At 45.4% G+C, this 57671-nt stretch carries 49 protein-coding genes and 8 pseudogenes (1 of these 57 running past the window's edge); 31 read left to right on the top strand and 26 right to left on the bottom strand.

All coding sequences use genetic code 11. From position 1 onward, the window contains the following. From UA76_RS22075 to UA76_RS22045, 8 genes and pseudogenes are all read left to right on the top strand, one after another. Positions 1 to 312, top strand: partial view of a chemotaxis protein CheA gene (locus tag UA76_RS22075; RefSeq protein ID WP_238322383.1) — the final stretch only. Its footprint begins 1224 nt before the window's first position; 312 of the gene's 1536 nt are visible here — the last part of the coding sequence; the start codon falls outside the window, past its left edge; it ends in the stop codon at positions 310 to 312. Further along, complete coding sequence (locus UA76_RS25050; protein WP_337588556.1) at positions 309 to 971, top strand: chemotaxis protein CheA; 663 nt, start codon at positions 309 to 311, stop codon at positions 969 to 971. The genes UA76_RS22075 and UA76_RS25050 overlap by 4 nt, the downstream gene beginning before the upstream one ends. Before the next feature lie 36 nt (positions 972 to 1007). Continuing rightward, positions 1008 to 2987, top strand: coding sequence for a methyl-accepting chemotaxis protein (locus UA76_RS22070; RefSeq protein ID WP_238322382.1), 1980 nt, complete (start codon positions 1008 to 1010; stop codon positions 2985 to 2987). Between the two features lie 14 nt (positions 2988 to 3001). Next, the gene (locus UA76_RS22065) at positions 3002 to 3550 is read left to right on the top strand and encodes a chemotaxis protein CheW (protein WP_047050031.1); all 549 of its coding nucleotides are present in this window, start codon (positions 3002 to 3004) and stop codon (positions 3548 to 3550) included. Next, positions 3543 to 4076, top strand: a complete 534-nt coding sequence (locus tag UA76_RS22060; protein ID WP_047050028.1) for a chemotaxis protein CheW — start codon at positions 3543 to 3545, stop codon at positions 4074 to 4076. Before UA76_RS22065 ends, UA76_RS22060 begins: the two co-directional genes overlap by 8 nt. 38 nt (positions 4077 to 4114) lie before the next feature. Beyond that, positions 4115 to 4918 (top strand): CheR family methyltransferase, encoded by an 804-nt coding sequence (locus UA76_RS22055; RefSeq protein WP_047050026.1) that lies wholly within the window; start codon positions 4115 to 4117, stop codon positions 4916 to 4918. After that, positions 4915 to 6005 (top strand): annotated as a pseudogene (locus UA76_RS22050) (protein-glutamate methylesterase/protein-glutamine glutaminase). The gene UA76_RS22055 and the pseudogene UA76_RS22050 overlap by 4 nt, the downstream one beginning before the upstream one ends. After that, on the top strand, positions 5998 to 7617 hold the full coding sequence (locus UA76_RS22045; protein ID WP_047050025.1) for a bifunctional diguanylate cyclase/phosphodiesterase: 1620 nt from the start codon (positions 5998 to 6000) through the stop codon (positions 7615 to 7617). The pseudogene UA76_RS22050 and the gene UA76_RS22045 overlap by 8 nt, the downstream one beginning before the upstream one ends. A gap of 76 nt (positions 7618 to 7693) precedes the next feature. On the opposite strand, the pseudogene UA76_RS22040 reads toward UA76_RS22045, so the two are convergent. After that, positions 7694 to 10038: pseudogene (locus UA76_RS22040) on the bottom strand (YgiQ family radical SAM protein). A gap of 255 nt (positions 10039 to 10293) precedes the next feature. Here UA76_RS22040 and UA76_RS22035 point away from each other — a divergent pair. The 4 genes and pseudogenes from UA76_RS22035 to UA76_RS22025 all read left to right on the top strand — a co-directional run bounded on the left by UA76_RS22035 (position 10294) and on the right by UA76_RS22025 (position 13823). Continuing rightward, positions 10294 to 12567 carry a bifunctional diguanylate cyclase/phosphodiesterase gene (locus tag UA76_RS22035; protein WP_052772134.1) on the top strand — a complete coding sequence of 758 codons (2274 nt, stop codon included), beginning with the start codon at positions 10294 to 10296 and terminating at the stop codon, positions 12565 to 12567. Between the two features lie 5 nt (positions 12568 to 12572). Continuing rightward, positions 12573 to 12749 carry a CBS domain-containing protein gene (locus UA76_RS22750; protein ID WP_238322384.1) on the top strand — a complete coding sequence of 59 codons (177 nt, stop codon included), beginning with the start codon at positions 12573 to 12575 and terminating at the stop codon, positions 12747 to 12749. Positions 12750 to 12869: 120 nt separating this feature from the next. Further along, a pseudogene (locus UA76_RS22030) lies at positions 12870 to 13549 on the top strand (hypothetical protein). A 73-nt stretch (positions 13550 to 13622) separates the two neighbouring features. After that, positions 13623 to 13823 (top strand): DUF4250 domain-containing protein, encoded by a 201-nt coding sequence (locus UA76_RS22025; protein WP_047050024.1) that lies wholly within the window; start codon positions 13623 to 13625, stop codon positions 13821 to 13823. A gap of 74 nt (positions 13824 to 13897) precedes the next feature. On the opposite strand, the pseudogene UA76_RS22020 reads toward UA76_RS22025, so the two are convergent. Next, positions 13898 to 14810 (bottom strand): annotated as a pseudogene (locus UA76_RS22020) (LysR substrate-binding domain-containing protein). Between the two features lie 339 nt (positions 14811 to 15149). Here UA76_RS22020 and metE point away from each other — a divergent pair. The 6 genes from metE (at position 15150) to UA76_RS21990 (ending at position 22860) form a co-directional block, all read left to right on the top strand. Further along, positions 15150 to 17444, top strand: a complete 2295-nt coding sequence (gene metE, locus UA76_RS22015; protein ID WP_047050022.1) for a 5-methyltetrahydropteroyltriglutamate--homocysteine S-methyltransferase — start codon at positions 15150 to 15152, stop codon at positions 17442 to 17444. Positions 17445 to 17701: 257 nt separating this feature from the next. Next, positions 17702 to 18067, top strand: a complete 366-nt coding sequence (locus tag UA76_RS22010) for a PilZ domain-containing protein (RefSeq protein ID WP_047050021.1) — start codon at positions 17702 to 17704, stop codon at positions 18065 to 18067. A 241-nt stretch (positions 18068 to 18308) separates the two neighbouring features. Further along, positions 18309 to 19247: an arginase family protein gene (locus UA76_RS22005; RefSeq protein WP_047050019.1), complete on the top strand. Its 939-nt coding sequence runs from the start codon at positions 18309 to 18311 to the stop codon at positions 19245 to 19247. Positions 19248 to 19403: 156 nt separating this feature from the next. Continuing rightward, entirely contained in the window at positions 19404 to 20516 is a 1113-nt protein-coding gene (locus UA76_RS22000; protein WP_047050017.1) for a YcjF family protein, read from the top strand. Continuing rightward, positions 20513 to 22099 (top strand): GTPase family protein, encoded by a 1587-nt coding sequence (locus tag UA76_RS21995; protein WP_047050016.1) that lies wholly within the window; start codon positions 20513 to 20515, stop codon positions 22097 to 22099. The genes UA76_RS22000 and UA76_RS21995 overlap by 4 nt, the downstream gene beginning before the upstream one ends. A gap of 53 nt (positions 22100 to 22152) precedes the next feature. Then, positions 22153 to 22860 (top strand): site-2 protease family protein, encoded by a 708-nt coding sequence (locus UA76_RS21990; protein WP_047050015.1) that lies wholly within the window; start codon positions 22153 to 22155, stop codon positions 22858 to 22860. Positions 22861 to 22919: 59 nt separating this feature from the next. Here UA76_RS21990 and UA76_RS21985 read toward each other — a convergent pair. Together UA76_RS21985 and UA76_RS21980 are read right to left on the bottom strand one after the other, a co-directional pair. Further along, positions 22920 to 24091: pseudogene (locus tag UA76_RS21985) on the bottom strand (multidrug effflux MFS transporter). Positions 24092 to 24206: 115 nt separating this feature from the next. Continuing rightward, a complete protein-coding gene (locus tag UA76_RS21980; RefSeq protein WP_047050014.1) occupies positions 24207 to 25061 on the bottom strand; it encodes an AraC family transcriptional regulator in 855 nt (284 codons plus the stop codon). 179 nt (positions 25062 to 25240) lie between these two features. Here UA76_RS21980 and UA76_RS21975 point away from each other — a divergent pair, with 179 nt between their 5' ends. Further along, entirely contained in the window at positions 25241 to 25876 is a 636-nt protein-coding gene (locus tag UA76_RS21975) for an HAD-IA family hydrolase (protein ID WP_047050012.1), read from the top strand. 75 nt (positions 25877 to 25951) lie between these two features. Here UA76_RS21975 and UA76_RS25040 read toward each other — a convergent pair. The 3 genes and pseudogenes from UA76_RS25040 to UA76_RS21960 form a co-directional block, all read right to left on the bottom strand. Then, a pseudogene (locus UA76_RS25040) lies at positions 25952 to 26897 on the bottom strand (DUF2860 family protein). Between the two features lie 218 nt (positions 26898 to 27115). Continuing rightward, positions 27116 to 28330 carry a sensor histidine kinase gene (locus tag UA76_RS21965; RefSeq protein WP_238322379.1) on the bottom strand — a complete coding sequence of 405 codons (1215 nt, stop codon included), beginning with the start codon at positions 28328 to 28330 and terminating at the stop codon, positions 27116 to 27118. A gap of 31 nt (positions 28331 to 28361) precedes the next feature. Continuing rightward, positions 28362 to 29024: a response regulator transcription factor gene (locus UA76_RS21960; protein WP_047050011.1), complete on the bottom strand. Its 663-nt coding sequence runs from the start codon at positions 29022 to 29024 to the stop codon at positions 28362 to 28364. A 114-nt stretch (positions 29025 to 29138) separates the two neighbouring features. Here UA76_RS21960 and UA76_RS21955 point away from each other — a divergent pair, with 114 nt between their 5' ends. Together UA76_RS21955 and UA76_RS25035 are read left to right on the top strand one after the other, a co-directional pair. After that, on the top strand, positions 29139 to 30023 hold the full coding sequence (locus tag UA76_RS21955; RefSeq protein ID WP_238322378.1) for a fumarylacetoacetate hydrolase family protein: 885 nt from the start codon (positions 29139 to 29141) through the stop codon (positions 30021 to 30023). A gap of 5 nt (positions 30024 to 30028) precedes the next feature. Continuing rightward, positions 30029 to 30262, top strand: coding sequence for a hypothetical protein (locus UA76_RS25035; RefSeq protein WP_238322377.1), 234 nt, complete (start codon positions 30029 to 30031; stop codon positions 30260 to 30262). 118 nt (positions 30263 to 30380) lie between these two features. Here the strand turns inward: UA76_RS25035 and UA76_RS21950 are convergent, their stop codons facing one another. From UA76_RS21950 to UA76_RS21920, 7 genes and pseudogenes are all read right to left on the bottom strand, one after another. Continuing rightward, positions 30381 to 31649, bottom strand: coding sequence for an O-acetylhomoserine aminocarboxypropyltransferase/cysteine synthase family protein (locus UA76_RS21950; protein WP_047050010.1), 1269 nt, complete (start codon positions 31647 to 31649; stop codon positions 30381 to 30383). Between the two features lie 223 nt (positions 31650 to 31872). Then, entirely contained in the window at positions 31873 to 32382 is a 510-nt protein-coding gene (locus UA76_RS25030; RefSeq protein ID WP_047050009.1) for a hypothetical protein, read from the bottom strand. Between the two features lie 212 nt (positions 32383 to 32594). Then, on the bottom strand, positions 32595 to 34514 hold the full coding sequence (locus UA76_RS21940; RefSeq protein WP_047050007.1) for a monovalent cation:proton antiporter-2 (CPA2) family protein: 1920 nt from the start codon (positions 34512 to 34514) through the stop codon (positions 32595 to 32597). Beyond that, positions 34511 to 35130, bottom strand: a pseudogene (locus UA76_RS21935) (NAD(P)H-dependent oxidoreductase). Before UA76_RS21935 ends, UA76_RS21940 begins: the two are co-directional and overlap by 4 nt. Before the next feature lie 161 nt (positions 35131 to 35291). Continuing rightward, positions 35292 to 35909, bottom strand: a complete 618-nt coding sequence (locus UA76_RS21930; protein ID WP_047050006.1) for a sigma-70 family RNA polymerase sigma factor — start codon at positions 35907 to 35909, stop codon at positions 35292 to 35294. 211 nt (positions 35910 to 36120) lie between these two features. Further along, positions 36121 to 36309, bottom strand: a complete 189-nt coding sequence (locus tag UA76_RS21925) for a hypothetical protein (protein WP_047050005.1) — start codon at positions 36307 to 36309, stop codon at positions 36121 to 36123. Between the two features lie 458 nt (positions 36310 to 36767). Then, positions 36768 to 37004: an HP1242/YdcH family protein gene (locus tag UA76_RS21920; protein ID WP_047050004.1), complete on the bottom strand. Its 237-nt coding sequence runs from the start codon at positions 37002 to 37004 to the stop codon at positions 36768 to 36770. Positions 37005 to 37199: 195 nt separating this feature from the next. Between UA76_RS21920 and UA76_RS21915 the strand changes: the two genes are divergently transcribed. Further along, positions 37200 to 37457 carry a hypothetical protein gene (locus UA76_RS21915; RefSeq protein ID WP_047050003.1) on the top strand — a complete coding sequence of 86 codons (258 nt, stop codon included), beginning with the start codon at positions 37200 to 37202 and terminating at the stop codon, positions 37455 to 37457. A 242-nt stretch (positions 37458 to 37699) separates the two neighbouring features. Next, positions 37700 to 38080, top strand: coding sequence for a DUF2301 domain-containing membrane protein (locus UA76_RS21910; RefSeq protein WP_052772130.1), 381 nt, complete (start codon positions 37700 to 37702; stop codon positions 38078 to 38080). A 113-nt stretch (positions 38081 to 38193) separates the two neighbouring features. On the opposite strand, the gene fusA is transcribed toward UA76_RS21910, so the two are convergent. Then, entirely contained in the window at positions 38194 to 40209 is a 2016-nt protein-coding gene (fusA, locus tag UA76_RS21905; protein ID WP_047050002.1) for an elongation factor G, read from the bottom strand. 392 nt (positions 40210 to 40601) lie between these two features. Between fusA and UA76_RS21900 the strand changes: the two genes are divergently transcribed. Further along, the gene (locus UA76_RS21900; protein WP_047050001.1) at positions 40602 to 41783 is read left to right on the top strand and encodes an MFS transporter; all 1182 of its coding nucleotides are present in this window, start codon (positions 40602 to 40604) and stop codon (positions 41781 to 41783) included. Then, the gene (locus tag UA76_RS21895) at positions 41780 to 42397 is read left to right on the top strand and encodes a DsbA family protein (protein ID WP_047050000.1); all 618 of its coding nucleotides are present in this window, start codon (positions 41780 to 41782) and stop codon (positions 42395 to 42397) included. Before UA76_RS21900 ends, UA76_RS21895 begins: the two co-directional genes overlap by 4 nt. A gap of 59 nt (positions 42398 to 42456) precedes the next feature. Here the strand turns inward: UA76_RS21895 and UA76_RS21890 are convergent, their stop codons facing one another. Both UA76_RS21890 and UA76_RS25345 read right to left on the bottom strand, forming a co-directional pair. Beyond that, positions 42457 to 43059, bottom strand: a complete 603-nt coding sequence (locus tag UA76_RS21890) for a ChbG/HpnK family deacetylase (RefSeq protein WP_075202616.1) — start codon at positions 43057 to 43059, stop codon at positions 42457 to 42459. 17 nt (positions 43060 to 43076) lie between these two features. Further along, complete coding sequence (locus UA76_RS25345) at positions 43077 to 43268, bottom strand: ChbG/HpnK family deacetylase (protein ID WP_047049997.1); 192 nt, start codon at positions 43266 to 43268, stop codon at positions 43077 to 43079. Between the two features lie 229 nt (positions 43269 to 43497). Between UA76_RS25345 and UA76_RS21880 the strand changes: the two genes are divergently transcribed. After that, entirely contained in the window at positions 43498 to 43788 is a 291-nt protein-coding gene (locus UA76_RS21880) for a hypothetical protein (protein ID WP_047049996.1), read from the top strand. Between the two features lie 79 nt (positions 43789 to 43867). Here UA76_RS21880 and UA76_RS21875 read toward each other — a convergent pair whose 3' ends face one another. From UA76_RS21875 to UA76_RS21860, 5 genes are all read right to left on the bottom strand, one after another. Further along, positions 43868 to 45631: a DUF1501 domain-containing protein gene (locus tag UA76_RS21875; RefSeq protein WP_052772129.1), complete on the bottom strand. Its 1764-nt coding sequence runs from the start codon at positions 45629 to 45631 to the stop codon at positions 43868 to 43870. Between the two features lie 3 nt (positions 45632 to 45634). After that, positions 45635 to 45802 carry a hypothetical protein gene (locus tag UA76_RS23800; RefSeq protein WP_157617705.1) on the bottom strand — a complete coding sequence of 56 codons (168 nt, stop codon included), beginning with the start codon at positions 45800 to 45802 and terminating at the stop codon, positions 45635 to 45637. A 101-nt stretch (positions 45803 to 45903) separates the two neighbouring features. Further along, a complete protein-coding gene (locus tag UA76_RS25340; RefSeq protein ID WP_047049994.1) occupies positions 45904 to 46509 on the bottom strand; it encodes a DUF1800 family protein in 606 nt (201 codons plus the stop codon). A 17-nt stretch (positions 46510 to 46526) separates the two neighbouring features. Continuing rightward, positions 46527 to 47147: a DUF1800 family protein gene (locus UA76_RS25335; RefSeq protein WP_047049992.1), complete on the bottom strand. Its 621-nt coding sequence runs from the start codon at positions 47145 to 47147 to the stop codon at positions 46527 to 46529. Between the two features lie 233 nt (positions 47148 to 47380). Next, complete coding sequence (locus UA76_RS21860; RefSeq protein WP_047049990.1) at positions 47381 to 48250, bottom strand: LysR family transcriptional regulator; 870 nt, start codon at positions 48248 to 48250, stop codon at positions 47381 to 47383. A 99-nt stretch (positions 48251 to 48349) separates the two neighbouring features. On the opposite strand from UA76_RS21860, the gene UA76_RS21855 reads away from it, so the two are divergent. From UA76_RS21855 to UA76_RS21845, 3 genes are read left to right on the top strand one after another with little or no spacing between them, the layout of a single operon-like run. Beyond that, positions 48350 to 49414 carry an HlyD family secretion protein gene (locus UA76_RS21855; RefSeq protein WP_047049988.1) on the top strand — a complete coding sequence of 355 codons (1065 nt, stop codon included), beginning with the start codon at positions 48350 to 48352 and terminating at the stop codon, positions 49412 to 49414. Positions 49415 to 49423: 9 nt separating this feature from the next. Next, positions 49424 to 50476: a DUF2955 domain-containing protein gene (locus tag UA76_RS21850; protein WP_047049986.1), complete on the top strand. Its 1053-nt coding sequence runs from the start codon at positions 49424 to 49426 to the stop codon at positions 50474 to 50476. Next, on the top strand, positions 50473 to 51666 hold the full coding sequence (locus tag UA76_RS21845) for a patatin-like phospholipase family protein (protein WP_047049984.1): 1194 nt from the start codon (positions 50473 to 50475) through the stop codon (positions 51664 to 51666). Before UA76_RS21850 ends, UA76_RS21845 begins: the two co-directional genes overlap by 4 nt. A 59-nt stretch (positions 51667 to 51725) precedes the next feature. On the opposite strand, the gene UA76_RS21840 is transcribed toward UA76_RS21845, so the two are convergent. Further along, the gene (locus UA76_RS21840; RefSeq protein WP_047050049.1) at positions 51726 to 52565 is read right to left on the bottom strand and encodes an isopenicillin N synthase family dioxygenase; all 840 of its coding nucleotides are present in this window, start codon (positions 52563 to 52565) and stop codon (positions 51726 to 51728) included. Positions 52566 to 53020: 455 nt separating this feature from the next. On the opposite strand from UA76_RS21840, the gene UA76_RS21835 reads away from it, so the two are divergent. After that, positions 53021 to 54184 (top strand): GGDEF domain-containing protein, encoded by a 1164-nt coding sequence (locus UA76_RS21835; protein WP_047049982.1) that lies wholly within the window; start codon positions 53021 to 53023, stop codon positions 54182 to 54184. A 23-nt stretch (positions 54185 to 54207) separates the two neighbouring features. Here the strand turns inward: UA76_RS21835 and UA76_RS21830 are convergent. The 3 genes and pseudogenes from UA76_RS21830 to UA76_RS22735 form a co-directional block, all read right to left on the bottom strand. Beyond that, positions 54208 to 54950 (bottom strand): annotated as a pseudogene (locus UA76_RS21830) (dienelactone hydrolase family protein). A gap of 73 nt (positions 54951 to 55023) precedes the next feature. Next, on the bottom strand, positions 55024 to 55323 hold the full coding sequence (locus tag UA76_RS21825) for an EF-hand domain-containing protein (RefSeq protein WP_047049980.1): 300 nt from the start codon (positions 55321 to 55323) through the stop codon (positions 55024 to 55026). 113 nt (positions 55324 to 55436) lie between these two features. Beyond that, on the bottom strand, positions 55437 to 56327 hold the full coding sequence (locus tag UA76_RS22735; RefSeq protein ID WP_052772128.1) for a GGDEF domain-containing protein: 891 nt from the start codon (positions 56325 to 56327) through the stop codon (positions 55437 to 55439). 244 nt (positions 56328 to 56571) lie between these two features. Here UA76_RS22735 and arsB point away from each other — a divergent pair, with 244 nt between their 5' ends. Further along, complete coding sequence (arsB, locus tag UA76_RS21815) at positions 56572 to 57630, top strand: ACR3 family arsenite efflux transporter (RefSeq protein WP_047049978.1); 1059 nt, start codon at positions 56572 to 56574, stop codon at positions 57628 to 57630. The last annotated feature ends 41 nt before the right edge of the window (positions 57631 to 57671 follow it).

Genomic DNA, 57671 nt, shown 5'->3' with positions numbered 1-57671 from the left:
TTCAAACGGGTTGTGCGTGATATCGCGACAGAAGTGAATAAGAGCGTCGATCTTGTTGTGACGGGTGGAGACACTGAACTGGACAAAACGTTTGTCGAGAAGTTAAGCGATCCTTTAACTCACTTGGTCCGAAATGCGATTGACCATGGTCTAGAAAGTACCGCAGATCGGCTCGATGCGGGGAAAAGTGAAACGGGTACGATTCGTCTCAATGCCTACCACGACTCGGGCGCAATAGTCATAGAGGTGGGGGATGATGGGCGTGGTATCGATGTAAATCGCGTCTCGGAAGTTGCAGCAGACAAAGGCTGATTGAAAGAGGCACTATCGTCAATCGACAAGAGTTACACAACGTTATTTTTGAACCAGGGTTTTCTACCAAATCAGAAGTCAGTGACCTGTCCGGCCGTGGCGTAGGCATGGATGTCGTAAAGAAAAACATCGATCAGCTCCGTGGCTCAATTGAAGTGGAAAGCGAAGTCGGGAAAGGGACGACTTTTGTTGTTCGACTGCCGCTGACGCTTTCGATCATCGAAGGATTTATGTTTCGTGTCTCGGGGGATAACTACGTTGTCCCTCTGGATAATGTCGTTGAATGTTTGGAACTTAGAGAAGTGGTCGACCAAGACCAACTTGGTGAGAAGCACTTTATTACTTTGCGCGATGAAGTCTTACCCGTGATGAGGCTCAGCGAGTGGTTTAAAACCCAATCGCAGAGCGAGTTTGATAATGAAGCACTCGTTGTGGTTCAGTTGGGATCGCTCAGGGCGGGGCTGATTGTCGATGAACTGGTGGGTGAGTACCAGACGGTTGTGAAACCACTTGGGCCTTTGTTTGAAGGCCTCAAAGGAGTGAGCGGCGCCACCATTTTGGGTAGTGGTAATGTTGCCATCATCCTAGACATTTTTGCGCTGATTCACACCGTGATAAGCCAAAACGAACAAGAGAATACCGAGCTATTGAAGGAATAGTGGTAGACAGTAGCCAGCGCTGCTAAGGGGACAGTCATGATAGGGAAGCTCTCTATTAAGAACAAAATCATACTTGCCATGCTCACGATGGGCTTGTTACTGCTGATTATTGCCATATCGGTTCAAGCAAAAAACAGAACCATTGAAGGCTATGCGATTAGCGTTGGGCAAGCGGATGTGCCGGAAGCGGTACTGTCATTGGCCATGCTTGATGAACTTGGGGACATGAACTCGAACGTTTTAGAGTTCATCACCGGCGAGGCTGAAGAGAAAGATGATTTCATCGCCAACTACACCGAATTTGTGAGCTTTTTTGAACAACTCAAACAGCTTAATTCGGTCGACCCTGTGTTGATGAGGCAAATTGATGACCTCTCAACCCGCTATTACGAAGACATGCAAACTCTAGTTTTTTCCCAGTTTGAGCCAACCCTAGAAACTAAAGCCGTCGATAAATACAACTTTCTTGTCACCGAATTTGCAGAACCATTGGAATTACTGTTGGATTCATTGAAAGAAGAAGAGGTGGCGGATGCGGGAAGAAGCGGTGATTTTAATGAAGTGCTTAATGATGATCTCCCTGGCGTACGTTACTATCTAGAGCTGATAGATGAAGAGGGCGACATGATGTCGTCGCTTAATGCTTATATGCGTGGTGAAATCGGTGCCGTTAATGCATTTGAAAAGGATTCACGAGCCTTTGCAGATTTCCTTTCAGAGATAAAGCCGTTAGAGCGAAGACCGGCGGAAATTAAGAGTTTATCTGAAGTTGAACGCATGTATCTTGAGCTCTACAACGGGGGTAAGGATATTTTTGCGACCTACAATCCGAGAGACAAACTTGAAGCAGCTCAGCAAATAGACCGCTTGGAGCATGAAGTTTTTGGTAAGCTCGAGAAAATTCTCGATCAAATCAACTTGGCGGCAACGGATCAAGTACGTGAATCCTTGGATGAGCTTATTTCAGCAGCTCGTGACAGCATCTCTTTGGTTTGGGGTCTATTAGGGGTTGCCGTTGTTCTTGCTTTTGTTACTGCACTGTTTTTGATTCGCGGTATCGTGATTCCTATTAATGCACTTGCTGAGGCAGCGGAAGATCTGCGCTCTGGGGAAGGGGATCTTACTCGCCGAATTCCCGATTTTGGTACGGATGAAATTGGCGAAACCGCGCGCAGCTTTAACGGATTTTTGGAGCGATTACAGAACATACTTTTGGATGTTCAGCGATCAGTAGAGTCGATTGCTCACAGTACCAATGAGGTCACAACGACTTCTCAAATGCTCAGTTCAACGTCGAATCAGCTTGCTACGAGTGTAGAGGAGACCGGTGCATCGCTGGACCAAATGAGTTCCTCCATTTCAATGAACACCGATAACTCTAAAGTGACTAATGGCATTGCCACTCAGTCTAGCTCTGAAGCCAATGAAGGTGGGAAGGCGGTAAATGATACTGTGGATGCCATGACCGAGATTGCTGAGAAGATCGGCATCATCGAAGACATTGCCTATAAGACCAACTTATTGGCATTAAACGCGGCAATAGAGGCAGCCCGTGCGGGCGAGCATGGTAAAGGTTTTGCCGTGGTTGCTGATGAGGTTCGTAAGTTGGCAGAGCGAAGCCAAGTCGCCGCTCAGGAAATCAGTACTCTTGCAGACAACAGTGTGAAAGTTGCTCAGCACGCTGGGGACATGCTCAATCGCATGGTGCCAAACATTCAGAAAACCGCAGACTTAGTGCAAGAGATTACGGCTGCATCGACGGAGCAGAGCACCAGTGTGGCAGAGATTAATCGAACTGTTTCTCAGCTGGACGGCATTGCCCAGAAAAACGCATCAGCGTCAGAGGAGTTGGCTTCCACCGCCATTATGGTGCAAGAGCAAACCAATGAGATACGAAGCACGGTTGGCTTCTTTAAACTCACTAACGAACGCGGAAATATGGGGTATCGCTCTGAGAGAAGTAGCACCGTTTCACGGCCAAAAGCGGAATCGGGCTATGTGCCTTTTGATGATTGAGGAAGAAGCCTGTGATGAACATTGCCAGCTCTCCTAGCTCAGATAACTCGGCTCAATCGGTCGGGCACGAAAAGTATTTAGAGTTCAGACTTTCTGATAGCTATTTCGCCTACCCGATTGCCCGAATCAGGGAGATTATGGAGTATCCTGATGTTGAGCCAATAGCCGGAGCGCCAGACCATGTCAAAGGCGCGATGAACCTCCGTGGTCAGATTATCCCTGTGTTTGACTTGGCATTGTGTATCGATAAACCCTACCAGCCAGAGACTCCTCGAACGTGTGTGGTGATCACCGAAGCGCGCGTTAATGGCAAACAGTATCTGTTGGGCAACAAAGTGGACATGGTTTCTCAGGTGCTCGACCTTGAGGATTCTCAATTAGAGCCGATTCCTGAACTTCCCTACTCAATAGAAAGTCCCCTTTTGAAGGGGATCGCCAAGCTCAATGGACGCCTGTTGACCATTCTCGACATCGACAAATTGCTGACTCAGGAGTACGTCCAATGGGTGAATACAGCGAGCGTCATGACGGGCAAAATGGATGTGAGGAGTGGCGATGAGTGACGAAATAGACAACAGTATCGTTGACGCAGCCAATTCAGATACAGGTTTATTGTTTGTTGAAGTCGCCAACGAAATATTTGCCATTCCGATTAACAGTACCAAAGAGGTGATTGAAAAGGGGGCGCTGACGCGAGTTCCTATGTGCCCAGACATTGTCAGTGGCGTGATTAATGTTCGGGGCAGTGTTGTGCCTGTTATTGACGCAAGTCGCCGACTTGGACTTAACCGTCAAGAAGAGTATGACAAATACAGTTGCATTGTTCTCTATGAAGCGACCGATAACAAAACGCAAGAGGCTATGTCGATTGGGTTGCTGGTGGCGCGAGTTCGATCTATCGAGGTCATTAGCGACCATACCATTGTCAACAAGCCAGCGTTTGGATCAGTCGTTCCCGGGAACTTTATTCTGACCATGATTAACGTTAATGGGGTGGCCGTACCGATATTGAACATGAAGGCCCTGTTCGATAGCAGTGTTCTCAACGAGCTGATTCTTCAGTTTCAGCGAAGAAGCCTGAGAGTTTAGACCATGGGCATTAAAAGCATGGAGCTTAGGAATACGTTATGACCGCTGCGATGAGTGAAATGGATTTCTTACAGGTGCAGCAACTATTTGAAAGGCATACAGGTATTCGTATTGCTGAACATAAACTCACTATGGTTGAAAATCGACTGGCGAGTCGATTGCGCGATTCACAATGCTCGAGTTACACGCAGTACCTAGAACGCATACAGGATGAAAGCGGAAAAACGGAACTTGGGGTTTTTATTGATAGGCTCACCGTTCATGAAACTTACTTTTTCCGAGAGCCTCGTCAGTTTAATTATCTAACTAACTACCTGCAGCAAAAGCAGATTCACCAACCGCTGAAAGTTTGGAGTGCAGCCTGTTCGACAGGAGAAGAAGTTTACAGTTTGGCAATGGTGCTATCGGATGCGTTAGAAGTCAGTAATTGGCAAGTACTGGGCACCGATGTATCAAAGCAAGCAATCGAAACTGCCAAGCGTTGTCAGTATGAGTTGAGCTTAGCGGAAAAAATTCCGAGTTATTACCGCCGAACGTATTGTTTGAAGGGAGTTGGGGAGTTCAGTGATCACTTCATCTTGAGCAAAGCCATCCAGCAACGATGCCAGTTCAAAGTCATGAATCTTATAGAAGACGATGTCGGTGAAACTTTCGACATCATAATGCTGCGTAATGTCCTGATCTACTTTGACCAAAGTACACAACAATCGCTAGCTAAGAAGGTGATTGACCAACTCAACATTGGCGGGTTGCTGCTACTTGGGCACAGCGAAAATATTATAAAAAATCATCCCAACATGGAACCGATAGAAACCTGTATCTATCGTAAGGTAGGAGAATGAAGCCGATTCGAGTATTTATTGTTGATGACTCTGCGGTGATTCGCCAAGTGCTCGGTGAGGTCATCGACAATGAACATGACATGGAGGTCATAGGCTCAGCCCCTGACCCAATACTAGCTTGGCGGAAGATGACTAAAAGTTGGCCCGACGTGGTACTGCTCGATATCGTGATGCCGAAAATGGATGGGATCGCTTTTCTTAAACAGATCATGTCTGAGCGTCCCACGCCAACGGTCATCTGTTCCACCCATACCGAACATCGGCCAGAGTTGACTCTCGAAGCAATGTCGAGCGGGGCGATTGAGGTGATAGATAAACCCCAAGCTCAGCTCACAGAGTTCATCCACTCTCCTGAAGTAAAACAGATATTTAGTGCGTTGCGTAAGGCTGCTCAAGTGACGGTCAAGCCGCTAAAATATACCTCAGAAGAAAGTTTTCGTCAGAAGCATACAGCGGATGTGATTTTAGAATCGAGGCCCCCTGAAAGCTTATTGGAAGAGGGTAAGTTAGACCAGGGTAAGTTGCTGGTGATAGGTGCATCGACAGGTGGCACTGAAGCCCTTAGGTTGCTACTTTCTGAACTCCCAATGAATATGCCGCCTATCGTGATTGTTCAACATATGCCTCCCAAATTCACCCAAGCTTTTGCCGAGCGACTTGATAGTCTTACTCAACATAGTGTTGTCGAGGCGAAAGACGGCCAGAAAGTTGAAAATAGCGTGGTCTACATTGCCCCGGAGATCGCCATGTCACATTGCAGCGCGAAGGTCAGCAACTTTATCTAAACTTAAAAGATGGGCCTATGGTGTCACGTCATAAACCCTCTGTGGATGTGCTTTTTCGGTCAGCCGCTCAAGCTGCTGGAGAAAGAGCGGTTGGCGTTATTCTTACTGGCATGGGAGATGATGGAGCGCAAGGAATGTTAGAGCTCAAAAAGGCAGGGGCAATGACTTTTGCTCAAGACGAAGAGAGCTGCTTGGTGTTTGGAATGCCTAAGGAAGCGGTCGCGAAAGGCGGCGTGAGAGCAGTTTGTTCTCTATCTGCGTTACCCAGTCAAATAACAAAGGCTTTGATGGATCATGAATAATGTAAGTGATCATATTAGTGCGATGGAGATTGCCTACCTGTTGGTGGACAAAGACTTGCGCATTTTGGAGATTTCCCATCAAGCAGAAGTTTTGCTTAGAGTGGGGAAAGGACACAGTTTGGAAGACTGTTCGGTTAGCTTTGTCGATGAAGACTATTACCCCAGAGATGTCTTAAAAGAAGTTCTGGCGAGTGTTGAAAGCCATACAGAACTCAACATTGAGATGGGGATCAATTACCCCGATAGAAATGTGGAATGGACGAAGCTTTTCTTGATTGGATACCGAGATTACTTCATTGTTTATTTAACCGACCTCAATGAACTCATCGCCACCAGAAGACTCAACCGCCAACTTTCCACTCAAGATCCACACACTGGTTTACTTTATCGTGAAGCGTTTCTCTCCAAAATCTCATCTGAGTTTTCTTATGGTTTGGTCTGCTGTGTGCGTATTTGTAACTATCAACGGATCAATGAAATTTGGGGGACGGCGGTTGCGAATCTGGTATTCATGGAAATTCTCGCGCGAGTCAGTAACGAAATTGGCGAAGCCATTTGCAGTAAACACTCCACAGACAGCTTTAACATCTTTATTCCAAGAAGTGTGGATGTGGACATTGAACGCTTTTACGCCGCGCTCAATGAGCCTTTTCACTTCAACGGCCATCACTTCTTCAGCAATGTGGCGTTAGGTTATTACGAAGAAGGGGAAGGCGATCAGCACGAACAGAGCCTAAACAAGGCTGAAATGGCGATTTTAGATGTGTTGTCAGAACGGGTAAGGTTGGCGGAGTTCCAAGAGGCCTTAGCCCGCCAAATTGAGCATCAAAACAACCTTGAAACTGAGTTTCGTGCAGCGATTGCTCAAGATAAGTTAGATGAGCATTTCTTTATTGTTTTTCAGCCGATTCATGAATCAGATAGCGAAGCCGTATGTGGTGCCGAGTGTCTAATTCGTTGGGTTTTGCATGGGCAAATGGTGTCACCGGTAGAGTTTATCCCGATCGCTGAAAAGTTGGGTGACATCGGCATGCTGACTCAATTTAACATTCGTAAGTTAAGTGAGTTAGTAAAGGGACTAGAAGCCAAAGGCATTGACTGTATGGAGCTAATTTTCGCGCTGAATATTAGCGTAGTGGAAATACTCGATGTCGACTTTGTTGATAAGCTGACTGAGTATATTGAACGCCACGATCTATACCCAAGCCAAATTAAGTTAGAACTTACAGAATCAGCGTTGGTAGACAATTTTAATTATGTCAATCAAGTGCTTGAACAGTTGCAGTCGATAGGTTTTAGAGTCTCAATTGATGATTTCGGAACGGGTTTTTCGAGTTTGAGTTACTTGTGTCGCTTGAGCTTTGATGAAATCAAAATCGATAGAGCTTTTGTAACAGAAGTGGTGACGGATGTGCGCCTGCAAACCGTGTTCAACTCCATTGCATCACTGGCGCAAAACTTAGATAGACCAGTGGTAGCCGAAGGGGTAGAAACGCTCGAACAGTTAATTTACGCCCGAGCCAAAAATGTTCAGTACATACAAGGATATTACTTCAGTAAACCACTGGAACACGACGACTTTATTGAGTATGTCCTAAATCGGAAAGACTAACTACATAAGGGCATGGATACAAAAAACCGCCAACGAAGAGTATTCGTTGGCGGTTTTTTAATGGTTAATGTGGGGTTTAACGACGTTTAGGCTTACGGTTTCCACCTTGGCTTTGAGGTTTGCTGTTTTGACCTTGAGGTCTACCCGTATGGCCTTGAGAGCGGTTGCCCTGCGTCTTTTGGCCTTGAGAACCATTGTTCTGGTTTGGGTTGCGGGCGCCATTTTTATTTACGCCTGGCTTACCATCGCTTGATGTTTGCTGCCTTGTTTGTTTCCACTTTGCTTGTTACCACCTTGACGTAATGCCCCAAAGCCAGGTTGGCCTTTGGTGTGTTTGGTCGCGAAGCGGTTAGCGCCGTGGCGTCCTGACTTACGTCTTTGAGCCGGCGTTTTAGAATCAATATCTTCTTCAGGCACTAGGCAGTGAGGTTTGTCACCAATGAGGTGCTTTTTACCCATGTCTGTCAGTGCTTCACGAATGATCTTCCAGTTGTCTGGATCATGGTAGCGAAGTAGTGCTTTATGCAAACGACGTTGACGTTCACCTTTCGCTACAGGCACTTCTTCACGACGCTTGTACTTAACACGCTTAAGCGGGTTTGTTTCTGAGTAATACATCGACGTCGCATTACACATTGGTGATGGGTAGAAGTTCTGAACTTGGTCACACTCAAAGTTGTTCTTTTTCAGCCACAACGCAAGGTTGAGCATATCTTCATCTTCCGTTCCCGGGTGAGCCGAGATGAAGTAAGGAATTAAGTACTGCTTCTTGCCTGCTTCTTCACTGTACTTTTCGAACATCTCTTTGAAGCGGTCATAGGTGCCCATTCCTGGTTTCATCATAAGGTCCAATGGGCCTTTTTCCGTATGCTCTGGAGCAATCTTTAAGTATCCACCAACGTGGTGAGTGACGAGCTCACGAACGTATTCAGGCGATTCAATCGCCAGATCGTAACGCACACCTGAGGCGATCATGACCTTCTTGATACCTTTGACTTTGCGTGCTTCACGGTACAAGTCGATTGTGTGCTTGTGGTCGGTATTGAGCTTGTTACAGATACCTGGGAACACACAAGATGGTCGGCGACAGTTCGCTTCCGCTTTAGGGTCGTTACATCCCAAGCGGTACATGTTTGCGGTTGGACCACCTAGGTCTGAAATGGTGCCCGTGAAACCTGGAACCTTATCGCGAATCTCTTCGAGCTCATTCAAAATCGACTCTTTAGAACGGTTCTGAATGATACGACCTTCGTGCTCTGTGATTGAACAGAATGAGCAGCCACCAAAACAGCCACGCATGATGTTGACCGATGTTTTGATCATGTCGTAAGCAGGGATTTTTGCTTTGCCGTACATAGGGTGAGGAACACGCGCGTATGGCAGGCCAAACACATAATCCATCTCTTCGGTAGAGAGTGGAATTGGCGCTTGGTTGACCCAAAGCTCGCGGTTACCGTGGCGCTGGATCAGCGCACGGCCAGAATATGGATTGGTTTCTAAGTGCAGAATACGGCTAGAGTGCGCGTACAATACACGGTCGTTGTTTAGCTTTTCGAAGGGTGGCAAACGTACAGCAGTCGTTTTCGCATCGTGCCTTGAAGGGCGAATGGTAATGGGTTTCGCCTCTGGCTCTTCGGTTTTCTTGGTATCACACTGCTCCTCAACCTGATAAGGATTTTGAACCACAAATGAGGCTTTGCTTGGTTTCTCGATTCGTGAGGAATCAATCACAGTGTAGCCTTCTGGTAGCTCAGCTAAGTTGACAGCAGTACCGCGAACATTGGTTAGATCAGCAATGTTTTCGCCATCGGCTAAACGATGGGCTACTTCTACAAGGGCGCGCTCGGCATTACCGAACAAAAGAATATCGGCTTTTGCATCAAACAGCACTGAGCGACGAACTTTGTCAGACCAGTAATCGTAGTGAGCCACGCGACGGAGGCTTGCCTCAATACCCCCTAGTACAATAGGCGCATCTTTATACGCTTCGCGACAACGCTGGGAGTAGACCAGTGTTGCGCGATCAGGGCGTTTACCGCCTTCGTTATTTGGCGTGTAAGCATCATCGTGACGCAGCTTTTTATCTGCTGTGTAACGGTTGATCATCGAGTCCATGTTACCTGCGGTAATACCAAAAAATAGATTTGGTTTTCCGAGTTTCATGAAGGCATTTTTATTGCTCCAGTCAGGTTGAGCAATGATGCCAACGCGAAAGCCTTGCGCTTCGAGTAGTCGACCAATGATAGCCATACCAAAACTTGGGTGATCGACGTAAGCGTCGCCAGTCACAATGATAATGTCACAGCTATCCCAACCCAGAGCATCCATCTCTTTTCGACTAGTGGGTAGAAATTTGGCCGTGCCAAAGCACTCTGCCCAATATTTCTTTCGCTCGTGGATAGGAGTTGTGTTGCTGTACATAAAATAACCTCTACTCTAGGGAGCGCGAATTATAGCGACTTGTGGATAGAGTATCTAGCTCAATATCAGTGTGGCTATTGCACTTAAATGATTAAATTAAAGATAGACGATAACGCTTTGTTTATCCGATAGTTTAAATCAATGAAAACTGAGCTCTTGACCTCATTAAATATGCGGATGTTCTGTGAAAATAAACACATACTATCCTAGGCTTATAGTAATGAAGCTTTGTAGCGCTCGTTTGGGAATGAAGATATGGAAAGTCTGGCTAAGCAACATACGATGGCAGAGTTAGTGCGAGACTCCGAGTACGTTTGGACGCTTAATCTAGCGGATAGGTCGTTTAGCTTCGAATCGCTTTGTGAGCAAGATGAATTGAACATTTCCAACGAAGGTCAGACTCTTGCTTCGATGATGCAGATGTTTACTGTACGATCTCAAAGTATCGTAAAGCGCGCGGTTTCTATAGTTTACAAACAAAATCAACCACAAAATGTCCATTGCTGCATTAAAAATGGCGATGATGATCTAGTATTCTGCGATATTTTTATTGAAAAGTTTGGTCATGACATTGTTCAGGGGCACGTAAAACCTCTTATTTTGATACCTAAAAGTCAGTCTTTGGCTGAGTTGTTTGAAACTTTGTTTGAAAACGATCATCACGGCATTGTTCTAGCCGATGCGGATGCCAAAATTATTGCCTGCAACCACTATTTTGAACGTCAATCTGGGTACAAACTCGCCGAGATTTATGGGTTGAATACCAATATCTTCAATGCCGGAAAGCACACAGAAGAAACCTATAAGCAAATGTGGCGGAGCATCACCGAGAAAGGGTATTGGACAGGAGAGCTGATTTCCCGTCACGCGAAAGGGCATACTTATCCTGAATCCATCTCTATTCAAGCGATTGAAATAGACGAACAGCCCAAATACTACTTGGCGATTACGGTTGACCGTTCTAATGATCTCAATCGGTTGCAGGGTCTTGGAAGTGATATCGAGTTGACCACACAACTTCTAAAAAAGCAGGCATTTATTGACACTTTAACACAGCGATGGGCGGATAATCTGTCCAAAGCAGGTCACCTTATCATGGTTATGAAGCCAGACATTAAAGGAGACGACGTTGAGTTAACAGCAGAGATGGCTGTTAACTTAATGGAGAATCCTTGCGCCGAGCTCAATGGTTATTTCGCCGATGGAATTTTTATCGTTGCGCTCGAGTTTAGCCATGACATTAGTCTTGATAAGCACCGTTCATTGCAAGCGAGGCTAAGACGTTACTTTGTTGAGATAAAGAATCGTTCCAAAGTGGGCCATAGCCAGATCCTTAATGGTAAGATAGGCGTATCCGTTTTAGGGCAAGACGCCAACAGTGTATCCAGTGCTATCTCCCATGCAGCTCAAGCCATGATGGAGATGCATGGTGATTCACAAGCCACTTTGTATTTTTACGATCAGGAAATCCACGAAGGCGTTGAAAATCGTAAGAAATACGAGCAGATTGTTTCAGAGGCGATTAAAACAGAAGCCATTGAGGTCTTTTATCAGCCAATTGTTGAAACCAACAGTTGGCAAGTCGTGAAGTTTGAGGCGCTTTGTCGATTCAAATCGGGTGATGAGATCGTGCATCCTACGCAAGAGCTGATCAATACCGCGGAGGACCTTGGCGTTATCAGTGAAGTTGATCGAATTGTTGGCAAGCTTGCGATGCAGCAGTTAGAAAATATCCAGTTCAAATTTGGTGCTGAGATCGGGATCACCGTCAATCGTTCGATCAATACTCATCAGAGCGCCAGTGATATTTTGACCAACACGGCCGAATTGGTGGACACTTACTCAACTCTTCCTGAATACGTGACGATAGAACTCACAGAAAGTGCTTATTTTGATAGCGAGCAATCGCAAAAGGAAGCGTTTAATGAGCTGAGAAAGCATGGCGTGAGTATCGCGATTGACGATTTCGGCACTGGATACTCCTCGTTTAGTTACTTGAGCGACTTTAACTTCGACATACTGAAAGTCGATAAAAAGTTTGTCCAAGATGTCGAAAAACGCACGACCAATTTCCATATCGTCAAAGCCATTACCTACTTGGCTCATACTTTGGGGATCACTGTCGTGGTGGAAGGTGTGGAGTCCAAAGAGCAAGTGGTGGCGTTAAAAGAAATTGGCGTTGATTATATGCAAGGCTATTTCTTCTCTGAACCACTACCGACTTGGGAATTGGAGCAATCTTTTACTTATCGAACCAAGCTCGATGATTTGCTACACGTCAGAGGCCCTCAACAGTACTCCACCATTTATGAGTTAGCGTCTGAGCGTAAGCATACATTAGACCCTGGTGATTTTGTGTCGCTAGCCTACGAGTATTTCCGAGATGAGGTTGCACCAACAGTGCCTGTACTAGACAAGAAACGTTGCGTTGGTATTTTGGGCCGTAGAGAGATCAACCTCTTTCTTACACCAAGAATGGGCACCGATCTAGAGACCAGCAAGAATCACGGCAATGGAAGAGAACTGTGAATCAGATGATGTGCACCGATTTTACTCAACTACCACACGATACTCCTCTACTTGACCTCCTCCAGTGCGCCAAAGAGTACCGCCAGTTCCCTTGGGTTCTGGTGGACGAAAACATGCAGTACAAAGGGATGGTGGATCAAAAAGACGTGCTGAATTATCTAATTGAAACGGGAAATAGCTAGCTTTTTTTGAACTTGCGAGTTGGGTGCTTATGAGTTGAGTGCTTATGGTTGCTTGAGGTCGGTGTTTTGATATTATCCGCGTTTAATGAAATTTATACTTAATCGCGATAGATCCTCGTTATGATTCAAACTCTTCTGACTATTTTCCCTTCCATGTTGCTTGGGGCACAGCTTTTTATCACTTTGATTTTGGTTCGAGGTGAAATCTGCCCAGGACAAAGAGGGCGTTTGCACAAAGCTTTGCCGACATTGGGTATTCTGTGGCTAGCCGTTGCATCTTTGCGTATTGAAGCTTTCATGGTGGTGTTTGCGATTTTCTATTTCTTCTCGCAAGTTCGAACGGGGAAAACACGCGATGCTGGCCCAATTTGGATTCTATATCTTGCGAATGGTTTGGCCCTTGCTTTTGTTGGCATCCAAATCGGTGAACAAAGCAATATCGCATTTTCGCTAGCTTTGTTGGCCAATGTACCTTTTCTGGCGCTGTGTTTACTCAATTGCTGTTGGTTATTGCGCGCTCTCGTTTGCAAGCATTCCACCGAATACTGCCTGTAACGGGTGTGGTGTCGGGTATGGTTATGGCGCTGACAGTTCTGGGTTTTGTTTACGGCTTGACCGACGAAGCGTTGAAAACGATTCTTCCTACCTTATTGATCAGCTTAGCGTTAATGATCACAGGCATCGTGATTTGGTGTTGGCATTTATTCATGGACAAAGAAGTCTCAAAGGGACAACTTGGTGTGGCGCTTGGCGTGATTCTCATTTCTATGACATCTTATGGGGGTTTGGCGAATCTTTAGAGCGATTCACGGCATTGAGCTAAATTAGAAGCTACTCTTTACTTGAGCATTGTATTGGTTAGGAGGGCTTATTATGGATCTCAGTAACGTAGGTAGCTTAGATAGCATCATCTTACTTGGCATTGTGAATGAAAAGCTTCGACTCGAGTGTGATAGCTTTGATGAACTGGTGAGTATGTACGAGATGGACGTAGAAAGTGTAGTCGGCAAGTTGGATGTGCTCGGTTATCAATACGATCCACTGACCAACCAGTTCAAAGCCTACAATCGTTGAACACATTTATAACTACTATATTCCAGATATTAAAAGAGGCGAGAGTGAATCACACTCGCCTCTGTCGTTTTCTCTTAGACCATTTTGATGCCATCTAAATGGCTTTTACATTGCTGTCTTGCCGTAGAGAAGAAGGCCTGCAAGTAGCGTTTGTCTTTTTCGCTGGCGCGCGTTGCTGCAAATAAACGACGCCATAGCCCGTCACCTAAAGGTTTACTGGTGATTAAGCCTTGACGGGAAAACTCACTGATCGCCCAGTTCGGTAGAGCCGCTACACCAAGTCCTGCAGACACCATTTGCACCAACATTAACGTGTTATCTGCTTGCTTCCATTTCTTCACTTCAACGCCATTGGGTTGAAGGAAATGTTTAACCACGTCTAATCGTTGTTTCTGAACTGGGTAGGAGATCATGGTCTCGTTGATTAAGTGATCCGGAGAAATGGTCTCTACATCTGCAAGGGAATGATTAGGCGCGGTAATCAAACGCATTTCGAAGTCGAATAGGGGTTCATAGTGGACTTCAGAACGGGCTTGAATGTCTGAAGTAATGACCAAATCGAGTTCACCAGCCATGAGAGCGGGCAGGGGCTCGAAGCCAAAACCTGAAGAGAAATCCAAAGTCACGCTTGGCCAGGCTACCTGATACTCCTTGAGCGCTGGCATTAGCCATTGGAAACACGAGTGACACTCAATCGCCATGTGCAGCCTACCATTCATGTCTTCTTTCAGGCTTGCTAGGTCGTTCTCTGCTTTTGCTATTCTTGGTAATAAATCATCCGCAAGCTTGAGCAGAATTTCCCCTTCGGTAGTAAAACGCACAGGTCGAGTTTTTACGCAAAAACAGCTGACCACCAATTCGAGCTTCGAGATCTTTGATCTGATGGGAAAGCGCAGATTGAGTCAGATGTAAGGCCGTCGCAGTTGCGGTGAGCGAGCCCGTGTCCCTCAGAGAGTTCAGTGTTCTTAAGTGTTTTAATTCAATCATGAATATCTCTCATAAAATCCATTTCTCTATGAACCTATTTAACTTACGAGTATTTTTCGGAGCTGTAAACATCTAGACGTCTAAAACTTGAGAAAAATACGGTCAAGGTTGATTATGAAATTCCCTCATAATCAATGTGAGTATTTGGAAATTGTTCATCTTCAGGAAACGCGACATAGTTTTAGCCATCCAGACGCCTTATTGAATTTGCCGCTCAATGGCTTTCGACGAGCAAAAGGAAGTGTCTGATACGAATTAGCTTTTTTACGAAATACGCAAGCCCATAAATGCATTTCGTGAACACATAAATACGAATTAGTGAATATAGGGAATTTGGTTATGACAACAACGACTCACATACTTGGCTACCCACGCATAGGCGAAAAACGCGAACTGAAATTTGCATTGGAAAAATACTGGCGCGGTGAAATCGATCAGAATCAACTCAAAGCGGTGGGCTCCGATCTGCGTGAAAAGAACTGGAATGTTCAGAAAGAGGCGGGGCTGAGTTTTGCAACCGCCGGTGATTTTGCTTGGTACGACCATGTCTTAACCACGAGTTTGCTGCTAGGTCATGTACCAAAACGTAATCGCAATGGATTTCCAGACTTAGATACGCTATTTCGAGTTGGTCGTGGCCAATCGCAAAAAAGCTGCGATTGCGCAGGAAGCGCCGCATCGGACATGACGAAATGGTTCAACACGAACTATCACTACATTGTTCCAGAGTTCTCTGAAGACGATACATTTGAGGTGAGTTGGCCTCAGCTGTTTGAAGAAGTAAACCAAGCAATCAAAGCGGGCCATAAAGTTAAGCCAGTGCTACTCGGGCCTGTGAGCTACCTGTACTTAGGTAAAGAAGTGCAAGATGGGTTTGATCGTCTAACTTTGCTGCCAAGGTTGCTGAGCGCCTATCAAAGTATTCTCGCCAAGCTGTCAAAACTGGGTGTTGAATGGGTACAAATCGACGAGCCAGTGCTCGCATTAGAGCTTGATTCTCAATGGGCTGACTCGTTCAAACTGGCTTACCAAGTGCTACAAAGCGACGTGAAACTGCTGCTGACCACCTACTTTGATTCGGTTGACGACACGATTTCTCGCATCATTGAACTACCAGTAAATGGCTTGCACATTGATATTTCAGCAGCGCCTCAGCAACTTGAAACGGTTGCGAGTCAGCTACCGAGTGATTGGGTGTTGTCTGTGGGTGCGGTCAATGGCCGAAATGTGTGGCGTGCAGATTTGGCAGCATTGCACGCAAAACTTGAACCATACAAAGCTAAGCTAGGTGATAAATTGTGGATTGCGAGTTCTTGCTCACTTCTGCATAGCCCAGTTGATCTTGAACTCGAAGAGAAGCTTAGCGGTGAGGTGCGCAGTTGGTTTGCGTTCGCTAAACAGAAAGTGGCCGAAGTAGCGCTATTGGCAAAGGCGCTTGATGGAGACCAAGCGGCCATTCAAGCATGTGAAGATTACAGTGCTCCCTTGGTTGTGCGTCGTTCAGCAGACCATGTCAACAAGCCAACGGTTCAAGCACGACTAAACACCATCGACAAAGCGCTTGCTGAGCGCAGTGCGCCTTATCCAGAGCGAGCTGCGCATCAAGCAGAAGTGTTGGGCTTGCCATTGTTACCAACGACAACGATAGGATCATTCCCACAAACCGACGAAATTCGAGTACAGCGCAGCGCGTATCGCCAAGGTAAGCTGAGTGATGCGGATTATGAGCAAGCGTTGAAGAATCATATTAGCGATGCGGTACGTCGACAAGAAGCGCTTGATTTGGACGTACTCGTTCATGGTGAGGCGGAACGAAACGACATGGTGGAGTATTTTGCAGAGAACTTAGCGGGGTTCCAGACCACTCAATTTGGTTGGGTTCAGAGTTACGGTTCACGCTGTGTTAAACCTGCAGTAGTCGTGGCAGATATCGAACGCGAGAAAGCGATTACCGTGGAATGGTCGACTTATGCTCAATCTCTAACTTCAAAACAGATGAAAGGCATGCTGACCGGTCCGGTGACCATTCTATGTTGGACATTCCCCCGTGAGGACATCACTCGCAAAGAGATCGCTCAGCAGCTCGCGTTTGCATTGCGAGATGAGGTTTCTGACCTCCAGGATGCGGGTATCAACATTATTCAAATTGACGAGCCTGCCATTCGTGAAGGTTTGCCATTGAAAAAGCGTGACCACAGTGAGTATCTGGAATGGGCTGTTGATACCTTTAAGATTTCAGCCGCGAGCGCAAAACCAGAAACACAAATTCATACTCACATGTGTTACAGCGAATTCAACGAGATCATTGAATCGGTCGCAGCTCTAGATGCCGACGTGATTACCATTGAAACCTCGCGATCGAACATGGAGCTACTTAAAGCGTTTGAAGACTTTAACTATCCAAATGAAATTGGTCCGGGTGTGTACGATATCCACTCACCTAATATTCCGAGTGAGCAATGGATTGAAGATCTTCTGCGTAAAGCGGCGGAAAAAATTCCAGCACAGCGTTTGTGGGCTAATCCCGATTGTGGTTTGAAAACTCGAAACTGGGAAGAAACGGAGAAATCGTTGGCTAACCTAGTATCGGCGGCGAAGAACGTGCGTGCTGAATGGGCAGAGCAAGCTGAATAATTAAGAACGGGAGTTCCAAGAGAATGAGTCACTGAGAATACGTAGACTCGGTTGATTCATTACCTGTGCGCCACTGTGTTCATCATTGATGAGCATAGTGGCGTAACTGTTTGAAAGTTATAGAATACAGTCTGGTTTAGGGAGAAGTGCTAAAATATAGTGATGTGACCTGTTAAGGTAGCTCGAAAGTGTTAATCTATGGAAAAGCGCGACCTAATAGGTGCGTAATAGATTAAGACGTAAATCACGGAAGTATTATGACGGAACAAAAGTTTGCCCAGAAACGTCAGTTTTATCGGCTCAAGTATCCCAAACGCGCGATGCCTGTATTGCAGTTAGGCAATCAGCGCTATCGAGTGACAGAGTTGTCAGAGCAGGGGATTCGAGTGTTGATGGAAAACTATTCGATGATGCTCAAAGGCGAACAGATGACAGGCAAGGTGAGTTTGCCCACCGATGACGAAATTTTCATTGAGGGGGCTGTACTTCGTTTTGATGGAGAAGAGGTGATCTTCAAACTGAGTAAAGGGCCATCATTCAAAATCATGGTGCAAGAGCAGCGCAACATCAAAAACAAGTTCCCACACTTCTATTCACTGCTTCGTGCGCAAGTGGTCGTTTGATAGTCGCATAGCCAGTAAATATTCAAGCCAGCGTTCTCGCTGGCTTTTTTATTGCTGCAAGGTTCTACATATTCAGCTAGAGATTCGCAATGCCATTAGTGTTCATTATTTCGCGATATCAATAGCTTAACTATCAATATTACTGATTGGTTACCGGGCTAAAACTTGCACTGTGTCGAAGAATTCTCATTCTTGAGTCGCTACTGTGAGTAGTGAGCACACAAAGTAAGTAAGGATATTTATGGACAAGCTATCTAACAAACGTAGTTTCGATATCATCGGTGCCCCTTTCAACCAATTGGGGTGGGTCACAACTAGCGAAAATACAGTTGATGGCTTGCGACGATCGGACATGGATTGCTGGAATGGTCTTACCGAGTGGATCGACATTCGTAACCGTCGTTGGGGTGCTGATATCGTAGATACAGGGGATGTGGCCGTATCCGACAGCGTGTTTTTTTCAATCAATGCAGATAAAAAAGATCGCGCGTTGGTTGAATACGCGACGGATTTGAAAGAACGTCTACTGGAAAGCTACAAAAATGGCCGTATTCCGATCACCATTGGCGGCGATCACGCTATCGCCGTGGGCACATTACAAGCGACGATGGAGTATTACCAAAAGCAGCAAGGTAAGAAAGTCGCGATTGTTTGGGTGGATGCCCATGCTGATTGCAACACGTTAAAAGACAGTAACCTGCATGGTAAACCTTTGGCGATTATGATGAATCAATATCATCACAACGGCTGGAGCATGCCAAAAGACATTGAAGTGAATCCTAAAGATGTGTATTACGTTGCGGTGCGCGACTGGATGCTTAATGAATACGAGCTTAAAAATGAGCTAGGTATGAAAAACTACGACATGCCAACCATCGACAAGATGGGTATGAATAAAGTGGTTGAAGAGCTGATGGAGAAACTCGAAGCCGAGTACGATCATATCTACTTGTCGTTTGACTATGATGCTCTGGATGGTGCTATGTATCGAGCGTGTGCAACACCTTATGTTGGCGGTCTGTCTGCTCGTGAAGCTCTGCAATTAGTGGATACCGTCTCCTCTAGCGAGAAGTTCGTTGGTGCCGATTTTGTCGAGTATATGCCAGAGCGCGACCCAACCAGCGTATCGAAAGAGGTGATGGTAAAAATAATCGACGCGATTTGGGGATATCGACTCTAACTTCACCAGTGCAGGGTTACTCCATGTCGTGAATTAGATACATTAAAAATCAACCTCTTGGGAACCGCGTGTGAGTTTGCTAGATTAGTGACTCATATGCGGTTTTTCTTTTCTTGGAGAAACATTCCGTTGTGCGATAGAGGTGATAATCCAACGATGCTTGATCAGATCAAACAGTTTATGACGCCTGAGGTGAATACCAATCTCACGCCTGCCCATGAGTATCAGAGAACGCATCTGCCAACCTTGTGGCTGTTGGGCAAGACTGGGGCAGGTAAGTCGACGCTAATCAAAGAAATGACCAATGAAACCGACATCGAAATTGGAAATGGTTTCGCGCCCTGTACCACCACTGCCTCGAGCTATGAATTCCCTGCTGACAAACCCATTATGAAGTTTGTTGATACACGTGGTTTGGGGGAAGCGCACTACGATCCGACCGATGACATTGCCTACCTCGGTGACAGTGCGAATGTGCTTATTGTCGTGATGCGCTTAGATGATCCTGAGCAGAGCGATGTACTTGCAGCGTTAAAGCAGATTAAGAAGCAGCGTAAGCAACAAATAATGTTGCTGGTTCTGACTACGTTGCATACCCTTCACGCCAACGAGCTGAAACGATTGTCGTCGTTTCAGCAGCAACAGGTAGAGAAAGTCTGGGGAGAGTTTACTTCGGTTAATGTTCAACTCTCTCATCAAACCGTTTCGTCTGAAAGCTATGCAGATTTGGTTGATGCCCTTGCCGAGCTTTTACCTTCCGTTGGTCTAGTTATAGAAAAGCAAGAACACTCTACGATTGAAGAGCAAAATTTTGTTCGTTTAGAGAAAGAAGTGCTTTGGTATAGCGGAACCGCATCGGCCAGCGACCTTATTCCCGCGGTAGGGCTTGTCACCGTGCCTGCGATACAGGGCAAAATGCTTCATAGTCTTGCCGCTCAATATGATGTCGCATGGAACAAGCGTGTTCTTAGTGAGTTAATCGCTTCTCTAGGCAGTAGTTTTGCGGTGCAGTACTCGGTGAAATTAGGTGCTCGGCAACTAGTGAAACTGATACCGGGCTGGGGGCAAACCGTGGGCTCGGTCAGCGCTGCAGCGATAAGTTTCGCAACGACCTATGCCCTAGGGCGCGCAGCGTGTTACTACTTCTATCAGCGCCAGAAAGGTGAAGCGATTGATAATCAAACTCTACAAAGTCTGTACAAACGATCATTGAGCAAAGCTAAAACTGAAGCCAAAGCAAAAACGGAATCAGAGCGAGATAAGTCATGAAAAAAAGCACCAACCTTTTGATATTGCTTGCCCAGTTGTCTGGTGGTCGCTGGACCATCGCGATGATTTCAGCCTTGTTCCCCGTATTGATTACTATGGGTTTTGGTGTCGTTCTTGCTTTTCAGCATGGCTACATTCTTCACTTATCGCTGGCGATTGCAGCAAGCACACTGGTTGTCACAATACCTCTTTACTTTCTCAGTCGCTCGCTGCCGAAGGATGAAGATGCTGAACCGTCAAATGTTGCTGATAAGATTGCAGCTATCGAGCAAGAATTAGTCTCGCCGCCAGAAGACTGGTCGCAACGCGAAATTCAACTTTGGCATAAAACACGAGCTTATGCCTATCAATTGCTAGAGCAAAATGATGCGTGGGGAGACATCGATACCTTGAGTTTGGATGCGGTCGCTTTCGTCTCTGAGCAATATGGCAAAAAGGCGCTCGACTTTTCTGTTCCTGAAGGGCTCAAATTGTTCGAGGAAGTGAGCCGCCGTTACAACAAAACCGTGAAGGAGTACATTCCTGCGGTTGAGCTGATTAAGGTGTCGCACATTAAAGCAGGCTATGAAGCCTATGATAATTATGGTGAATTGGGTAAGAAACTGGTCCAGAGCGCCATTTGGATTAACCACGCGAAGAACATTTACTTCAACCCACTGAAGTTCGTCACCGATGTGAGCAAACAACAAGTAACTTCGAGTATGACGAAAGGGTTGATTGAAGAGATTCAGCTTAAGTCGAAACATGCGCTGTTAGATGAAGTTGCAGCCGTAGCGATTGATCTTTACAGCGGACGTTTTCGATTTGAAGAACAAGATATTGAAGCGAGCCTAGTTGCCGATGAAGATATTCAAAACAGTGCAAAAGCGCTAGAACCGATTCGTATTGTCATTACGGGTCAAACGGGTGCAGGCAAATCCTCTTTAGTGAACCTGCTTCTTAACCAAACAACGGCAGAAGTGGATACGTTACCTTCCACTGATGGTGTGACAGCTTATCGATTCGAGCTAAGAGATAAAGAAATTACGCTGGTGGATACGGCCGGGCTTGATGGTACAAAAGAGGCGAGTGAAGCGGCACTTAAGCAGATGACTCAAGCTGATTTAGTCCTTTGGGCACTAAGAGCAAATCAGCCGGCTAAGTCTCTTGATACTAAACTGTATCAGTCATTTACTGAGTTTTATGAACAGCGAGAGAATGTATCGCGCAGAGAACCTGAACTGCTTGGCGTTGTCACTCAAGTCGATAAGTTAGTGGGAGAGGGTACTTGGCAGCCGCCTTATGATCTTAAAGACCAAACCGATCCGGTTAGCCAATTGATTCATCAAGCCGTTGAGCATAACCGTAAGCTCATGAACAATATTGTCGCGCTGCCTTTGGCGCTGGTTGACGAAGATGAAGAGAGCTTAGGCTTAGATGCATTGAAAACAGCGCTTCAAGATAGATTTGGGCGGATGTCTCAAGTACAACGCAATCGTCAAAGAGTCGAAGCAACGCAAAAGAAACCACCGCTAAAACAGCAGGCCAAACGGGTGGGAAAATCAGTCAAGGCGCTCGCGAAGCAAGTGAAGTGGTGGCGTTAAAGTCGCATGTTGAATCAGAGAAGCTTGGATTACTTTTAAAGGGAAAGGTGTAAATGGAATACATTGGTTTTTTTCTGATTGTTCTGCTGCTCGTGACTGTTCACGAGTTCGGTCACTTTGCTGCCGCCAAACTGTTCAAACTGCCCGTCGAGCTCTTTTCATTGGGGTTTGGCAAGCCAATCTATCAAACACATGTTTGGGGATGTGAATTCCGATTATCGCAGATTCCTTTGGGTGGTTACGTCAAACTACAACTGGATCACGACGAAGACTTTTACCAAATAGCGGCCACCAAACGAATAGGGTATTTCTTGGGTGGCCCTATCGCAAATCTGTTGCTGGCTTGGTTGCTAGTTGCTCTTGCAAATCTAACTTCAGGCCAGGCTCCTAACCTTCAGACGCTTATCACATCCGTTGACCAAACCGTGTATGTAGTTCGGTTTTTGTTTGAGCTTATTGGTACCGCAGTAGCAGAGCCTTCTCAGTTGTCGGGTTTGATCAATACAGTGTTAGTCGGCGGGCAGGTAATGGGGGCAGAGCTTTATCAGCTGTTCTATTTTCTGGCTCTACTCAGCGTTAACTTAGGCTTGTTTAACCTACTGCCGATTCCGCCGCTTGATGGCGGTAAAGTCCTGTTGATCCTCATAGAGCGATACAACAGTAGAGGTATCGAGTTAGGCTTGAATTTAACAGGCTGGGTGGTAGTACTTGGTTTGATTGTCTTCACTACGGCGAGTGATGTCGTTCGTTTGGTTTACTGAATCCTTTATTGAACTCTGTTCCTGAGAATCGACATGTCGTTATTGTTAAACGCTTAGTTTTATGGGCTCGCTTTAAAGCCACGGGAGATGTTACTCAGTGTAATTAGGGCAAAAATTCCAATCACTATCGCTAATTGCCAAGTGAATTGAAGCCCGAGCTGAGTGAGTCCCATGCTGACAATCGCTGAAACCAGCATTTGGCCACCTCCTGCCATTGCTGCGGCTGCACCCGCTCTCTTTTTATAAGGTTGAAGCAGCATGGTTTGGGCGCAAGGCAGCGCGATACCATTACCCAGAATCATCAGCAGTTGACCAAACATCACATACAGAGGTTCAAGCGGACAAAGCAGCAACCAAAGCGCCGCAGCAATATGCAGACACGGCGACCAATACAGCATGGCTTTTGTGCCAATTCTAGGCCTAAATCGGTTACATAAGCTGGTGCCGAACAACATGCCTAGCGCTGGAATCAAGGCCCACAAGGCGTACTCGTCCGACTCCATTCCAATTTGGTTTTGCATGATAAAGGGCATGACCGACACAGCGGTGATCATCAAACTAAAATTTAGCCAACTTATCATCGCGAAACTCACAAAGTACTTGGATGTCATTAGTACCTTGTATTGCTTTAGTATGGCCGCGGGCGATGGGATGGGCTGCGCTGTTTACGAGTGTCATCGAACAAGCCCAAAAGCAGACACCAAAGCGATTGCGACATAGCCAAGTAACGAAACAAACACCATCAGCAGCCAAAGTGATGGTTGATGAACCCGCCAATAACTGGGGCAAAGAGAGGCGTCACGGAAGCGGCCATGGCTATGTAGCCGAGGGCTTTTGCTAAATGATCGCCACTGTGGCTGTCGCGGATGGTCGCCCGTGCTAAAACTGCGCAGCATCCTGTACCAATGCCTTGTAATAGACGCCCGAGCACCAAAGCTTCAAATGAGTCGTGAAACAGAGTGATGCTGATAAGGCCCGCGAGTGCGATGAAAAGGCCAAACAGCAACACTCTCTTTCGACCCAAAGAGTCAGAAACTGGCCCATAGATGAATTGAGAAGGCCCAAACCCAAACAAGTAGACACTGACCAGTAGTTGAGCTTGATCTAGGGTGATGTCAAAGTCTTTCGCGATCCAAGGTAAGGAAGGAAAAACAAGCCCCATACTGAGCTGACCGATACTGATGATCAAACAGGCGAGGGCGAGAACGCGATAATTGACTTGAGGGTTCATAAGATACTGAATTAGATACGACTTTGTTAGCTTATCATTTTTAAGTGATTACTGTCGCAATTTTAGTGCGCCTTTGCTTGGTCTGGTTTGAATGAAACAGAAGCCATAAAACGGTTTAGTTAGAGAACCTCACACGGTACTCATTGGGTGTTAGGCCCTTGTACGCTTTGAACAACCGGTTGAAGTTAGAGAGGTTGTGGTAGCCCACCATGCTTGATATGTGGCTGACGGTTAACTGGGTTGTTTCCAACAGGTGGGCAGCTTGGCTTAACCGTATCTTCTTCAGTCTTTGGCTAAAGGTTTCGCCAAAATGCTTTTTGAATATTCGGTTAACGGTGCGCTCGCTACAGTAAACGTGCTTTGAGAGGTCGCTTAAATTGATCTCTTTGGTGTAGTTGTTATCCAGAAATTGGGAAATCGCTTCAACCCGATCTTTTTCATCGTCAAAGGTAGAACTGCGGGTAGCACTGAGAATCACTTTGTCGTGATCCTGCGAGATAAGTGAGAATACCCGAATCAGCACGGAAAGTTGCTCCAAACTGGACATTTTGTAATCGATTTGATTCACGGCCTCTTTGGCCAGTTTTGATGTGACGTGAGAGAACAGTATACCTTTCTCAGGTTTGCTGAACATGTTGGCCAACTTTCCCATCTCATTGCAATACACCAACATGCTCGACAGCCAGTCTTTATCTATCCATAAACTGTGCCGTTCGGGCTGGCATGTTTGGTCAAGGATTTCGAGTTTTCTTAGATCGTGAGAGACGTTGGGAGGGATGAGTATCAGCGAGCATGGATTAACCTCAATGTCGATGTTGCCTACTTGAACTGTGCCGTGATAATTGAATAGCAATAACAGCTCATACTCACGATGAAAGTGTAATGCGGTACTTTCTGGTGCTGCTATGTCATTGTGGTGGCGCCACGAGTATCCGGGTCTGATCAATGTTTTGGTCGAGATCGCTTTCATTCAAATCCTGCTGGTTGACGACATTTTTGGGTGATTCGATAAAAATGTCCATTTAGTACTACCAAATGTCGTCAAAGTATAACCTTTGGCTCTCTATCTCGCTAATAATAGACACAGAGCTTAGCTAAACTCCACATCACCAATAAATAATTTAATAAATAACAAAGAGTTATTCTGTTATGACCAAAAACTACAGAAAGTTTATTTTTGATATGGACGGCACTCTAGTTGATTCGAAAGAGTCGGTTGAGAAAGCGTGGCGAGCATGGGCGGAAAAACACGATTTGGACTTAGCGGCTATTTTGGAAACATCACACGGACGCCCGAGTGAGGAAGTAATCCAAGAGTTTATGCCGCATTTGGACCCCATCCAAGAAGCTCAGTGGCTCGAAGACATCGAACTTCAAAATGTTGGCTCGGTTCAGGCGATTCGTGGCGCGGTAGAATTTTTGAGTCTACTCCAACCAGACGAGTGGGGGATGTTTACTTCTGCGCCAAAAGAACTGGCAGTGCAGCGACTTAAAGCAGCCGGTATCGACATTCCCAATGTGTTCATTACGGTTGAAGACGTGACATTGGGTAAGCCTAATCCAGAGGGCTACCAGTTAGCGGCTCAGCGTCTCGGTGCTAAGCCTTGCGAATGTTTGGTCTTCGAAGATGCACCAGCGGGCATTCAGTCGGGGTTGAGTGCGGGTTGTGATGTCATCAACATCACCGCTGCTGCCCCATATGCTTATTCTGCGATAGGGTGCGAACCTGCCGAAGATTACTATGGCGTTTCGGTAAACCTAAACGGCAGGCTGCTGTCTCTTTGAATGTTCGAGAGTCTTATTTCAATGATGTAGATGCTATGGTTTGAATATTATGACTTAGATGTAATGACTTCGTGACTAGAAACGATATTGAGCGCCAACCGTGACCAGATACTCTTCTTGATCATAGAAGTCGAGGTTTGAATCCACCCAGTCCCAGCCACCGCGAGCGATGAAAAGCGCATTAGACCAGTTGAAGGGCGCGGCATATACGTAAGTGGCCGACAAACCGTATCGGTTGTCTTTTTGCGTTTCTTCGAAGATTGGGTGAGTATCATCAAAGCGTTGCTGACCTGCGTTCAAGGCGAGCATGGTAATGTGTCTGCCTTGGCGTCTCTCAATCTCAAATTCAGTATTGTATCGCTGGCTTGTTTTAGCCGAGCCTTGCGCATCAACATCGAGTAAACTGGCTAACCAACCCATGCTCCATTTCGCAGACAAATCTTTGGCATAGCTGATCTCAGCAAATCTAAGGTCAGAATCCCGCTGTAGCGGATACGCTCTTTTCTTGGTCGACTTGGTATTTACCCAACGCAAGCTCAAGTGACCAATCAGACCCTAATATTTGATCATAATTGGCAACGATGCCTTGCACCGCTGAGTCGGTAGTTTCTCTGCTTGCGCCAAGTTGATACGGGTTCTGCCAGACCTCTTTTTCAAGCAAGCCGGGGACAAATCCGAGAGCGAGTTGTGAGCCATCGTCTAAAGAGTAGCGATACCCAGTCTGCAGATAGAAATCATTGGCCATACCGACGATATCCGTATTGAAGTAGAGTTCGTACTTTGGGTTGAAACGATAAGCGATATCCCAATAGGGAATCACCACCGCTTGGTTTTCATTGTCAGCGCTTGCTTCATAGCCACCAACCGAGGCATTGGTTTCGGTACTGAGGTTGGAGTTAGTACCTTGAGCACCAAAGAAAAGGCTAAAGTTTCCGTAAAAGCCCTGTGTGGGAGTTTCTTGGTTCGCAAGCGAGGGTGTATGAATGAGTGTGAGCGCAATGGCAAGATAGAGGCGTCGCATTGTTAGGCTGTCCTTGTCGGTTAAGAGAGCCGCAAGGTTAACTAATCCAATGTCACAACTGGGTCACAACAAACTGACCTACTATGAGCAATGCTAGTCAACGCCACCAAAACCACTATAGCGATTGATGAACGCCTAAAAATATACGATAGTGGTGGCTTTGCTGTCCCCAACCGACCGCGAGTAGAGCCAGTTAGCGCTGTTGCAAACAGCCGATATTATCGACTCACCATGGCCAAAGCCTTTGCTTGCGCCTCTAAAATATCATTCTCAATGATTAACCTTCGTCCTCGCTGCGACATTGTGACACTAGTGTGGCTGTAGCTAAAGGCGTTACGGATGAGGTTTGATATCACCACACCAGCGAAATGTTCTTCAACGAGAAAGTCGCTCTCGTCTTTTGGCGTAAATGTGATTGATTGGTCGTTGAGTAAGTGTTGATGCTGTTCGATGGTAGCTTGAATGATCTCTAGGATGGATTTCAATGATTGCTGTTGGTGCTCTTCACGGCCAATGAGCAGGAAAGTGTTGATCAACTCATTCATTTCACGGTTTGCTTTTTGGATTCGTTGAATCACTTGCAATCTCTTATGACTTGTAGCTTCTTGCGCTAATGGTTTATCACTAAGCAGTCTTGAAGCAGGTTCGTGTGATGCCTGCGCTTCCGTCATGATAAGCAAGTCTGTCGCACCCTGAATGATGTGAACAGGAGTACGAAGTTCGTGGCTTGCAAAGCGGGTAAATTGCTGTTCCCTTTGGAGAAATGCTTGAATCCGAGCGAAAGATTCTTGATAGGCGCGATGTAAATCGCCGATTTCATCCCTTCGATGATTGGTACTGGCAATTGATTTGCTCGTGTTTTGCGGCGCTTTGACCTGTTCAACCAAATCTAAAATCGGAGCACTGAAACGTTTTGATATGATGTGCGCGGTGACTAACCCTAAAAGCATCACAAGCAACATCATATAACCTACATAAGCTAATACGCCGTCACCATAATTCACCATTTCAGGATCGATATCAGGTAGGTAGACTAAGTGTATCCAAGGCCTATCTTGTGAAAGGCTATGTAAAGGGGATTCAAATGTAGCGACGTGAGCGTTACTGAGTTCAAACTCCTCAATGCCAATGCGATTAATGGCGTTGAGGAATTGGGGCTTGTTTGCATCTTCGAAGGCATAGATCTGGATATGTTGAGCTGTGGCTGGTGCGTGATTATTTGTCTGCTCGGTCTTATGTATCCACTGGGACTGCATTACGCTGACGCGCTGATTAATAAAGCTGTCTGCTGCAATTTCGGTTGCCGCCCAACCAATTACACCAATGCCAATCGCCACCACCAGCATTAAGAGAGAAATGATGCTAAACACTTGGTGGCGTATATGGCTGCGATACCAGTTTGCCAACCAAGTGAATGGTTTGAATATCATCATATTAGATGTCAGTGAGTTAGATGTCCTTATGTTAAATGTCATTGAGGCGATACCCTTTACCACGTTCGGTGACCAATAAATTATTGGGTAGTGCTTTTCGTAAGCGATAGATCTGTGTGCGCAGTGCGCTGCTCTCTTCAGGCTCTTCTCCTTGCCACAGCTCGTAAGCGATATCTTCACTGCTGACTAGTTTAGGAGCCCGAGTGAGCAGCAGTTTGACGATGCGTTTTTGGGTAGGGTCAAGATTAAGCTCTTGGCCATCAATACTGACTTCATCAGATTCGCAGTTGTAGATGAATGGGCCAAAAGACAGATTAGGGCTGTGACGACGTTTGTTTCTCGCTTCTAGCGCCTGTATTCGAGCATGCAATTCTGCCATCTCAAACGGCTTAACAATGTAGTCGTCTGCGCCTGCATTGAACCCAGCCAGTTTGTCTTCGAGCGTGTCGCACGCGGTGACAAAAATGATAGGGACATCGGCATGCGAGCCTTGGCGAATGGCATCACAGGCTTGTATGCCATCCATAATTGGCATCATGACATCGAGGATCACCAAGTCGAAGCGTGATTGGGTGAGCAGTTCAATTGCTGAGGCGCCGTTGTAAGCAAAATCCACATGGTGACCAAAGTACTCAAGAAAGTCGCCTAAGTTGACGGCGGTTTCATGATTATCTTCCGTAACGAGAATACGCATTTAATTTCCTTTGCCTTGCAGCGGTTATTAATTTTCTTCCGTTTTTAGAGTTAGTGACGAAGTTGTGACGTTGCGTCTCTTACTCTGAGCTGGTCTACATTACGGAGAAAGACCATGAAAGTATCACGCAAAGCTATCATTTCTACCTTGTTATTCAGCATCTTGCCTCTCACAAATGCGAAAGCTGCGAAAATTGCGCCGATTGAACAGGCGATCACGCTTGCCCAAGTCAACTCAGAAAGTGGTCAGAAGCATACCTACTTAGTACTCAATCATCGCAGCGACAAAGTTGGGGCGGTGAATCTCAGTGAGCATTACAACTATTATCCAGACGATGCGTTGTCATTTCTAAATCAGTTTGATTACAACCAACTCCAAGAAATCTCTGACGCTCTAAAGGTGCAAAACCTAAATATCAATGAACTGCTTCCTGCTGGTGGCGAGCGTACTCAACACGTGGCGGCAGGTGCAAATTATGTTGAACATAGCGAAGAGGCCGATATTCATGAAGTGTTCCTGTTCCCCAAGTTTGCAACGCCGACGCCAACGCAATCCCAGATCCGTTATAGCTCTGAAGTGTTACTCGACTATGAAGTCGAGCTCTGTATGCGTTGGGTCGAAGGGCTAAAGGCTGACCCAAGTGGTTATGTTGGCTTATTTGTTTGCGGCGATTTTACGGATAGAGCAGAGCTATTGAGAAAAATTGATGTGGATAATGTGACTTCTGGGCACGGGTTCAGTGATGCCAAGAGTGGTGCGACGCGATTCCCAACTGGGCCTTATATTGTGGTGCCAAAGGATTGGTCGTCGTTTGTCGACCAGATTGATTTGGAAACTGTAGTGAACGGCATTACACGTCAGGCTGCACTCGCATCAGAAATGATCGTCATGCCAGATGAGTTGATGGAGCGCATTCTCTACCAAGGGGGCTGCCAATCTGGAAGTACCAAGATAAAGCCGTACCACTATTCGATGCCAACTTTGAATCGCAAGGCGTGAATATTTTGACTGGAACCCCTGCCGGTGTGGTGTACAACACGCCAGATTGGGTTTATCAAACCACTAAAGGGGTTAAGTGGCTGGCGACGCTTTCATTCTTAGATTATGGCCCAGTAGATTACATTCTAGAGCAGTACATTGAAGAGAGTTTTGAAGCAGAAAACTACTTGCAGCTAGGAGATAACGTAAAGCTAAGCGCTACCTATTTGGGAACGATTGAAGTCGATGTGGTGGAATGACCGTTTGTTTTATACAAGAAGCAGTTCGAATGAGAAGTCTGTTTAGAAAAAGAGCCTAGGTGTAAACCTAGGCTCTTGTCGTTTTAGCCAAACCTGAACGGTTCTAACAAATCGGAGTTTAAGCGTTTAGCGCCTGCTCAAGGTCTGCAAGAATATCGTCAATGTGTTCGATACCCACAGACAGGCGAATCATTTCCGGTGAGACGCCCGCTTGTTTTTGCTCTTCTTCGCAAAGCTGCCTATGAGTGGTTGATGCCGGGTGACAAGCCAGTGATTTAGCATCCCCGATGTTGACTAGGCGCTTGAAGATTTGCAGGGCATCGTAGAATTTCACGCCAGCATCGTAACCGTCTTTTAGGCCAAATGATAAGATCGCCGAGGGCTTACCTTTCATGTATTTCTCTGCCAATGGGTAGTGATCAGAGCTTGGTAGGCCAGCATAACTTACCCAGCTGACTTTATCGTGCTGGCTTAGGTATTCAGCGACTTTCATTGCATTTTCAGTGTGACGTTCCATGCGTAGAGACAGGGTCTCTAACCCTTGCATAAGCATAAAAGCATTCATTGGTGATAGTGCTGCGCCGGTGTTGCGCAGTGGCACGGTTCGCGCTCGGCCAATAAAGGCGGCTTCGCCAAAGGCTTCGGTGTAAACCACACCATGGTAGGAAGGTTCAGGCTGGTTGAGGACAGGGAAACGATCTTTGTGCTCAGCCCAAGGGAATTTACCTGAATCAATGATGATTCCGCCTAATGTGGTGCCGTGGCCGCCAACATATTTCGTTAGCGAGTGTACAACGATATCTGCGCCAAATTCGATTGGTTTACATAGGGCAGGGGTGGCGACTGTGTTGTCGACAATAACAGGAACGCCTTGTGCATGAGCCACGTTGGCAACCGCTTCAAGGTCAATAATGTTGCCCGCTGGGTTGCCGATGCTTTCGCAGTAAACCGCTTTGGTGTTCTCATCAATCAGTTCAGCGAGGCTTTCAGGCTTATCGTCTTTTGCAAAACGCACTTCAATGCCTTGGTTTGGTAACATATGAGCAAACAGAGTATAGGTGCCGCCATAAAGCTGAGGAGTAGAAACAATGTTGTCGCCGGCTTGCGCTAAGGTCAAAATGGCGTAGTTGATTGCCGCACTACCTGCACTGACTACAAGGCCTGCGATACCACCTTCAAGAGCGGCCATACGTTTCTCAAGTACGTCGTTGGTTGGGTTCATTATGCGTGTGTAAATGTTCCCAGGAACCTCTAAGTTGAATAGATCGGCGCCATGCTGAGCGTTTTCAAATTCATAAGCGACAGTTTGATAAATAGGCGTAGCAACCGACTTGGTTGTAGGGTCTGTTTCGTAGCCAAAATGGATCGATAGCGTTTCGTCTTTCATTACTCTTCCTTGAACAAGTGGCATAAGTGATTGTCTATCATGCCGACAAAATGAGCAGACTACTTTGTTTCGGATCACAGCTTAGATGTGACTTTTCTTTTTAAGAGAAAGAGTTAATGAGAATCTCATAAATAGTTCGAAGGGCGTCAAAAACGAGAAACCGCCAGCCTCAAAGGCTAGCGGTTAATGAAGTTCTCGGTTTGATGTTTGCGTTAGATCGACGTTACTTTTGCTTTAAATGGCTGTAAATGTAGAAAGTGTGGTCGGCATTATCTAGAGTCGCTTTCATGACTTGACCCGTTGCTACCAAGAAAAGGCCGGACACAAGGGTAATAAACCCCGGTGTGGCCAGTGAGATTGCATGCCATAGGTCGAATCCGTAACGTCCGCTGCCTGAGCTTAATGCTGCCAAAATGATAAAAATTCCGCTGGCGAAAGTAAGCCAACCGAACCCACTGATTATCTTCGAGATGAGCTGAGCGGTTTTATATTTAGATTCATCGCCTATGTCAGAAATCTTGGAAGACCTCATAGCCTCAGGTGTGTTTGTCGACAGTATGCTTGATGCAGTGTTGGCATTCTCTATGGCTTGTTGCTTAGAGTTTGCGCTAACAAAACCCAATGACTCGTAACCTTCATTAAGATAGTCCGTTACTTCGTCAGGGGCGGTGAACTGGTCCATGTCTACGGCTTTGAGCGTTAATTCATTTCTGAATACTTGGAAACGGCTCATGACACTTTCTCCATATATATTAATTCTTTATGGTTGATTTATAAAATGGAGTCATCGTGATGATTTTATTTATAATGTACAAGCGCTTATTGGCAGGCGGCCGTCGTTGTGCGATCAATAACAGGAAATGAAAGAAAGTACTAGGTTGTTATTACACGTGGGTAGCGGAAAACTAAAAGGCTATATTCGCGACCGAACATAGCCTTTTCGATTTATTCTTCTCCAAACTCGTCGGCGTAGCCTTTCGGTGGTGGTGTCCAACCTCGCTCGGAATGAGCGTGATTTTCGGCGCGGTCTTTTTTCATCTCAGCGATGAGATGCTTTTCTGCCTGAATGAACAGCTTACGATAGTTGTTATCGTATCGCTCACCTTCGGAGCCACCCTGCCAAGCGGAGTAGAGCATATCGAATTTCTTAAGCTCAACTTTTCGATAAATCAGCTTTTGCTGCTCGATTAAGAACGGGTGTAGGCCAACCGCTTTAAGGGCGTGTCCGCCAATCTCCAATGCGGAGTACATGGTTTCTGATTCGACAACATCAGCGCCGGCTTGTTTGAGCTCGTAACCATGTCCGCGGTCAAAAGCGCGAGCAACGATCGTCACATCTGGGTAGGTGTGATGTACGTACTCAACGAGTTCGATAGAACGTTCACGATCATCTATCGCGACCACCATCGCTTTGGCATGCTCAATGCCCGCGGTGTGCAATAAATCAGGGCGAGTTGCGTCACCGTAGAATGCTTTGGTGCCAATCTGTCTCAAGTTGTCAACTTGGCCTGCTTCAAAGTCCAATGCAACGGTTGGGAAACCATTTGCGAGCAACAGGCGATTGACTATTTGCCCAAAACGGCCCACACCAGCGATGATGACGGTGCCTTTCTCGTCAATGTCATCGGCTTGCTGCTCGTTCGTGGTCTGCTCAAAGCGTGGCAAGATTACCTTATCGAATAGGATGAACAAACCAGGAGTAAAGAACATGGATAGAGCGACTACCAATGACAAAGTTTGTGCGATTTCGAATGGAAGCACGTTGTTTTGTAAAGAGAAACTCAGTAGAACAAAGCCAAATTCACCCGCTTGAGCCAAACTCAGGGTAAACAGCCAACGGTTGCTATCTTTGATGCGGAAGATAAGGGCGAGTATAAACAATATCGCGGCTTTCAGAATCATCACACCGAACGTGAGTGACATGATGACAGCGAATTCATTAAACAAAACTGAGAACTGAATTCCAGCGCCAACAGTGATAAAGAACAGGCCAAGCAGCAGGCCTTTAAACGGTTCAATGTTAGATTCCAGCTCATGGCGGAACTCACTGTTCGCCAGAACAACCCCAGCGAGGAAGGTACCAAGAGCAGGAGACAAGCCGACTAGGCTCATTAATGCAGCAATACCAATCACCAACATCAACGCCGTTGCGGTAAAGATCTCTCTTAGACCAGAACTTGCAACGAATCGAAACAGTGGGCCACTAAGGAAGTGTCCGCCTACCACAACCACGGCGATAGAGGCGGTGATCACTAGTCCATATGCCCAACCAGGTAAACCCGCAACTAATGAAAGCTCTTCATGATGATCGGCTGCATGATTCGCTGCGCTTTGTGTAGCTTCAATCAATTCTGGAAGTGCTAGTAGAGGAATGAAGGCCAGCATCGGGATGACGGCGATATCTTGGAATAGCAGGATTGAGAAGGCGTTTTTACCGCCTTCGGTTTTGGTTAGGCCTTTTTCATTGAAGGTTTGAAGAACAATTGCGGTGGAAGAGAGCGCAAAAATAAGACCGATGGTGAGCGCAATGGTCCAAGGTTGTCCAAACCAGTATGCAATGCCCGCGACTGCAACCGTCGTACCACCTACTTGAAGTCCACCAAGGCCAATAAGTTTATGGCGCATTCCCCAAAGCATTTTCGGTTCAAGCTCCAAACCAACGAGAAATAGCATCATGACAACGCCAAACTCAGCAAAGTGCTGGATTGTTGTGGTTTCTTCACCAACTAAGCCGATGATAGGGCCAATAACAACGCCTGCAATCAAGTAGCCGAGAACAGAACCAAGCCCGAGTTTTTTAGCGATAGGGACCGCGATGACTGCCGCGACGAGATAAATGAATGCTTGAAGAAAGAGTGCGGTCATAGTGCCTCCTCCGTGTGAAACTGTTCAACCCAGTCATTGATGGTGATGTCAGTGTCGAGAGAGCTCGGAAAGTCAGTCGTCTGCGAAACAATGTTAAGCAGCTTAGTGTAATTGTCGGCGTGAGGAACGAGCCTGCCTTCATCAGGGGCTGTGCGTGAACCAAAGAGTGCTAACGGGGCAGGTAGTGCATGCCTGTGAGATTCGCCATTTGCTCTAGCGGTTGTAGAAGCTCTCGTACAGTGAAGTGGTTGTGCCCATCTTTTTGGTAAGCGGTGGCTTTGCCACCTGCAGTTAAAACACAAATAAAACGCTTGCCAGTAAGCGCTGTGCCATCTTTGCCATAAGCGAAATTGTATTCAAGCACTAAGTCTTGCCACTCTTTCAAGATGGCGGGAGTAGAGTACCAGTAGAACGGGAATTGGAAAACGATCACATCATGATCTTTAAGTCGTTGTTGTTCAACATCGATATTGATGTTGAATCTAGGGTATTCCCGGTACAAATCAACGGTGGTGACGTCAGGGTGATCAATCGCTCGTTGAAATAGTGGTCGGTTTGCTTCCGAGCGATGTTGAGACGGGTGTGCAAACAACACCAAAATGCGGCATTTATCCATATGAGCCTCTGTATAGATGGAAGGGATGTTCAACATTCGCGTATTTAACGTTCCTTAAGCGCGAGTTGGTATATGTTGAACACCTACTACTAATCAATCACATAGCAATAACTATAGCGTTTAAACTATACAAGGTGAAAATGCTTTTCTGATGGGCAGCCCTAACAATCGCCACACTGCTTGTCTCTTTTGTGATAATCGAGCACTTGGCCTTGGCTGCTGTAGGAAAATTCGCAGCATTGCTGGAATTTGTGAAGCAGTGCTTGTCGACTCTTCTTAACTCGAGATTTGAGAGTCGAATACTTGATATTGTTCTTCTTAGCGTAGTCTTTTTGACTGATACCGTTGATTTCAATGGCTTTCAGTAATGTGGCATCTTCCGATGAAAGAGACTGAATAAAAGGTTCAATACAGTCCGTTAGCTTATCAATTAGCTGCTCGTCGTCTTCTGCGAGCAAGTGAGGCTCTTCGTCACTTGAACTTTCGTTACTTGAACCTTCGTTATTGGAGCTATGGTGTTTTTTAGACTGCCTGTAGAAATCAATGATTGTGTGATTCGCAATTTGGAAAAGCCAAGGCTTAATTTTATTCGGGTCGTTGAGTGTATGAAGCTTGGTGTGGGTTTTGAGCATGATCTCTTGTAAGACATCATCAACATCACTAGGGTTATCAAGATTTTTGAGTAAAAAGCCCTTCAATCGGTGCTGATATTCTCGCCAGATAGAATCTAGGTTGACTACTTGAGTCTGCTTAGCCGCGCCTAAATTATTTGGATTCATGAAGTCAATGCTCAACGGTATTTGCGATTAGTTTAGCGTTTATTTTAAAGGTTAGCATTGCCCTATTTTTAGCTTTGTATTTATCGGTTCAAGCTAATCGAATAGATGCTTAGGCTGGGACTTTGAATCCTATAGGTACAACGAAAAAGAGCTCATGACCTATAGGCCACGAGCTCTTTTCATATTCAGTGTTTTAAGTTGGGATGACTCGTTATTTAACGACTTTACCGCCGATTCTTTCGCAGTTGAGTACTGGCGTGTAATCTACACGGCCGTCATTTAGCTTGCACTCTACATATGGGCCACTTGCGCCGGTACCTGCTCCATTAGAGTCACCAGTGTTAGCATATACAGAGACACTGAACAAAACGCTTGCGATTATTACAACGAATTTTTTCATGGCTTGATCTCCAATGTCAAAGTTAGTGTTGATGAGAAAATTCAGTTCACCAACGGAGTAAATCAGTTTGTCGCTTGGCTAGGCCAGCAGACGTTAGTGAAGTCCGTTTACTTTGAAGTCATCCGAGACAGGCTTCTATGTGAAGCCAAGATAGAGTTGTGTTGAAGCAAAGGAGAGGCTCAAAGGATAGTCAGATTCAAAAATGACCCATTTTTGGTTGCTCACATTAACTAGAAACTTAATTTTCTGCGTTTCTTGTTTGCTTCCTATGGGGTTAACTTATCACCAGTTTGTGGGGTTATAAGTCAGAGCATTGTCAGCGTAAGCAAGGGGAGTGTAAAACCGAAATATGAGTGTTGATATTGATTTCATAAAGCGTTATTGCCTAATAAAAAGTGATAGGATCAGGCTAGATATAAGAATCTAGCCTTGATGTGGTCAATATCGTTTTAGCTCTACTAGGCAATGATGCGCTGGTACAAAGCATCTTTAAGAACGGAGCGTTGATGCTTGAGTTGGTGCATTTCATCGTCTGCAATGGGGGAGTCTCTGAGCTCTAGCTTTCGGATGTCTTTGTCGAGTGCATCATAGTGGTTTATTTGTTCTAAGAAATCAGCGTCTTCTTGTTTTAGTCTGTCTATAACATCATGATATTTTGGAAAATCTTTATAGAATGAATGTACTTCACCTAGCATGCCTTAATACCTCTTTTGTTTATGAGAATAACCGCCTTCAGTATAGAAGTTTTTTTGTTGAACTGTTTAAAAAATAGACAGGTTAAAAGTGAGATTTCTCGATATTGCGATGTGAAGCCGAGTTGAGTTGTTCTAAGTCAGCGTAAGGAATCATCATTTCGGCAATACTTGCACTATGTAAGGGAAGCCCCGTTTATGGAATCGGCTATTTTTATAAACCGGCATTGGGAGAATAACTTTGATGGTAAAGCTCTGCATTGGATGCGTGATTCTGTATGTCTTGATATGGGGGGCATTTTATGGCTGCCAACATCGGGTATCGATTCATCGTTGGCTAATGAATGGAACGCCTATCTGATCATGACTGAAGAAGTTCTCTCACTGGTCTGTTTGATCCTGGTGGGCAAGATAGTGATTTATGATCTTAAACGTTCTGTTAAGCCATCATCTTAAAAATATCCCTTTTGGAAACATTCCTACTCTAAACATTTCTTTCTAGAGCAAAGTAGGTGGTCAATAATGGCAAATCCAGAGCATATCGAAAAACTTGATGCTGTCGATGTAATCAGTGTGGTGGCTTATCGAGTTGGGATAAGTCTTTTTCCGGTTGCGCTACTTTTATTAGTCATGAGTACCATGACTCAGCGAGGGGTTTGGGGCTTCGATGTGCCTATTTCATTTGCCCACGCAGGCTGGTGGTTGCAAGCCTGCTCATTGCGGGTAACTTGCACGTTTACAATAAGCGAGTTCGCTACATTATTACGTCTTCAGGCTGGATAGGTGTTGCACTGATGGCGATATTGCTATCTACGAACCAACTTTGGGTTGCCTACGGCTTTATGTTTGTTTGTCTATCTGGTGTTGCGTTAAAAGAGTCATTTTGCTTTAAAGTCGTTGGCCTTAAATTAGTGCCACTCTTATTGATGGTTGCAGTGGCCGGTTTTGCGTTGAACCGACCCGTGTGGTCGATTGTTGTCTTAGTGATTGCTTGCGCCATCTTGGGCTACCTAGCGTACGAAAAGTGGAAAATGCCGCTGCATTTCGATATTGGTAATAAGGCCAATTATCAAATTTAAGGGCTAATGAGCACACTAGCGAGCCTAAGCGGCAGTCGTTATTTAGAAAAAGAGTCAGGGCAATCCTGACTCTTTGCTTTTGGGGTTGATGAATGTTGCTACAGGCGATCCGCTTACGCGCTCTCTACACATACCTGCTTTTGTAATGTGGTAGGCGCCGGTTCGTAATGACTGTGTTTGACGCCAAAGGTGCCTTGACCTCCGGTGAGGGCTCGAAGGCGACTTGCATAGTCTTGCAATTCGACAAACGGCGCTTTTGCACTGAGGTAGGAGTAACCTAAGTTGGAGGTGCGGGTCCCTTCAATAAACCCTCTGTGGCTAGACAGGTCACCCGTTACATCGCCAAGCTTGTCGGTTGGGATATTCACTTCTAATTGGGCGATTGGCTCAAGTACGATTGGGCTTGCGTCTTTAACCGCCTGAACGAGCGCCTTTTTCGCCGCAATCACAAAGGCGATCTCTTTGGAGTCGACAGAGTGAAATTTGCCATCGAATACTGTGATTTCGATGTCTCGGATTGGATTACCCGAAATCGCCCCTTCATTAACCGCTTGGCAAATGCCTTTTTCGACTGCAGGCATAAGCGACGTTGGAATCGCACCGCCAACGACTTTGTTGACAAACTTGACCCCCGCACCACGCTCTATTGGTTGGACGCGTAAATGCACCTCTCCAAATTGACCGGCGCCACCGCTCTGCTTTTTGTGTCGGTAGCGCGCTTCGGCAGAGCGAGTGATGGTCTCATAAAATTCGATACTGGGTTCTGATGTTTCAACCTCAAGCTTGTAGATGCTTTCCATCTTCTCTAGAGCAATCTGTAAGTGAAACTCACCTAAGCCGCTCAGAATTGTTTCGTTGGTTCTTGCTCGGTGTTCAAGCCTGAGCGAAGGGTCTTCATTGACTATTTTGTTCAGTACATCCGAGATTTTTTGCTCATCGCCACGTTTTTTAGGTTGAACTCGCAAGCCATACATCGGTGTGGGTAAAGATAGCGGATGTAAAGTGACATCGTCTTCGGCATGAGAGTCGTGGACTATGGTGTCAAAGTCCAGTTCATCTACTTTTGCTAATACGCAGTAATCTCCCGGAAGTACTTGAGAGATTTCTGAACGTTGGTTGCCTTGCAGTTGATAGAGATGATTGACCTTGAACGGCTTGCTGGAATCGCCGATATAAAGCTGGCTGCCGGTGCGAATTTCACCTTGGAAAAGGCGTAAGTAGGCCAATTTCCCTAGATAAGGATCGTTACTGACTTTAAAGACATGGGCCACGGAGTGTTGCAGCGATTCGCAGTCGATTGAAACAGGTTCTCCTGACTTTTCTAGTAGAGGGCGATTACCCTCTGCGGGCGTTGGCATAAGCTGGCTAAACGTATCAAGTAGCAGATCCAGGCCAGAACTGTTACTGCACGAAGTGAAACAGACTGGGACTAAATGACCAGAGCGCAGCGCCTCTTCAAACGGGTCATGCAGTTGGTTTGGCGAAAGTTCAGACCCTTGCTCTAAATATAGCGACATCAGCTCTTCGTCAACTTCAACCACTTGGTCAATCAGCTGCTCATGCGCATCAGCGACAGACATTACTTGAGTTTGCGATTCAAACTGCGGGTCGAAATAGCAGTCAATCACGTGATCGCCATCGGATGATGGAAGGTTAATGGGTAGGCAGTGACCGTTGAAGATCTGATTGATTTCATCGAGGACTTGTTCACATTTATCTGGCGCAAGATCGATCTTGTTGACGATCACCATCTGGCATTTATGTTGAGCTTTCGCGTATTCAAATAGTTGTTTGGTGATTTGAGTAATGGGTGTTTGTATGTCGATGACGAGTGCTGTGGTTTCTACTGCTGGGTAAACACTGATCGCACGGCCAATGAGTTCATTTTGCCCAGGGGTATCGATGAGGTTAAGCCTATGATTGTTCCACTTGAGAGTCACGGGCGTTGCTTCAATGCTGGAATGATAATAAATAGATTGAGGATCAAAGTCGGTGACGGTGTCACCTTTTTCAATGCAGCCCAAGTGCGTTGTGGCATGACTGGTATGCAGAAGTTTTTCAACGAGTGTGGTTTTACCTGTCCCCGATTGACCAACGATAGCGATGTTTCGAATTAAGTTGATGGGCATAGTAGCCTCCTTGCAGGATTAGGAATGGAGTGCGCAGCGGAGTAGGCGGCAGAGCCGCTTCGTCGTCTTCCAATTCATTTTCCTAAACCAGTGCTTTAAGGAGTGCGTCATAATGCCTGACCCTATATGTACTTGGGTTATGGGGTAATTATCGTCATGTTGCTGCTTTTTGAACAAAGGTTACACACATTGTGAACTTATAACCCTACAATTTATGTGACTAATTTCATGTCATTGAATGGGACTCGAACTTGGCTTAAGAAATGTGAATTAGCCACAGATTTAGGTGGTTAGATCATTGAAGTGACCATTTGCTAATAAGGGGTCATTGGATATCTTCCTATCTAGAAACCTGATATAACCATTAATAAGATGGATAAAAAGGGAAGCCAATGAATCGAAACGTATGGATGCTGTCCGTTTGTCAGGCATTGTTGATGACGGGAAATATATTGCTGATCTCTGTCATTGGGCTGGTGGGTAAGCAGTTAGCTCCTTCTGCCAACATGATTACACTGCCTGTTGCAATGCAGTTTTTAGGCTTAATGTGCGCCACCATTCCGGCTTCTCTTATTATGGGTCAGCTCGGTCGAAAGAAAGGTTTCAGTATTGGTAATCTTATCGGCATTACCGGAGCGAGTACTGTGGCCTATGCGCTTTCTAATCAGTGGTTCACTCTCTTCTGCATCGGTTCGTTTCTCTTAGGTATTGGCATTGGCTTTGGCACGCTTTATCGATTTGCTGCCATTGAAGTGTGCAGGCCCGAGATGCGCGATCGCGCGATATCGATTTCGATGGTCGGCGGCGTGTTTGCGGCAATTTTGGGGCCGAATCTAGCGGTTTTATCTGTTGAGCTTTCCGATGACGGTCTTTATACGTCGGCCTTCTTAGCCTTGGTAGCGCTTAACGTGCTAGCACTTTTGCTGCTGCAGTTTATTCAGTTTCCTCCAGCGCCGGAGAAACACAGCCAACCTGTCAGCGATCCGATTAAGAGTATTGTTAGTCAGCCGAACTTTTTAGTGGCGGTGTTCGCTGCCATGGTGTCGTATGCCGTGATGAACATCTTGATGACTGCCACACCACTCGCCATGATTGGATGTGGCTTTGATTTCCACAAAGCGGCAGGTGTTATTGAATGGCACGTGCTGGGAATGTTTGTGCCTGCATTTTTTACCGGCAAGCTGATTGAAAAGTTTGGTGCTCGCTGGATGATTTTAACCGGTGGTTTGCTGTTTGTACTGTGTGTGTTGATTAACATTCACGGGCAAAGTATTTGGCACTTTAGGTCTGCGTTGGTGCTCCTAGGGGTCGGTTGGAACTTTATGTTCATTGCCGCAACGAGCTTATTCAGCCGCTCTTATTCTGAAAACAACAGGCCAAAAGCACAGGCATTTAATGAGTTTGTTGTATTTAGCTGCGTAACCATCACAGCGCTGTTGTCTGGTTGGTTAGAAGCGACAGTGGGTTGGGAAAGTCTGAACATTTACGTTCTTCCCTTCGTATTAGCGGTGATGGCCATTTTCGCTGTCAGTGTTTATCGACAGTATAAAAGTGAGCAAGAGGTGCAAGTATGACGAAAGAAAAAGTAACGCTCTATTATGTCCATGACCCGATGTGTGCTTGGTGTTGGGGCTACAAGCCTGTATGGGCTCAGATAGAAGCAGCGCTTAGTGAGCGCGTTGAGATCGTCTATTTGGTAGGCGGGCTTGCACCAGATTCAGATATCCCGATGCCCGAAGCGATGCAGCAGCAAATCGCTTCCTATTGGCAAAAAATTCATGACTACTTAGGAACAGAGTTCAATTTCGATTTTTGGATCCAAAATACACCTCGTCGCTCTACATACCCTGCATGTCGTGCGGTGTTGGCTGCAAGAAAACAAGGGGCGGATAAAGCGATGATTACCGCTATCCAACAGGCGTATTATTTACAGGCTCGAAACCCGAGCGACAAAGAGACGTTGGTTGAACTGGCAGAGGAGATTGGCTTGGATAAGGAACTGTTTAGTCAGGCGTTAAGTTCGCCGGAGGTTGAAGCTAACATGCAACAAGAGTTCCAATTGGCACGTTCCATTGGTGGAAACAGCTTTCCATCTCTCTTTGTAGAATCAGCGGGTGGAATCGTTGAGCTGCCTATTGATTATCAACATGCAGAGAACACGGTGTCGAAAGTGTTGAGTTATTGCTAGTACTCGTTAGCGATTCTAATCGTATTGTAAAATGGCTGCCGTAAAGCAGCCATTTTTGATCAGTTGTTCAGACCATGAAGCTCAAGTAACTGCGTGATATTGATCAGAGTGAACTGGTTCTCTTCAAGGAACGTTTTAAATTCGAGTGAAGAAACGATATCCAAATCTGTTTGGCGACATTTTGCTGCCCACGAGTAAGCAGGCTCGTGAGGTAAGGCGAGCGCATTTTGCTCTTCATTGTTGAGCGCACAATGGCATACCAAGTGATAAATGCCATCGCCATACGAAGCCAGTCGCTCAGTGGTTTGTTCGAAATTTAAATGAGTGAGCGTAAAGCTGTCATTGAAATATTTCGACTTTCCATTCTTAAATGCGTACGTGTAGATAAGCCCGAATTCGGCCGCGACTTCTTCCGCCGCTTGAACAATGGGTTTAAATGTATCGTCTTCTTCCCACTGGTGTTCTGGCGTCATATGCGTTTCAACGTGAGTGGGCTGCACACCAAAATCGAGTATTCGTTGAATCTGAGCGCGATATTCTTGTTTGATACCTTCTATTGCGTGTTTTATATCGGTATTTTCAGCCAGCTCTTCGTAGCTAGGATAGAAATAGCCAAGTTCGTTGCTCAATGATGACGCTCTAGTCAGCGGCGAGCACGACATATTGGTCCATTCACAGGTTAAAGTGAGGTGAACCCCATTGGCAGGTTGTGTTCTTTGGCAAGTCGAACGGCTTCAGGCAACCAAGGCGCGGCCGCCATAAAGTTTGAGCTTTGAAGCAACCCATGAGTAAACCCTCTTAAAATTCCTTGGTTGACACTATGACTGATTCCGAAGTCATCGCTGGTGATAAGTAAGTATTTTTTGCTCATTGTGAAACCCTAAACTTGGGCAAAATTGCCCGGAGACTCGCTCTGAATTGGAAGGACTTTATCATAATCAGGAAGAGAGAAATTTTTTTTGTTCTAGAGTTGGGAAAGGTGCGATATCTAATACTAAACTCTGTTGTGATGATTAAAAATCAAACACAAGAACGGCAGTTTAGCTGGGCATTTTATCAATAACGAACTATCAACAACGTACTGGTACTGGAGGGAACGGATGATTTCTACACATAGAGACTATGTTTTAGAGGGTAAACAACAGCACGCTCATTTTGAAATCAATCCAGCAGGAGAGTTAGAGGTTGAAATCATTGAAGAAAAAACGCGTCATCGTTGTGAATTAGACCAAGTGTCAATGTCTTCTGACCATGGTGTAGCTAAGTTGGTTGGGCACCAAGGTAGTGATGATTGGCAGTTAGAGCTTAGGGCAAATGATGCGAAAGAGTTGTTTTCTCTGATTGCGAAAGCCAACGAAGAGTACGAAATCTTGATGCGAGACTTATGTTAACTTTATGTGACATGCAGATACAATAAAGAGGTGGGCAAGGCCACCTCTTTTCTCGTTTGTCTGACAATAGATGTAGAGCTTATTGCCCCCAAATTTCGATGTGTCTGAAGTTGTTCCATTGGTTTAAAGTGATGTCAGCGTCGCTGTTACCGTGACAGACAAAGCGAATGTATTTCGCTTTAATCGATCCTAGAGAATATTCGACCATTTGATCGCTCGTTCCATCGGTGTCGATGCTTCGAACGTCAACGAAGTTGTGACCATCTTGGCTTGCTTCTATATCGATGTAATAACGCCTTTCATCGCCTTTCGCTTGAGCAAAACGTATCGAGCTCACTGTGGATATGGCTGCAAGTTCTACCGTGTAATCTATGTTGCCCCCTTTTGCCGACCATTTCGTTGATAAATCATTGTCAACGCCATGGGCGACGGTATCGATGCCATTTGGGTTTTCCGCGCTGGCTGTAGCGCCAGCAATGGTGAGTCTGCCACTTGGCCCGGTGTCGCAGCTGTTAAAAATTGGCAATGATTTTTGATCAAACTCTTTAAGGGTTGGGAACAACTCTTCAATGCCACTTTCTCGAACGCCCATCCAGCTAAGGAGTGAAGCATGAAACAGATCCACACTCATGGTGGGAATAACGCGTCCACGAGTCATGAGATCTTGACTGTCTGGTTTCAGGTTTGGCCATTCGCCCAGCACTCGGTTACCTGCAACATCGCCGCCAAGCACCATTTGACAGTTGCCCCAGCCATGGTCGGTGCCTGAACCATTTGGCTCTAATGTGCGACCAAATTCCGAGAAGGTAAATGTTGTGACTGAATCCGATAGCCCATCACTTTCAAGGTGACGATGAAAAACGGACAGCTGTGAAGCGAGTAGGCGTAACAGTTCGCCTTGATCGTTCTTTTGATTGCTGTGCGTATCAAATCCGCCCAAGGTCACCGAGAAAAATTGCGCAGGGTGTTGGAATTGAGCACGAGCACGCAATAAAAGAAGTACCACACGCAGTTGTTTTCCGAGTGACGTTTTGAGGTTAAAACCTAGTTGGCAGTCTTCATCGTCAATCAGAATATCGTCAAAAGCTTCATACTTATCTTGTGCGTCATAGCAAAGCTCTGAGTAGTACTGTTTATACAGTGAGCCATCGGTCATCTCTTTTTGTCTAAAGGCATCATAGAGCTCTTCACCGAGGTGGTGGAGAGACATGTGGGCAGGCATTGATGTGCCAATTCGGTTGGCGCTCATGGGGATACTATTCGTCCAAACGGTTTGAGACCCGACTTCAAAAATTGGCGTTAACTCTGAAAGGCTAAAGGCATCCTCAAGGATAAAGGCAGACTTTCCTCCCCAACCTTGGTCATCAATACTTGGGCCAGTATGGGTTTGTGTAACGGCACTTTGATGGTTGTGTGAGAAAATGTGTACGGGCTTGAGTTCATCAATGTTTGATGTAGCATCACGTTCTTTCATTAAAGGACCCACATTAAGCACAGGTAGCCCTTTGCCTTCTTCAAATAGCCATTTAATTTCGGCAAGCTCTGGCGAAAGGGCGAGGTTCAGTCCGTTGTCATTTAAGCTAAGAGGCAATAAATCACTTTCCTCAAAAGCTAACGAAGTGCGAAGTTCCTTGTAATCGTCATATTGTTCGTTTCTAGTCGGAATAAAACAGTTAAAACCGTCATTGCCGCCGCCTAAATTAATGCCGACTAATGCTTTTTGAGGCTTATCACTGCCACAGTCGTTGTAAAACGCATGCGCCATTGGGCTTGTGAAATTGAGCGCCGTGACGCCAGCCGCTGAAAGGCTGCCTTTTAGAAAAGAACGTCTTGATACTTTCATGGGTTATTCTCCTTGAGTCACGAAATCTGGGGATAAAATAAGCTGTACAATTAGCGCTCGCAGAGGGTTGATGTTGTTGCGATTGGCCGTTTGTAAGTATTGTTCTACGAGCATTCGCATTGCGTCACTCATGGTGTGCGAGAACAGGTGCTCATCAAGTAAGTCAATCACTTTTAGTAGGCTAGAAGGGTCATTTTTGGCTTCATATAAACGCTCGATGTTGTCGTAACCAATGTAAATAGCTGGCCCAGACTCTGATTCAAAACGCGCAACTAAATCGGTGATTTGGCGGTAGTAGTGGTGAATGTCGTCCCAGTTGTAGAGCTTAAATTCGGGCGCAGCGATGCCTTGGAAGCGCTCATCCGTTGGCGACTCTTCCGGTTGGTAATAGTAAAAGACGCTTGGCCCTCCAAAATGGTTCGGCGATTGTGCCAAGAGAAGGCGTCAGGAAGCATAGTGTAGTTGTTTTTGAGTTTAACGTTGAGTGCTCGCAAACCATGTTGGAAAACAATGAGTGGGTCACGAACCAGTCCATCGTGTTCATCTTGTCGCGAGTAAGTCGCTTCATCGTCGGTTAATACGGCCTTAATCAACGCCAGCATTTCTAGACCACTATTGTTAAATGCGTTAGCGACGCGCTCGACATAGCCATGGCTAGGATTAGAGGTCACCATCTTCCGAATGAAGAACTTAGCAATAAATGGTGCTATGTTTTGGTGGCCACACAGGATGTCGATGAAAGCTTCTAGATCCTCTTCTCCAGATTGCCCCTGAACAATCGTGGTACCCAGAATCGTTTTAGCATTTTGATTGTGGAGATCTTGAACCATAGTCATGGGTCTTTGCCAATCATCGTTTCTCAATTTCCAGCCGGTCATCACTTTGGCGCCTTCTTCTATGTCCTTTTGGGTGTAAGACAGCTAGGGCTACCGTCAGATTGGTGGATAACAGTGCCATCCATGCGAAGTAGGCTTGGGCCAAGTGTAAACAGCTGCATGATTTCACGAGCAAAGTTTTCATCGGGTGGCGTGCCATCGACATGATCATTGTTGAGGTATGTGAGGTATTGGCCCATAACCGGTGACTGCGACATCTCTAGTAAGAGTGTTTTGAAGTCGGAAAAGCAGTGACGAGACAGTGTGTCGTAGTACTCTGCAATGGCGATCTTTCGCTCATTGTTCTTTAGAACAGGGTTGTTCGAGCTCACCACAAATAGCTGGGTTAATACGTAGCTGATTCGATGACGCAAAATATCGTTGCGATTGAGTAGCATATCGGTATAAGCCACATCGAAGTGAACATCACTCCACCCCTGATTGTGGTGAAGAGACTGCATCTCCTTTTGTCGATTCACTAGGCTAGTGCGAAATACATTGGTTTGACTTTCAATCCAACTCTCAACGCTACCCGCTTCGAGTACATTTTTGAGATCGTTGGATTTAAAACCCATTGTGGCCTGCAGCAGAAGCTGCCTGGCACGTTTTTCATTGTTGATTGGGGTATGACTAGTTTGCATACGACTTCCTTGCTAACGGTTAATGTCGTTAACAAGATAATCAGGTTTGTGTCAGAGAGTGTGCTGATTTTGTTGGAAGTTTGTTTGTCTTTAAAGGATTTGAACCAAGGTTTATAAATTGTGTTCCGTGAATGTTAGTGTGCAAATAGTTTAGGAATCAGAGTTGAATCTTTACATTTAGTTACTCTATGAGGCTTAAGTATGAGTGCAAAGTTGTCGTCGCTCTGTACCCATCAATCTGACGAGTTGAGTTTTTCTCTGAACAGATCAATAAAAGCACGTGTCTTTTTCGATAGCGCTTTGGCTGAAGGGTAAATGAGTGTCAGGCTAAGACGAGGAAATTGAGTGTGTGGCAGCACTTGTACAAGCTCACCTGATTCGATCGACTTCTTGGAGTGAGTTTGCGGCAAAAATGCGATGCCTTGGCTTTTTAGTGCTAAATAGTGCATGAGATTGAGGTCGTCCGTCTTCAACTGTATTGGGATGTCGTCGTCGAGCAGGTCTGCATTAAAACGGTTGGTGAAAACACGATGTGCTTTCAAATCGTTTACAGATTCACAGGGTGGGTGAGATCGGAGGTAATTTGGTGATGCGACGAGATGAGAGTAGTAGTGGATTAAACTAAATTGAACATAGCTGTCATCGGTAACACTGACCGCATCTGGCAGAACTTGTAAATCAAATCCTTGGCGCTTCAAATCAATGCTTTCTTGGTGATTTTCAATCTCTATGCGGACATTTGGAAAACTCGATGAGTATTCTGTGATGATCGATTTGAATATTTGAGATGTCATTAAGGCTGAAGGGATAGCGATTCTAATAACACCACTGAAATCTTGCTTGGACTCTTTTACAGCAATCAAGCTTTGTTCAATATGGTAGAACTGCTGTGCAACCAACTCATAGAGGTGCTTTCCTGATTCCGTAAGCTCGATTGTACGGGTTGTACGAATTAAAAGTTCACAGCCAAGTTGCTCTTCCAATGTTTGTAAGCGTCGGCTCACTTTGGAACGCTGCATGTCGTTTGCTTTGGCCGCTGCGCTTATACCGCCGTGAAGAACGGTTTGGGTAAATATTCTTAGATCATCAAAGTTTACGTTCATTGTCCTATTTTTAGCTCTATTATGTGCTTATTTTTATTCTACCAGATTCATTTTTCGATCCCTATAATTCTTAAGCATAAACTCTATGAGGGGCTTAATATGAAAGAAAATCAACTATTTATTCGATGGATGAAAATACTCTCGATTGTATTTTTTGTCTCATTTGTGTATCTAATTGTTGCAGATAGAAGAGCGCCATTTACAACTGAGGGACGTGTTTATGGTCAGGTAGTTCAAATTGCTCCTGAAGTGACCAGTAAAGTAGTCAGTGTGAATGTTGCTAATAATGAGGCGGTAGCGGAAGGTGATGTGTTGTTTGTGCTGGATGACCGTAAGTATGCGATTGCTTTAGAGCAGGCGAAACTTTCGCTTCAATCAGCGAAAGAAAAGGAGCACGCACTACGTGCACAGCGGTATGCAGCTGTCGCCAATATCGACCGGGCCAAAGCATCTTATGAAAATGCGCATACCGAATACTTAAGAATTCAAGAGCTAGCGAAGAGTCAATCGGTTTCAAAATCAACGGTGGATTCATTGTCAAAACAGTATCAAGTAGCGCGTGCAGCATTGGAGATCGAGAATCAAAATCTTGAAATGCTGAATGCTCAAATCGGTACCCATGCTGATGGGACAACGGAGGTGCGTTTAGCCAAAAGTCGACTGGAGCAAGCGAAACTTGATTTGAACAATACTATTGTTCGTGCTCCAAGTGCGGGAGTGGTTACCAACTTAAAGCTGGAAGTGGGTGCGATGGCGAATTCCAATATGCCTCTAGTGACATTTGTCTCGGAAGGTTCAATGTGGGTAGCGGCTGATTTTCGAGAGAAGTCGGTGACTCGTGTGGACGAGGAGTATTTGGCATTGGTCACGTTTGATGCTTATCCAGGTCAAATATTTCGATACAACGTAGGAAGCCGGGACAAAGGGGTTGCAACGGGGCACCAAAATCCAAATGGAACATTGACTCAAATCGAAGTGAATAATCGTTGGGTGCGCGACGCTCAAAGAACGCGTATCAATCTTGAGCATGAGGAGCCGTTACCGAGTTCTCTATTTGTTGGGTCGAGAGCGACACTGTCACTGTATTCAGGAGAAAGCCGTTTTTGGCAGTTCATCGCGCGAGCTCGTGTGCAACTGGTGAGTTGGTTCCACTTTATTTATTAAGGGGCAGCTATGAAAACGCTGAGAATATGGTTTGCTTGTTCTTTGGGGCTTGCGGTAACGGTGATGTTTGGGCTGGATTACGGTTTTCTCGCCATACTGCTGCCTATGTTCGTACTAAGTAACACCGACAGCTTCAATATGCCGTTGCTTATGCTTATTCTAATTTCGGCGGCTTGGACGACGATTCAAGCGATGCTGTTGGTCGATGTTCTAGGTGGGTATCCGGTTATCTTCCTATTGGCCGTTGCGTTAGTTTTCTTAGTTAAAAGTATCGCGATGACCAACAAGAAAACCTTTCTCATCGGTTATATGGGCATCATTATCGGGTCTGTGATCCTTAATTTGTCGACCTACCCCTTTATCGACATTGAAGATATGGCGATTACCATTTGGGTATATTGCTTGCTTAACATAGTGATATGCGCGTTAGCTTATTGGTGGTTTCCGTCTAAGAAAGCACTTGATCAGCCAACCACTGAACAGAAGAGCGCTGAACCGTCTCAAGCAGAGGAAACAGAGGCTCAGCCTCCTCAGTATGTTGCTGAGAATGTTTTTATGGTTTGGTTCATTGCGATAGTCGCTTTCGTCACATTTCAGGTGTTTGACCTATACGATTCGTCGGCAGCACATGCATCTGTATTGGTAATTTTAGCTCCTATGAGTTGTGCAGGGGCATTAAAAATGGCCAAGGTTAGGATTATTGGCACAATCATGGGCTGCTTAGCCGGGTTAGGGATGCAACTGATCCTCGGATTGTGGTTCGATAATGCGTTTCTTTATTGGCTACTGTTCACGATCGCCATGGGCCCATTCTGCTATTGGCAAACTCAAGGCCCAGCCAAAGGCGCGATCGCCTTTTCTGCGATGGCAGCATTGACGGTACCGATGACCACCGCACTTTCGCCTGGAGAGAAGGACGCATTTTTCGCATTACTGTATCGATTTAGCTCTATCTTTGTGGCTGTTGTGATCGGCGCTATTTTGATATTTGTATTGCAACAATGTTTTGAGTATCGACGCAGAAAAACGCACTCACTTTTGCTTGAGGAGTCGTCAATATGAATAAGCGAGGATCGAATAATTCTAGCAGCTTAATTAAATTAACCACATCTAGAACGATATTAGCTTTAGCGCTGCTCTTGATTGTGGGGTGCAGTACATTACCTGAGCGTAATGCGGCAGAAGACTCACACAAAATGAATCCGTTGGAAGTGCCTGGGCTGCGATTTTGGGATGAGCAAGTGGTTGAAGCACATAATTATGATGTCTCTAAGGAACTGAAAACTCTACTGGAAAATAAAGAGGAAACGGACAAAGTGATTCATATTGCTTTCTCTGGTGGTGGAGTGAATGGCGCATTTTCTGCGGGAATCTTGAATGCATGGACCGATACAGGCCTTCGTCCAGACTTTGATGTGGTTACAGGGGTGTCAACTGGCGCGATAGTCTCGGTGTTTGCTTATCTTGGCTCAGATTATGACACTGACCTTAAACACTATTACACCGAGACGGCTATTGAAGACATGTTCAAGCGACATTCTATGTTTAGGCTTGTCGGTGGAACGTCGTTTGTAGACACTTCGGGTTTTGAACACAAAGTTCGAGATGCGATTACTTATGAATTAATGGAAAGCCTTGCTGAAGAGCGTGAGCGTGGACGGCTGTTATTAATTGCGACCACAAATCTAGATAGCGAAAAAATGGCGATCTGGGATATTGGTCGAATTGCTCAGGTAGGGACACCCAGTGCTCAAGCCCTCATTCAGGATATTGTCATTGCGAGTAGCTCTATTCCGGGAGCCTTTCCAGCTAAGTTGATTCCACTGTCTTATGAGGGGCAAGAGTATGATGAGCTTCATGTTGATGGCGGCGTTTCCAGGCAGGTATTTTTAATACCACAGTGGATGCACAATAGTCTGCGTTCTTCTGATCATGAACAGGAAATTTATGTGGTGAGAAATGGCTACTTGAATCCTCAATTTGATGAAGTTCAAAGCTCGATTTCGACGGTATCTGCACGCTCCATTTCAACGTTGATTCGTAGGCAAGGTATCGCAGACGTTGAGTACATATACCATTATAGCGACCGTAACGAGTTTGCTTTTCAACTTGCACATATCGAGGACGATTTTGATGAAGATGGTCTTGAACCTACGGGGTTAGCTTACATGAATCGTTTGTTTGATTATGGTTATCGAAAAAAGAGTGAGTCGAGGCTTTGGACGGATCGGCCACCGAGCATGAATGAATAAGGGCCAATACTGGCCCTTATTTTTTTTAGAACGGTGACTAGTCGAACAATGGAAAAGTATTAAATGACCCCCAGCTCTCTTAGACGTTCCATTAAGTAGCTGTCTGCGGTGTGCCTTTCAGACAGCACCACCTCTGGTTTAGGGTGTAAGAATAGCGGCAGAGAGATGCGTGAATTGGTTTGTCTCTCACCCGTCGGGTTTATCACGCGGTGAGTGGTGCTTGGGAAGTAACCGCTAGAGGCCTCTTGAAGCATATCGCCAATATTAATAATCAAGTTACCAAAGTCACATGGGACATCCAGCCATTCACCTTCTTTGGTTTTTACTTGTAGCCCAGGCTCATTGGCCGCAGGAAGCACGGTTAACAGATTAATATCCTCGTGCGCAGCTGCACGAATAGCGCCTGGTTCTTCTTCACCGGTCATTGGTGGGTAGTGCAGAACACGAAGTAATGTCTTTTCACTGCCGTTGATCATTTCAGACAGAGCAATCGAGAACTTCTCTTGCACATCGGCAGGGGCGTGTGCTTCGACCCAGCTTAGTAGTTCCTGTGCAAAAGCGTTGGCCTGCTGATAGTAATCCATGATTTGCTCTTTAAGCTCTTCGGGAATTTGCCCCCAAGGGTAAACATGAAAGTACTCTTTAATGTCCTTTACTGTGTGGCCTTTAGCCGTTTCAGAAACATTAGGAGGGAAGTAACCATCTTGCGTTTCCACATTGAACATAAACTCATGTTTACGCTCATCACTGAAAAACGCATGCCAATTTTGGTATATAGATTCGACCAATTCTTTAGGAATCGGGTGGTTTTTAAGTACGCCAAAGCCTGTGTCTCTCAGAGATTGGACAAAAAGCTCGGCGGCGTTATCGGCAGTATAATCAACAGTTTCTAATTTCATCGCTTCACACTTATAGATTGAGTGGCTTGTTGTTTTAGTTGTGAGAGCAATGTTAGAAGTTAAGGAGATGTTGATCAAATTTTTGTGATAACTCTATGAGATTTAGTGTTAATAAGATCGAATTAATCACGATTTCAACGTGGTTGATGGGTGTTAGGTTTTATACTTTTTATTCCAATTAGGATTTAAATAACCTAAGTTGAGTTCCAATTTAATGCATATATGACAGATGAATTAATTCATCCTCTGGATGTTTCGTGTTGTGATATTTGTATTCGCAATGAGATGTGCGTCGCATATTTGGCTTGAAATGAAAATCATATCTAAGCATGAGGAAGCTATACAAACAGTTGAGCTTTCAAGGCTCTATTGCAAATCAACACGCTTTGTAATGAATTTCTACCTAACGCAAATGGGGTATAGTGTGCCGGTCAGAACTAGGAATTAACCAAGGCATGAGTGACTTTTCTTTAGATACGAGAACGCTTAACTTTATCATTATTTTATTTTCAGTGATTTTCTGCACTGGGTTGATGCTGTTCCAACGTTCCCAGAAGCGCATCGAAGGCCTTTCATTATTTTCAATGTCGATCTTCATCATTGGTACTGGCCCATTTCTGATGAGCTTTAGAGGTGTGATCTCTGATACTTTAAGTATTGTTGGTGCAAACATGTTGATTGCACTTGGTTTTCATTTAACGCTCTATAGCCTCTCTCTTTTTCGTGGCTACACTCGAAGGTTGGCTCGAATAAGTGCTAGCTTGATGGTTGCAGTTTTTGTTGGTTTTTTCTTTTACACCTACGTTGTTCCATCAATTAATAGCCGTATAGTGATTATAAGCAGTTATCTAGCATTGGTGACGTTGTTTACCTCCTATGCAGTGATGAAAGGTTCAAGAAAAGATTTACCCACGGCTGTTCGAATGATGGGGATGACGTTCTTAGTGTACAGCGCTTTTATGGTTTTCCGAGCTCTAATTACCTTATCGTCTGATGAAATGAGCAGTTTTATGGCGGCAAATATCATCCACCAAATAACGTTCATATTGAGCATAGTTTTAATTGTTTCGATGAGCTTTTCTATGTTGTGGTTGATCAACGCGCGCTTACTTCAATCTATACATACTCTTTCCTATGAGGACCCGCTGACTGCGTTGCATAATAGACGCGCGTTGGAAGCCACCGTTTCTTCTATTATGAATTGTCAGAATACGCATTCAGTGAATGTGATCCTGTCTGATATCGATAACTTTAAGCGTATTAATGATAACCATGGTCACTTGATAGGTGATGAGGTGATCAGGAAAGTGGCGGAAGAGGTGAGAACGTCATTACACCCAAATGCCAAAGCGTTTCGATTGGGAGGCGATGAAATTATGATTCTTTTGCCCAACTCCCACTTAGAAATTGCGAAAGATTACGCGGATTCTTTAAGGCAGTCGATTGAGAAAATACAGCTCGAAGCTACGAACCCTATCGAGCTGACGTCTAGCTTTGGTATCGCTCAGCATTTGCCAACGGAAACTTGGCATGAGCTGGTAGAGAGAGCGGATCGAGCGCTTTACGTAGCAAAGCGAGAAGGCAGGAATCGCGTGTCGGTTTGCGCTAGCCACGAGTAGGCGAAGCTAGCGCACTTCTTTCGCTAGATTTTGGTGGTGTTTTCTAGGAACTCTACGAAAGACTGCCAAGATCGGGTATCCGCCACCTCATGATAGCGCTGGGAGCCAAAGACAGTAAAGGCATGAGGTGCGCCGCTGTAGGTGATCATTTCATGATCGACGTTATATTCCTCCAACTCAGTTGCCAGCTGAGCAAAGTCTTGCATGCTGATTGCGGTATCTGCAGTGCCATGAAACACCATTATTGGTGCTTTAGTGTCTGCATAACTTTGCCCGTTCGGCGTAGTTAACCCTCCGTGGAAGGTGACAATGCCTTTGACATCTGCTCCCGCTCTTGCTGATTCAAGTACCGCAGCGCCGCCAAAGCAATAGCCCATTAAAACGGTGTTATCTAGTTACCACCCATGGCACCTGCTTTTTGAATACCTGAATTCATGAGTTTCTGAAGCTTCATTCTGTCTTTGTATAGCTCACCGGTGTGCGCTTTTTTATCCGCCACTTCTGTTGGCCTTACCCCTTGCCCAAATAGGTCGACAGCAAAAACGTTGTACCCCAAGTCGTTGAGCATATGTGCTCGCTTCATTTCGTAATCCGTTAACCCATCCCAGTCGTGAACCAGCACCACTAAAGGCGCGGAATCACTGGCTTTCGACCAATAGCCTTCGTAATTAGCCCCGTCTACTTGGTAGACGACGTTTTCACCGCTGAGCGCAGGAAGACTGACAAGGATAGTGACGAGGAGTGGTGTAGAGAGTTTGCTAACCATAATGACGTCCTTGTGTTTCTATCGTTCTATGAAAAAGGCAGCGAAGGGTTGGTGCGCTGCCTAGTGGTTTGATTTATCGTGCTTCGTTGAGTTCTTGCGGCGAGAGCACACCATCGCTGTCTTTATCTAGAATCACGAAGGTGACGAGCCCGCCTTGGAAGTTATTCGTTTGCTGATGTCGCTGAGCTTGATAGACCATGAGTTCTTCACGGCTTATCGCTCCGTCTTTATCGGTATCAACAATCGCGAACCTTGGATCTTGCTTAAGGTCTTGAATGGCTTGAGTGTCGTCTCGGCTAGAGTCTTTAGAACCGAAGGCGGCTAGTGATACACATAATGTACTGGCCGCGATAACAATGTGGGTGGATTTCATAGTGCCTCCTTACTGAACTGCACTTTACAAAAAAATACGTTGTAAAGTCAGCTTAGGATCTCCTATGAAAAAGAGAAAATTAATATCGGTAGATAGAGCTAATTAAAGTGATATCAGGCTGCATCTTGATTGGCGCAGTAGCGATTCCTGCCGCGAGATTTTGCTTGGTAAAGGCTCTTATCAGCCAAATCATAGAGTTTTTCAAACTCAAAGGGATGTGCTGATGATGTCGCGCCACCTATGCTCGCAGTACACGTCACAGACTTGCCTGAATGGTAAACACGCATTTTGTTGATACTATCTAAAATACGATGAGCGGTTGTATCGGCTTCCTGTTCATTTGTATTTTTTAGAAGGACGACAAACTCTTCTCCTCCAAGTCTCGCTACGTAATCACCTTTTCTCAGGCCGAGCTTAATCGCATTTGCAACTTGTACTAATACTTCGTCTCCAAATGGATGGCCATACTTGTCGTTAATGTCCTTAAAGTTATCTATATCGATGACTAACACACTCATTTTTTCAAATAGCTGCTCGTTTATTTCAAAGTACTCTTCGGTCAGCTTTAAGAAAGCGCGTCGATTTGGTATTCCAGTAAGAGAGTCAATTTCGGCCAGATGTTTCATTTGGTCAAAGCGCTTTTTGTACTGATTGACCCATTGAACACACGCCAAAATGAATAGCATAAACCCTGTTGTTGTTAACACATCTTCGCCAACATCCAGCAGTTCGTTAAGTGCATAAAACTCATCGAGTAAGTCGAGTAAATTACCTATCACAAGCAGAGTTAACGCAATAAACAGAGCAGTGAAGGTAGTTGAAGCATCTCTCAGTTCATGTAAGCGGTAGAGGAGGTAAAAGCAGATAAGCAGCTGCACAAGCTCAAGCCCGACATCAATTGAGTTGGGTGCAATTCGTGGGAACTGAATCATCACATAACCCATTAGCAGTATTGAGCCCAGCACGACTAAAGACGCCTTGTTATGTAACACACTGAATTTCATTAAAACCTATTCCTTTAAGCGTTTTGGCGCATTAGCACTTTCTAATTAAGTATAGAAGCTTCCTTGCTGCGCAGTTAAAAAATGAGTCTGGTTTGGCGGCATTTTGGTAATCATCATTGATAATGAATATTTTGTGACAGAGGTTGACTCGTGCAAGTTCTTATATATGATATTCCATATATATGGAATTGTGAATGTATTCTAATTCATTTGTCGTGACTCAAGTTTTGTAGGTGATAAAGTTATGAGCGTTGAAAATGTTGTTGCTAAACCGGATGCAGCAGGAAAAATGGGGTTCGTTGACCGTTATTTGACTGTTTGGATCTTCCTAGCTATGGGGTTAGGGGTGTTTATTGGTGTGACATTCCCGCAAGTAGGGGAGTGGAATGAGGCTATGACCGTGGGCACCACGAATATCCCATTGGCTATTGGCTTGATTTTGATGATGTATCCGCCTTTGGCTAAAGTGAACTACAACTTGTTGGGTGAAGTGACGAAAGACCGCAGAGCCATTACATTGTCATTAGTCATGAACTGGATTGTTGGGCCAATCTTGATGTTCACCTTGGCGATTATTTTCTTACGCGACCATCCGGGTTACATGGTTGGCGTTATTTTGATTGGTCTTGCTCGTTGTATTGCTATGGTACTGGTATGGAATGATATTGGCGGGGGCAACAAAGAGTATGGTGCAACGTTAGTCGCTCTAAATAGCGCGTTCCAAATCGTAACCTACAGCTTCTTAGCGTGGTTGTTTATCTCTGTTTTACCGCCACTGTTTGGTCTGCAAGGTTTTGATGTGGATATTACAGTACTCGACATTGCTGAAAGTGTGGCCATTTACTTGGGTATTCCTTTCTTAGCAGGTTACTTGAGCCGAAAATGGCTAGTCGCTGCCAAGGGCGAACAGTGGTACCAAGAGGTTTTCATTCCTCGTATTTCACCGATTACTTTGATTGCTCTTCTTGCGACCATCGTTCTGATGTTTAGCTTGAAAGGGGAAATGATCTTTGAGCTGCCGGGCGATGTGTTACTGGTTTCGGTGCCTTTGATCATCTACTTCTTGTCGATGTTCTTTATCAGCTTCTACGCAGGTAAAAAACTTGGCTTGCCATACGATAAGAATGCTTCAATTGCGTTTACGTCTTCGGGCAATAACTTTGAGCTCGCGATTGCAGTTTCAATTGCCGTATTTGGCTTAAATTCAGATCAGGCATTTGCAGGTGTGATTGGACCTCTCGTTGAAGTCCCTATCCTGATTGCGCTGGTCAATGTGGCGTTAAAAATGAAAGCGCGTTACTAGGTACTTGATACACAAAAGGCTGCAATATTTGCCTGTCTCTT

Source organism: Vibrio mexicanus, assembly GCF_001012815.1.
Taxonomy (GTDB): domain Bacteria; phylum Pseudomonadota; class Gammaproteobacteria; order Enterobacterales; family Vibrionaceae; genus Vibrio; species Vibrio mexicanus.
Note: the sequence above shows the minus strand (reverse complement) of the source record. Positions and strands in the feature narration are given on the sequence as shown.

What these genes read in the sequence shown, in the direction of transcription:
- UA76_RS22070 (WP_238322382.1), top strand. Translation starts at nt 1,008, where the DNA reads ATGATAGGGAAGCTCTCTATTAAGAACAAAATCATACTTGCCATGCTC.
- UA76_RS22065 (WP_047050031.1), top strand. Translation starts at nt 3,002, where the DNA reads ATGAACATTGCCAGCTCTCCTAGCTCAGATAACTCGGCTCAATCGGTC.
- UA76_RS22060 (WP_047050028.1), top strand. Translation starts at nt 3,543, where the DNA reads ATGAGTGACGAAATAGACAACAGTATCGTTGACGCAGCCAATTCAGAT.
- UA76_RS22055 (WP_047050026.1), top strand. Translation starts at nt 4,115, where the DNA reads ATGACCGCTGCGATGAGTGAAATGGATTTCTTACAGGTGCAGCAACTA.
- UA76_RS22045 (WP_047050025.1), top strand. Translation starts at nt 5,998, where the DNA reads ATGAATAATGTAAGTGATCATATTAGTGCGATGGAGATTGCCTACCTG.
- UA76_RS22035 (WP_052772134.1), top strand. Translation starts at nt 10,294, where the DNA reads ATGGAAAGTCTGGCTAAGCAACATACGATGGCAGAGTTAGTGCGAGAC.
- UA76_RS22750 (WP_238322384.1), top strand. Translation starts at nt 12,573, where the DNA reads ATGATGTGCACCGATTTTACTCAACTACCACACGATACTCCTCTACTT.
- UA76_RS22025 (WP_047050024.1), top strand. Translation starts at nt 13,623, where the DNA reads ATGGATCTCAGTAACGTAGGTAGCTTAGATAGCATCATCTTACTTGGC.
- metE (WP_047050022.1), top strand. Translation starts at nt 15,150, where the DNA reads ATGACAACAACGACTCACATACTTGGCTACCCACGCATAGGCGAAAAA.
- UA76_RS22010 (WP_047050021.1), top strand. Translation starts at nt 17,702, where the DNA reads ATGACGGAACAAAAGTTTGCCCAGAAACGTCAGTTTTATCGGCTCAAG.
- UA76_RS22005 (WP_047050019.1), top strand. Translation starts at nt 18,309, where the DNA reads ATGGACAAGCTATCTAACAAACGTAGTTTCGATATCATCGGTGCCCCT.
- UA76_RS22000 (WP_047050017.1), top strand. Translation starts at nt 19,404, where the DNA reads ATGCTTGATCAGATCAAACAGTTTATGACGCCTGAGGTGAATACCAAT.
- UA76_RS21995 (WP_047050016.1), top strand. Translation starts at nt 20,513, where the DNA reads ATGAAAAAAAGCACCAACCTTTTGATATTGCTTGCCCAGTTGTCTGGT.
- UA76_RS21990 (WP_047050015.1), top strand. Translation starts at nt 22,153, where the DNA reads ATGGAATACATTGGTTTTTTTCTGATTGTTCTGCTGCTCGTGACTGTT.
- UA76_RS21980 (WP_047050014.1), bottom strand. Translation starts at nt 25,061, where the DNA reads ATGAAAGCGATCTCGACCAAAACATTGATCAGACCCGGATACTCGTGG.
- UA76_RS21975 (WP_047050012.1), top strand. Translation starts at nt 25,241, where the DNA reads ATGACCAAAAACTACAGAAAGTTTATTTTTGATATGGACGGCACTCTA.
- UA76_RS21965 (WP_238322379.1), bottom strand. Translation starts at nt 28,330, where the DNA reads ATGATGATATTCAAACCATTCACTTGGTTGGCAAACTGGTATCGCAGC.
- UA76_RS21960 (WP_047050011.1), bottom strand. Translation starts at nt 29,024, where the DNA reads ATGCGTATTCTCGTTACGGAAGATAATCATGAAACCGCCGTCAACTTA.
- UA76_RS21955 (WP_238322378.1), top strand. Translation starts at nt 29,139, where the DNA reads ATGAAAGTATCACGCAAAGCTATCATTTCTACCTTGTTATTCAGCATC.
- UA76_RS21950 (WP_047050010.1), bottom strand. Translation starts at nt 31,649, where the DNA reads ATGAAAGACGAAACGCTATCGATCCATTTTGGCTACGAAACAGACCCT.
- UA76_RS25030 (WP_047050009.1), bottom strand. Translation starts at nt 32,382, where the DNA reads ATGAGCCGTTTCCAAGTATTCAGAAATGAATTAACGCTCAAAGCCGTA.
- UA76_RS21940 (WP_047050007.1), bottom strand. Translation starts at nt 34,514, where the DNA reads ATGACCGCACTCTTTCTTCAAGCATTCATTTATCTCGTCGCGGCAGTC.
- UA76_RS21930 (WP_047050006.1), bottom strand. Translation starts at nt 35,909, where the DNA reads ATGAATCCAAATAATTTAGGCGCGGCTAAGCAGACTCAAGTAGTCAAC.
- UA76_RS21925 (WP_047050005.1), bottom strand. Translation starts at nt 36,309, where the DNA reads ATGAAAAAATTCGTTGTAATAATCGCAAGCGTTTTGTTCAGTGTCTCT.
- UA76_RS21920 (WP_047050004.1), bottom strand. Translation starts at nt 37,004, where the DNA reads ATGCTAGGTGAAGTACATTCATTCTATAAAGATTTTCCAAAATATCAT.
- UA76_RS21915 (WP_047050003.1), top strand. Translation starts at nt 37,200, where the DNA reads ATGGAATCGGCTATTTTTATAAACCGGCATTGGGAGAATAACTTTGAT.
- fusA (WP_047050002.1), bottom strand. Translation starts at nt 40,209, where the DNA reads ATGCCCATCAACTTAATTCGAAACATCGCTATCGTTGGTCAATCGGGG.
- UA76_RS21900 (WP_047050001.1), top strand. Translation starts at nt 40,602, where the DNA reads ATGAATCGAAACGTATGGATGCTGTCCGTTTGTCAGGCATTGTTGATG.
- UA76_RS21895 (WP_047050000.1), top strand. Translation starts at nt 41,780, where the DNA reads ATGACGAAAGAAAAAGTAACGCTCTATTATGTCCATGACCCGATGTGT.
- UA76_RS21890 (WP_075202616.1), bottom strand. Translation starts at nt 43,059, where the DNA reads ATGTCGTGCTCGCCGCTGACTAGAGCGTCATCATTGAGCAACGAACTT.
- UA76_RS25345 (WP_047049997.1), bottom strand. Translation starts at nt 43,268, where the DNA reads ATGAGCAAAAAATACTTACTTATCACCAGCGATGACTTCGGAATCAGT.
- UA76_RS21880 (WP_047049996.1), top strand. Translation starts at nt 43,498, where the DNA reads ATGATTTCTACACATAGAGACTATGTTTTAGAGGGTAAACAACAGCAC.
- UA76_RS21875 (WP_052772129.1), bottom strand. Translation starts at nt 45,631, where the DNA reads ATGAAAGTATCAAGACGTTCTTTTCTAAAAGGCAGCCTTTCAGCGGCT.
- UA76_RS25340 (WP_047049994.1), bottom strand. Translation starts at nt 46,509, where the DNA reads ATGACCGGCTGGAAATTGAGAAACGATGATTGGCAAAGACCCATGACT.
- UA76_RS25335 (WP_047049992.1), bottom strand. Translation starts at nt 47,147, where the DNA reads ATGCAAACTAGTCATACCCCAATCAACAATGAAAAACGTGCCAGGCAG.
- UA76_RS21860 (WP_047049990.1), bottom strand. Translation starts at nt 48,250, where the DNA reads ATGAACGTAAACTTTGATGATCTAAGAATATTTACCCAAACCGTTCTT.
- UA76_RS21855 (WP_047049988.1), top strand. Translation starts at nt 48,350, where the DNA reads ATGAAAGAAAATCAACTATTTATTCGATGGATGAAAATACTCTCGATT.
- UA76_RS21850 (WP_047049986.1), top strand. Translation starts at nt 49,424, where the DNA reads ATGAAAACGCTGAGAATATGGTTTGCTTGTTCTTTGGGGCTTGCGGTA.
- UA76_RS21845 (WP_047049984.1), top strand. Translation starts at nt 50,473, where the DNA reads ATGAATAAGCGAGGATCGAATAATTCTAGCAGCTTAATTAAATTAACC.
- UA76_RS21840 (WP_047050049.1), bottom strand. Translation starts at nt 52,565, where the DNA reads ATGAAATTAGAAACTGTTGATTATACTGCCGATAACGCCGCCGAGCTT.
- UA76_RS21835 (WP_047049982.1), top strand. Translation starts at nt 53,021, where the DNA reads ATGAGTGACTTTTCTTTAGATACGAGAACGCTTAACTTTATCATTATT.
- UA76_RS21825 (WP_047049980.1), bottom strand. Translation starts at nt 55,323, where the DNA reads ATGAAATCCACCCACATTGTTATCGCGGCCAGTACATTATGTGTATCA.
- UA76_RS22735 (WP_052772128.1), bottom strand. Translation starts at nt 56,327, where the DNA reads ATGAAATTCAGTGTGTTACATAACAAGGCGTCTTTAGTCGTGCTGGGC.
- arsB (WP_047049978.1), top strand. Translation starts at nt 56,572, where the DNA reads ATGAGCGTTGAAAATGTTGTTGCTAAACCGGATGCAGCAGGAAAAATG.